47 protein-coding genes and 2 pseudogenes are annotated in these 55112 nt (G+C 55.0%); 22 read left to right on the top strand and 27 right to left on the bottom strand.

Translation table 11 applies throughout. From position 1 onward, the window contains the following. Positions 1-439 precede the first annotated feature (439 nt). From cas4 to rlmN, 13 genes are all read right to left on the bottom strand, one after another. The gene (gene cas4 / locus VAE55_RS14410; protein WP_322816443.1) at positions 440-1048 is read right to left on the bottom strand and encodes a CRISPR-associated protein Cas4; all 609 of its coding nucleotides are present in this window, start codon (positions 1046-1048) and stop codon (positions 440-442) included. Then, a complete protein-coding gene (gene cas2, locus VAE55_RS14405) occupies positions 1035-1292 on the bottom strand; it encodes a CRISPR-associated endonuclease Cas2 (RefSeq protein WP_322816442.1) in 258 nt (85 codons plus the stop codon). The genes cas4 and cas2 overlap by 14 nt, the downstream gene beginning before the upstream one ends. A gap of 11 nt (positions 1293-1303) precedes the next feature. Next, entirely contained in the window at positions 1304-2317 is a 1014-nt protein-coding gene (gene cas1, locus VAE55_RS14400; RefSeq protein ID WP_322816441.1) for a CRISPR-associated endonuclease Cas1, read from the bottom strand. 319 nt (positions 2318-2636) lie between these two features. Next, positions 2637-3638, bottom strand: coding sequence for a CRISPR system precrRNA processing endoribonuclease RAMP protein Cas6 (cas6, locus tag VAE55_RS14395; protein ID WP_322816440.1), 1002 nt, complete (start codon positions 3636-3638; stop codon positions 2637-2639). A 2-nt stretch (positions 3639-3640) separates the two neighbouring features. Then, on the bottom strand, positions 3641-5995 hold the full coding sequence (gene cas3, locus VAE55_RS14390) for a CRISPR-associated helicase Cas3' (protein WP_322816439.1): 2355 nt from the start codon (positions 5993-5995) through the stop codon (positions 3641-3643). Further along, on the bottom strand, positions 5973-6710 hold the full coding sequence (gene cas5b / locus VAE55_RS14385; protein WP_322816438.1) for a type I-B CRISPR-associated protein Cas5b: 738 nt from the start codon (positions 6708-6710) through the stop codon (positions 5973-5975). Before cas5b ends, cas3 begins: the two co-directional genes overlap by 23 nt. Positions 6711-6718: 8 nt before the next feature. Further along, positions 6719-7810: a type I-B CRISPR-associated protein Cas7/Cst2/DevR gene (gene cas7i / locus VAE55_RS14380; protein WP_322816437.1), complete on the bottom strand. Its 1092-nt coding sequence runs from the start codon at positions 7808-7810 to the stop codon at positions 6719-6721. Beyond that, complete coding sequence (locus VAE55_RS14375) at positions 7807-9324, bottom strand: type I-B CRISPR-associated protein Cas8b1/Cst1 (RefSeq protein ID WP_322816436.1); 1518 nt, start codon at positions 9322-9324, stop codon at positions 7807-7809. Before VAE55_RS14375 ends, cas7i begins: the two co-directional genes overlap by 4 nt. Positions 9325-9396: 72 nt before the next feature. After that, a complete protein-coding gene (locus tag VAE55_RS14370; RefSeq protein WP_322816435.1) occupies positions 9397-10359 on the bottom strand; it encodes a WYL domain-containing protein in 963 nt (320 codons plus the stop codon). A gap of 61 nt (positions 10360-10420) precedes the next feature. Further along, positions 10421-11431 (bottom strand): DUF4352 domain-containing protein, encoded by a 1011-nt coding sequence (locus VAE55_RS14365; RefSeq protein WP_322816434.1) that lies wholly within the window; start codon positions 11429-11431, stop codon positions 10421-10423. 113 nt (positions 11432-11544) lie between these two features. Further along, entirely contained in the window at positions 11545-11754 is a 210-nt protein-coding gene (locus VAE55_RS14360; RefSeq protein WP_015909326.1) for a helix-turn-helix domain-containing protein, read from the bottom strand. Positions 11755-12636: 882 nt separating this feature from the next. Then, entirely contained in the window at positions 12637-13953 is a 1317-nt protein-coding gene (hisS, locus tag VAE55_RS14355; protein WP_322816433.1) for a histidine--tRNA ligase, read from the bottom strand. Positions 13954-13998: 45 nt separating this feature from the next. After that, the gene (gene rlmN / locus VAE55_RS14350; RefSeq protein ID WP_322816432.1) at positions 13999-15129 is read right to left on the bottom strand and encodes a 23S rRNA (adenine(2503)-C(2))-methyltransferase RlmN; all 1131 of its coding nucleotides are present in this window, start codon (positions 15127-15129) and stop codon (positions 13999-14001) included. 108 nt (positions 15130-15237) lie between these two features. On the opposite strand from rlmN, the gene VAE55_RS14345 reads away from it, so the two are divergent. Further along, the gene (locus VAE55_RS14345) at positions 15238-15615 is read left to right on the top strand and encodes a hypothetical protein (RefSeq protein ID WP_322816431.1); all 378 of its coding nucleotides are present in this window, start codon (positions 15238-15240) and stop codon (positions 15613-15615) included. A gap of 80 nt (positions 15616-15695) precedes the next feature. On the opposite strand, the gene rocF is transcribed toward VAE55_RS14345, so the two are convergent. Next, a complete protein-coding gene (gene rocF / locus VAE55_RS14340; RefSeq protein WP_322816430.1) occupies positions 15696-16604 on the bottom strand; it encodes an arginase in 909 nt (302 codons plus the stop codon). Further along, positions 16601-17806, bottom strand: a complete 1206-nt coding sequence (locus VAE55_RS14335; protein ID WP_322816429.1) for an ArsA family ATPase — start codon at positions 17804-17806, stop codon at positions 16601-16603. The genes rocF and VAE55_RS14335 overlap by 4 nt, the downstream gene beginning before the upstream one ends. Before the next feature lie 173 nt (positions 17807-17979). Here VAE55_RS14335 and VAE55_RS14330 point away from each other — a divergent pair, with 173 nt between their 5' ends. Beyond that, positions 17980-18495: a histidine phosphatase family protein gene (locus VAE55_RS14330; RefSeq protein ID WP_322816428.1), complete on the top strand. Its 516-nt coding sequence runs from the start codon at positions 17980-17982 to the stop codon at positions 18493-18495. An 18-nt stretch (positions 18496-18513) separates the two neighbouring features. Continuing rightward, positions 18514-19275, top strand: coding sequence for an NAD-dependent deacylase (locus VAE55_RS14325; RefSeq protein WP_322816427.1), 762 nt, complete (start codon positions 18514-18516; stop codon positions 19273-19275). A 142-nt stretch (positions 19276-19417) separates the two neighbouring features. Here VAE55_RS14325 and VAE55_RS14320 read toward each other — a convergent pair. Beyond that, a pseudogene (locus tag VAE55_RS14320) lies at positions 19418-20203 on the bottom strand (IS5 family transposase). Positions 20204-20529: 326 nt separating this feature from the next. Between VAE55_RS14320 and add the strand changes: the two are divergent. Continuing rightward, positions 20530-21570, top strand: a complete 1041-nt coding sequence (gene add, locus VAE55_RS14315; RefSeq protein WP_322816426.1) for an adenosine deaminase — start codon at positions 20530-20532, stop codon at positions 21568-21570. A 407-nt stretch (positions 21571-21977) separates the two neighbouring features. Here add and VAE55_RS14310 read toward each other — a convergent pair whose 3' ends face one another. From VAE55_RS14310 to gnd, 4 genes are all read right to left on the bottom strand, one after another. After that, positions 21978-22346, bottom strand: coding sequence for a hypothetical protein (locus VAE55_RS14310; protein WP_322816425.1), 369 nt, complete (start codon positions 22344-22346; stop codon positions 21978-21980). 207 nt (positions 22347-22553) lie between these two features. Beyond that, on the bottom strand, positions 22554-23708 hold the full coding sequence (locus tag VAE55_RS14305) for a glucose-6-phosphate dehydrogenase assembly protein OpcA (protein WP_322816424.1): 1155 nt from the start codon (positions 23706-23708) through the stop codon (positions 22554-22556). A 15-nt stretch (positions 23709-23723) separates the two neighbouring features. Next, entirely contained in the window at positions 23724-25244 is a 1521-nt protein-coding gene (gene zwf, locus VAE55_RS14300) for a glucose-6-phosphate dehydrogenase (RefSeq protein WP_322816423.1), read from the bottom strand. A gap of 6 nt (positions 25245-25250) precedes the next feature. Continuing rightward, entirely contained in the window at positions 25251-26153 is a 903-nt protein-coding gene (gene gnd / locus VAE55_RS14295) for a phosphogluconate dehydrogenase (NAD(+)-dependent, decarboxylating) (RefSeq protein ID WP_416181205.1), read from the bottom strand. A 458-nt stretch (positions 26154-26611) separates the two neighbouring features. On the opposite strand from gnd, the gene VAE55_RS14290 reads away from it, so the two are divergent. Further along, positions 26612-28030: an LCP family protein gene (locus VAE55_RS14290; RefSeq protein ID WP_322816422.1), complete on the top strand. Its 1419-nt coding sequence runs from the start codon at positions 26612-26614 to the stop codon at positions 28028-28030. Between the two features lie 518 nt (positions 28031-28548). Here VAE55_RS14290 and VAE55_RS14285 read toward each other — a convergent pair. Further along, a complete protein-coding gene (locus VAE55_RS14285) occupies positions 28549-30102 on the bottom strand; it encodes a PucR family transcriptional regulator (RefSeq protein WP_322816421.1) in 1554 nt (517 codons plus the stop codon). Between the two features lie 195 nt (positions 30103-30297). On the opposite strand from VAE55_RS14285, the gene VAE55_RS14280 reads away from it, so the two are divergent. The 12 genes from VAE55_RS14280 (at position 30298) to VAE55_RS14225 (ending at position 42326) form a co-directional block, all read left to right on the top strand. Then, complete coding sequence (locus VAE55_RS14280; protein ID WP_322816420.1) at positions 30298-30747, top strand: MarR family transcriptional regulator; 450 nt, start codon at positions 30298-30300, stop codon at positions 30745-30747. A gap of 68 nt (positions 30748-30815) precedes the next feature. Continuing rightward, positions 30816-32048, top strand: coding sequence for an extracellular solute-binding protein (locus tag VAE55_RS14275; RefSeq protein ID WP_322816419.1), 1233 nt, complete (start codon positions 30816-30818; stop codon positions 32046-32048). Positions 32049-32302: 254 nt separating this feature from the next. Continuing rightward, positions 32303-33382 carry a carbohydrate ABC transporter permease gene (locus VAE55_RS14270; protein ID WP_012256399.1) on the top strand — a complete coding sequence of 360 codons (1080 nt, stop codon included), beginning with the start codon at positions 32303-32305 and terminating at the stop codon, positions 33380-33382. Then, positions 33375-34475, top strand: coding sequence for a sugar ABC transporter permease (locus VAE55_RS14265; protein ID WP_322816418.1), 1101 nt, complete (start codon positions 33375-33377; stop codon positions 34473-34475). Before VAE55_RS14270 ends, VAE55_RS14265 begins: the two co-directional genes overlap by 8 nt. Positions 34476-34597: 122 nt before the next feature. Next, on the top strand, positions 34598-36505 hold the full coding sequence (locus tag VAE55_RS14260; protein ID WP_322816417.1) for an alpha-amylase family glycosyl hydrolase: 1908 nt from the start codon (positions 34598-34600) through the stop codon (positions 36503-36505). A 200-nt stretch (positions 36506-36705) separates the two neighbouring features. Next, the gene (gene rpsU, locus VAE55_RS14255) at positions 36706-36909 is read left to right on the top strand and encodes a 30S ribosomal protein S21 (protein WP_322816416.1); all 204 of its coding nucleotides are present in this window, start codon (positions 36706-36708) and stop codon (positions 36907-36909) included. An 83-nt stretch (positions 36910-36992) separates the two neighbouring features. Further along, entirely contained in the window at positions 36993-38075 is a 1083-nt protein-coding gene (gene prfA / locus VAE55_RS14250) for a peptide chain release factor 1 (RefSeq protein WP_322816415.1), read from the top strand. A 393-nt stretch (positions 38076-38468) separates the two neighbouring features. Further along, positions 38469-39071: an RdgB/HAM1 family non-canonical purine NTP pyrophosphatase gene (rdgB, locus tag VAE55_RS14245; protein ID WP_322816414.1), complete on the top strand. Its 603-nt coding sequence runs from the start codon at positions 38469-38471 to the stop codon at positions 39069-39071. A 31-nt stretch (positions 39072-39102) separates the two neighbouring features. Further along, positions 39103-39936, top strand: a complete 834-nt coding sequence (locus VAE55_RS14240; protein ID WP_322816413.1) for an MBL fold metallo-hydrolase — start codon at positions 39103-39105, stop codon at positions 39934-39936. 21 nt (positions 39937-39957) lie between these two features. Continuing rightward, entirely contained in the window at positions 39958-40878 is a 921-nt protein-coding gene (locus VAE55_RS14235) for a branched-chain amino acid transaminase (protein WP_322816412.1), read from the top strand. Positions 40879-41296: 418 nt separating this feature from the next. Next, positions 41297-42001, top strand: coding sequence for an ABC transporter ATP-binding protein (locus VAE55_RS14230; RefSeq protein ID WP_416181204.1), 705 nt, complete (start codon positions 41297-41299; stop codon positions 41999-42001). A 130-nt stretch (positions 42002-42131) separates the two neighbouring features. Beyond that, positions 42132-42326, top strand: a complete 195-nt coding sequence (locus VAE55_RS14225) for a hypothetical protein (RefSeq protein WP_322816410.1) — start codon at positions 42132-42134, stop codon at positions 42324-42326. A 79-nt stretch (positions 42327-42405) separates the two neighbouring features. Here VAE55_RS14225 and pknB read toward each other — a convergent pair whose 3' ends face one another. Both pknB and VAE55_RS14215 read right to left on the bottom strand, forming a co-directional pair. Next, a complete protein-coding gene (gene pknB, locus VAE55_RS14220) occupies positions 42406-44208 on the bottom strand; it encodes a Stk1 family PASTA domain-containing Ser/Thr kinase (protein ID WP_322816409.1) in 1803 nt (600 codons plus the stop codon). A gap of 39 nt (positions 44209-44247) precedes the next feature. Then, on the bottom strand, positions 44248-44754 hold the full coding sequence (locus tag VAE55_RS14215) for a ribonuclease H-like domain-containing protein (protein ID WP_322816408.1): 507 nt from the start codon (positions 44752-44754) through the stop codon (positions 44248-44250). 170 nt (positions 44755-44924) lie between these two features. Here VAE55_RS14215 and VAE55_RS14210 point away from each other — a divergent pair, with 170 nt between their 5' ends. After that, positions 44925-45884 carry a nucleoside hydrolase gene (locus VAE55_RS14210; RefSeq protein WP_322816407.1) on the top strand — a complete coding sequence of 320 codons (960 nt, stop codon included), beginning with the start codon at positions 44925-44927 and terminating at the stop codon, positions 45882-45884. Between the two features lie 221 nt (positions 45885-46105). Here the strand turns inward: VAE55_RS14210 and murJ are convergent, their stop codons facing one another. The 3 genes from murJ to VAE55_RS14195 form a co-directional block, all read right to left on the bottom strand. Continuing rightward, positions 46106-47659 (bottom strand): murein biosynthesis integral membrane protein MurJ, encoded by a 1554-nt coding sequence (murJ, locus tag VAE55_RS14205; RefSeq protein WP_322816406.1) that lies wholly within the window; start codon positions 47657-47659, stop codon positions 46106-46108. A gap of 9 nt (positions 47660-47668) precedes the next feature. After that, entirely contained in the window at positions 47669-48784 is a 1116-nt protein-coding gene (locus VAE55_RS14200; protein ID WP_322816405.1) for an LCP family protein, read from the bottom strand. Between the two features lie 242 nt (positions 48785-49026). After that, on the bottom strand, positions 49027-49857 hold the full coding sequence (locus VAE55_RS14195) for a biotin--[acetyl-CoA-carboxylase] ligase (RefSeq protein WP_322816404.1): 831 nt from the start codon (positions 49855-49857) through the stop codon (positions 49027-49029). Between the two features lie 197 nt (positions 49858-50054). Between VAE55_RS14195 and VAE55_RS14190 the strand changes: the two genes are divergently transcribed. From VAE55_RS14190 to VAE55_RS14175, 4 genes are all read left to right on the top strand, one after another. Beyond that, positions 50055-50189 carry a hypothetical protein gene (locus VAE55_RS14190; protein ID WP_322816403.1) on the top strand — a complete coding sequence of 45 codons (135 nt, stop codon included), beginning with the start codon at positions 50055-50057 and terminating at the stop codon, positions 50187-50189. 146 nt (positions 50190-50335) lie between these two features. Then, positions 50336-52678, top strand: a complete 2343-nt coding sequence (locus tag VAE55_RS14185) for a hypothetical protein (protein WP_322816402.1) — start codon at positions 50336-50338, stop codon at positions 52676-52678. Further along, the gene (locus VAE55_RS14180; protein WP_322816401.1) at positions 52675-53625 is read left to right on the top strand and encodes an ABC transporter ATP-binding protein; all 951 of its coding nucleotides are present in this window, start codon (positions 52675-52677) and stop codon (positions 53623-53625) included. Before VAE55_RS14185 ends, VAE55_RS14180 begins: the two co-directional genes overlap by 4 nt. Before the next feature lie 116 nt (positions 53626-53741). Continuing rightward, positions 53742-54818, top strand: a complete 1077-nt coding sequence (locus tag VAE55_RS14175) for an ABC transporter permease (protein ID WP_322816400.1) — start codon at positions 53742-53744, stop codon at positions 54816-54818. A gap of 108 nt (positions 54819-54926) precedes the next feature. Here the strand turns inward: VAE55_RS14175 and VAE55_RS14170 are convergent. After that, positions 54927-55112: pseudogene (locus VAE55_RS14170) on the bottom strand (hypothetical protein); the annotation flags it as partial.

The raw sequence follows: 55112 nt of genomic DNA, 5'->3' as shown, positions 1-55112 counted from the left end.
AGTCTTCCCTCTGAATTTGTCACTAGTTTCAGTGCTCTACCGTGAGCCGTAATTGTTGAAAGTTATGATATCTGCTGCAGTGCTGCCTAACGCTGTGGAGTTTCAGTGCTCTACCGTGAGCCGAAATTGTTGAAAGCCAACCTTTATATTTCCTCCCATATGCTGTGATCACTCTCATTGGTCGTTGTAAGCATCTCTGAAGCCTTCCTATACGTTCATTATATCTGTTACGGCCGGTCATGCAAGGGCTTGCTCGAGAGTGTCTTCGCAACTCCAGATTCGTTCAGAATCTTGTCCGAGTTGCGAGATGCATCAATCTGTTTCTGATGAACTATCTGCCTCTTGCACGTAGATCAACTGAGTACCGATTCGCTGCTAATGACAGCTTTCAGTACTCAGTTGCGAGTCAATCGCGTATATGACCATTTTTCGGGTCAGTCTATACGACGTCGTTGCAAAAACGGCGAAACTCACAGTTGACGCAAAGTGCCCGGCTCGATGGCGGCGGTGGTATCGCTTCAGTCCGAATGGCTTTTTGCACTGCTGTGATCGTTTCGATCACGTTTTTACGTAATTGAGGGCTGATTGGGACTTTTTCCGCTTTCCGTAACGGAATGTGGTATATCCATCCGGTTTCCACCGGTAGTCCCCACACCTCTTCTATAAGGAGTGCGTAGGCACCTACCTGAAGTTTGAAGTGTGGCCCAGCATCTTGTTCACTATCTTTGTAGTCAACAACGACTACCTTTGCCGCCGGGTCTGACCGGTTGGGTACTGCAATTGCTAGGTCCAGGATTCCTCTGACGCCAAGTCGCTCTGAGCGTAGATAGACATGGAAGAAACGCTCACCGTTTTTCAGGCTATATGTGCGAAGCGAACGTCGTTTTTCCCGGTCTTCCTCGGCACAGTGACTCGCAGCTCCCTGGCGCATGAGATCTGTCTTTGGACGAATGGCCGGCAGGCAGTAGGTGTACCATACAACGCGTGGACAGTAACGCCACTGTTTGATATCGCTGACTTCAATCGTGTCAAGATCAGGTATCGTCATATTGCTGCTCCAGTATGCGCCGATCACTCCAGGTTTTGCTATCGAAGACGAAGAGTTGGACGTTTGCAGTATGACCTTTGACCCGCCGGGTTATTTCGCCGAACAGTGCCCGTTGATGTGTCCGGCTGAGATTCCCGGCGAAAGCACTGTATTGAATCCGTTGCAGGCCGTAGTCGAGGCAGGCATCAGCGACTCGCTGTCTTGCCCGATCATTGGGGATGTCGTAGATGACAAGACATTGCATTACCGCCCTCCTCACCATCCCATGACGAATGGGGTGTAGGATTCACGCTCACCCCGCACATACGTTGCAATGTGTCGCGCTTGACATTGAAGAATATGACGTAGCGGCTGACGTTTGCCCTCATACGGCTCTGTTGTTTCAAGCCGCTCTAAGACCTTGGTGGCAATGCGTTCACGGGTTGGTTGGTCAAGTCGCCCATCTTCCTCACGCCCGATCTGCCAGCCTCGGTTGATCTGGCCGAGGAGGGTCCGATCAACAACTGCTTGCCGGAATTCTTCGATCAGGTCGAGAACCAGACTGGGCTTTCCCGGACGATCCGCATGCAGCAGGCCGGCATAGGGATCAAGGCCGGCCAGTACTATCGCATGTTCAACCTGACCATAGAGCACACCATATCCGTAATTGAGAACTTGATTGAACGGATCGCTCGCACCTCTTGTTTCCCGTCCTGGCCAGTTCAACACCGGCGGTATCAAGGCCCCAATCGCCTGCCAGTAGCGAGCGGCATAACGCCCTTCGATGCCCATTAATGCCTCGCGAATGTCATCGACGGTCTCTCCCTGCAACCGCTCAACCGCAATCTGATAATCAACCACTTCTGCCGCAGTTGCCATGAGCAGTTCATATATCTCTGGTGCGGTTCCTTTACGATTCTTCGCGACATAGCGGAGAAGATTCGCTTGATTGCCGAGTTTGCCTAATGTGAATGCACGGGCAAGGGCGACACCAGCCGGGCCGTCATAGGCGCGCAGTTGTGCCCGCCGGGTCAGAACGGTTCCGGTGAGGCCGGCACTGTACAGGCTGGCTTGCGGTGTGCCGTTGCTGCTAATGAAGTGAATCGGTATGCCCTCTTCACTACACGCCCGGATTGCATCACTGCTGATGGCAATGCCCCCACCGGCGATAATCACCTGGCGCAGGTGCATGATCGGCACTTCGTTTTTCCGTTCGTTGTCCTTTGTGACCCGTAAACGGCCCTGATGCTTGCCAATGAAGCTACCTCGTTCATCGACGATGAGTTCCATGATATAGCCTCCCTTTCAGAATAGAGTGCTGGTGTCGTCCCAGAAAGGGCAACTGTGCTCGCTTGTTAAGGTTCAGGTGCTCTTTTTCAATATACACATGTTTGTGCATGATGCAAGGAAAAACGATACGAATATTTTTGTACCATCGTGCAATACGTAGACAATGACCCCACCGGAATGTTTCCTGGCGCAGGGTGGTGGCAAGCGCCACCACCCCAACATGTAGATGATGACCCCACCGAAACGTTGTTTCAATTGTTAAGGTGCAGAAGCAACAAACGCAGGTCAGGCCGGATTGTCGCCGTTGCCACCGTTGGGGCTACGGCCAAACCGGCATGCCCTGGAGAGTGTACCAGCCATCACCCTTGACTGCATTACGTCCGACATGGATCAGGCTACCCCATACGATGAGTTCACGCAATTCCGCCAATGGCCCGCGAAAGGTTGCACCGCCGATTAGGCCACCAACCGGAGTGCGCCGTTGCTGGCGTGACGAGACGCTGATTACGTCGATCCAGCGCGTCTTGTCAGCGGTGACGGTCACCTGTTCGGCCAGGGCCAGTAACCCGCGAAAATCGATGGCGAGTGGACCATCGCCGTAAGCACGCGACAGATCATCGAGCCGACGCATCAGGCGCTGGATAAGTGGCCGTAAGGCGATGGTCTTGACCAGACGGTCTTGATCGATGAGCCGCATGGGGGTATGGAAGAAGAGGGTGATTTCTTCAGTCGGCAACCGCGCCGCGTAGTCACGTACTGCTGCTGCGTCAATCGGCAGACCGGGAAAATACACGGTTCCGCCGGGTAATGGGTAGAGCGTTTGTCTGGCTCCACTCAGAGGATGGTACGCCTCAATAGAACGGAGGGTAATTCGGCCACGCCGTCGGCGCAATTCGTCGAGTTTGACCCCAATGCCATCACGTTCCAGTTCCCGCACCGCCATCACGATGAAAGGGAAAAGGTTTTCGGCATGCCCAAATAATCCCAGGCCAAACCGGATGGTATCGCCAGGCTGAAAATGCATGCTCCCACCCTGCCGGGCGTGCTGATCATCGGCGAGCGGCGGACGAACGACATACGGACGGGGCCGCTGATCACTGCCTTTCTCATCTTCACTCCGCATCGGGGCGACCAACGCGGCAACTGGGCAACGACTGTAGAGGGGGCAATCGGCACACGTTGGTGCGTCTTTGTTGGCACAAAAGCGTGTCCACAGCGCATTGGAAACGGCACCGCGTACCGCCGGCCCACTTTGCGCCGCCAGCACAACCGGAGTTTCCGCTGTCGATGTGAAGATGAGGTGATGTACGGTAAGTGTCATGCTTAACTCCAATCTGGATCGATAGCTGTATCGCCAAATGAGAGGCCATTGCGCGAGTCGTAAGGCGTTTGCACAACCCAGACCCGCCGCCGACCGGTCTCTTCCGCAGGTCGCACTTTGCCCTGACTGCGTAAGATGGCAAACCGCTGTTTGCTGATGCTGACCAGAAAGTCATTCGCCTCGATGAAGTGCTCTTCGACCAACAGGTTGACGTAGTCGCGCTCGAAGCAGGCCGGCACCATGTCTACACCGTCAAACATCTGCTCGAACTCGTCTTCACGCTGGGCATCGCTTTGGAACGGGCAGAGACCGTTGATGATCTGTTCGACTTGCCGACTCATGTTCTGATACGCTGTCAGCCATTGCTGGCGCAGTAACGGGTCGGCATAGATGGTATCCAGCCAGGTCTGTACTGCGGCCTCATCGACAATGTCACCATGATGACGTTCGAGTTCGGCCAGCGTGACCCGCACGATGTGACCAGCCTGTTCGGGATCACGATGGCGCCCATAAACACCCTGGCCGTCGTTGGGCTGACGGAAGATGTAGACGGGACAGATTCCTTTCGCTGCCCGTCGATTGACCCGCCCGAAGCGTTGTAAGAGGGCTTCCAGCGGTGCCGGATCACTGTAGAGAGTGTCCAAATCGATGTCGAGGCTGACTTCGACCACCTGAGTGGACACTAACGCTAACGGTGGCCGCCGGGCGCTGTTGCTGCGACAACGCTCAACAATTGTCTGCTCTAGCCGATTGCGGTCACCATAGGTGAAACGACTGTGGATCAGGATGAGTTGCTCGTCGCTCAAACCAGCCTGCATCAGCAGATCACGCACCATCTGCGCCCGTGCGACCGTATTGACGCAGACCAGAACCTGTTTTCCATCACGTACTGCGGCGGCAATCTCGGTGATAATTGCAGGATCGGTCAGCTCGCCATCACGCAGGTGCAATTGATGACGACGGAAGCGGGCAAAGATGTCTGGTGTCGCCTGAATGATGGCTGGGGTATCCAGCACATCGCTAAGCTGTTCGATGATGAGCGTTGGGAAGGTAGCCGACATGACGAAGAAGCGGGCCGCAATATGCTGGCGTAAATAGCGCATCAAGCCGGTGATAAGGGCCAGCCGTTCTGGTTCATAGGCGTGAATCTCATCGAAGATAAAACCCGCCTGCACATAGTCGGTCAGCATAGCCTCGAAGCCGCGCAGTTGAAAGAGCGCTTTGAGCAGTTGGTAGGGGCTGAGTACTTTGAGGGGGCGGGCGTGCAGGAGGTTGAGATTCTTCTCCCACTGTACCTTTCGTACCGTAGTTGCTGCCCATTCCTCGCCATCCCGGAAACGGGCGTAGAGTGCCTGCGCAGCTCGACCATGTTGAAGACCAACGACATCATCCCCAAAGAGGTGGCGTAACCGGTCGAACATCGCGTTCATACTGGCCTGGTAAGGAAGTGTGTAGAAGATACGGGCCGGCGGGTTACTGCCATCAGCCAATGCCCAGGCCAGTGCGGCTTCGGTCTTGCCACTACCGGTTGGCGCCATCAACAACACATGCTGCGCACTCGCACCGGCACTTGCGACCTGATGAGAATATGTTTCCCGTCCGGCAGGAATGACCGCTTGCCACGAGTGGCGTATCGGTTCCGGTAGCTGCTGGAGATGCGCTGACGCCATGTGATCGGCAGTGGTAATCATGCCACGCAACAGAATACCGGGAATGCGGGCAGTGGTTGCTGTGCCCGCAGCAGTCAAGGTATTGACCCACTGGTGATAGACCGACAGCCAGTGACGGATGCGTCTGGCATCAATCGGATGTGATTGCGGGTTGATTTCCGCAACCACATCTGCCATCCCAAGCGCAGTACGCCAGGGATTCGCACACTCGCCAAGCCAGCGATGTAGAAGATCAGTAGTGGCCGGTTGCAGTTCAGCGCAAAGACCGCTTAACGGATCCCTGCGCAACCCGGGAGGATACAGTTCATGAATTTCCGGCGCATCACGGTGGTGCGACACAATCGCCGCTACGACCCAGCGCTGTTCTACATCACTCAGGCCGTGCGCAATTGCATCGACAAAGGCCAGCGAGAGCACTTCGTGACGATGCGACCATGCTGGGCCACCACGCAACCGTCGCTGAAAACCTGCCGCCGCCTTCCCAAAATCGTGAAGAAATGTGGCCCAGTACAGGCAATGCCACAGGCGTACCTCACCTGCCAGATCTGCAAGGTGTGGTCGTAACCGATAGAGATCGGCCAATCGGCAGAGGACATCCCACGTGTGATCGGCTAACGTTTCTCCACCGTACTGTTGACTCTTGGCCAACAGATCATCCAGCCAGTCAGGCCATGGTGAAGGCTTCATCGTCTGCTCCCACAAAGGTATGAAACCACAAACCGAGTGGCAATCTATCAACAACCGGTGCTGTTGGGTCACTCCAGTATGTTGCCGATTGCTGACCAAAACGCAGCATCTGCCTGGTTGTAATCCGTTCGGTCAAGACCAGATAACGGGCAAAGCTGGGCTGCCGACGTTGACGATAGTTAATCCAGCGCGGCATCAGCGTGACAACACCCGCCGGAGCCTGGGTAGCCATCGCGAAGGGCAACAGGGTATGCTCAAAATAGACCTGATCGGCCTGCTGGAGATCGACAACCTCAATATGGGTATAGGCTGCCAGGTCTTGTGAGCGACCCAGAACCACCGGGTAGCGCGGAAAACGAAAGGCATCGATCCACTCCGGTCGGTTGAGGTAGAGAGTCAACCGTGGGAAGAGCAGGAGCTGGCGCTTGAAGGGATTGATGTTCCCTTCAAGCACCTTGGCTTCGCCGCCGGGCAATTTTCCCGATGACGCCGAGAGCACATGAATATGCTCAAGGTCGTGCCTTTCACCGGCAGCAGTGAAATGGTAGGCAAACGCCAGTCCTGCTGGATCGACCCAGTCGCCCAATGCGCTACAGATGTGCCCATAAATGGTTGCCGGCGGTGGCAATGGAAAGCTCGGCTGTACTCCCAACATAAAGTGAGGATAGCGAAAGGACGTTGTCAGGGCTTCGAGCACAATCTTGAGCGCCTGCATAATTCCCCCTAATCCAGCCACTCAGGATGTGTATCACAGTCCTGAATGAAGGTGGCAAAAGCCTCACGCGGATGGCTCAGCATAATACGTGGCAAACCCTGGGACGCAGCTTGCTCATTATGCTGAGCAACAAATTGCTCAAAAGCGTCCCGCGCCTCATCGAGATACCCCTTCACCCACCCCACATAGATCGGCGAACGAATGCCATCGGCGAAGACACGCAGGGCTTCCTGTAAAGCGTCAATCTTAATCTCTGGCAAACCATTACGCTGTGCACCAACTGTATGGTGGAAGATATGGTTGCCGCCCTTAGTAACAGCAAAGATCACCAGCGCCGGACTGACATCAGTATAGTGCAGAGCTTGTTTCGCACCACCCTCCAACTGCGCCATCCCGGCAAAGAGCGCTTTCACGCGGGCCATGCGCTGTTGCTTCGGTAAGCGGTACGACTTCTCGCTTTCGAGATGCTCGACTCCGGCCATACCCTCAACCAGACGCACCCGCTCATCGTCGAGGTTGCGAAAACCGGTACGATTGCGGTACGAAAAGGTACCACACGCCCACAGGTCGAGTGAGAAGAGTCCCTTCAGCGTAGTCCGATAGAATTGATGCTCATGAGGCACTGGATTTCCTTCGTGGCGCGACATCACGCCAAAATCAATGGTTGGATTGACCGGTGCAATTGAGACCAGTGTACTCACCCGGAATGGTGAAACACGGGTAACGGTATCTGTCACCGGGGTAGATTCTTCCAGCAAACGCATCTGCTCTCGACTCTTCTTCGCGGTCTCACCTTTGCCCGGTGCCCGCATATACCCGAACAGATCATCGTCCCAATAACGAATCGGGTTGGCGTCGGTGTAGGCAATCTTCTCTTCGCGGAAGATCGGCGATGAACGCCACTCGGGCACCCGCTGTTCGAGCGTTGTGCGTAACCAGTAACGAAACGCCTGCGCCGACACATAGGGAAAATTGCCGGCTTTGGTAGTAATGACTTTGACACCGACAGTGTTCTCTTCGCGCTCGCCTGGAATCGAGCCGAGATTGTTGAGCGCCGATGCCGGTGCATCGATCAAGAATAAACCGGTTACGAAGGTCATGGTTGTTCCTCTCCTTTCTCCATTGATGATTCGCTAACAACAACTTCCGCATCATCTGGCACAGCATCAGGATTGCCGGCAATCCAGTCTCGCAACTGTTCAACCATACGGATCAACACCAGATCACGCATCAAACGCCAATCGCTGCGCAACACCTCCTCACCATCCATAAAGACGGTGAGAAAACTATCAAGAGTGAAGAGCGTTTCGCGCCCTTGCGTATAGCGCGTGTAATCGATATTCGTCTTGTTGAGCAGGCTCAAAAAATGGTCACTCCGCTGCACAGTGAAGAACTGACGGAAAAAGCGCTTACCGCCCTGCTTGCGGGTGTAGTCGGCGAGTTTATCGCCCAATTCCTTCAAAATCGCTACTCGATCATCGGTCATAAGCATTACCTCCTGCACAAAGAGTTCAACCAGCGGCCACGAAACAAGGTCAATTTCTCGACGGAGTGAATAGTCGCGACGGGGATCACCTTCAGATCGATTCACATCAGAGAGACGGAGAAAATAGGTACGCACAAAGCGCACTGCCTGCGCCGGGAGCGTGAACAAGTCCTCGTACAGATAGTTCACCCGCGGTTCAACTGGTTCGGCTGCCTTCCCACGCTTCCCGGTCGGCGCCACGCGCTGCCAGCTCCGGGCAACCAGCTCATTCCAGAGGTTGCGATAGGTTGGCGTGTACACCGCAAGCAGAAAACCGGTAATCTGGAGCGGTAGATGATACAGCTCCAGAAATGGTGATTGACCATTGCTGAAATAGTAGGCTGTGATCGTCGTCCGTCGTGCCCCTTCGAGCTGCTGGCGCATAATATCAGCCAGCGTTTCAATCAGCAATGTCCGCAAACTACGCGGTGAACCGGGAAGTTTCTCTTCACCGGCAGCCTGCGCTTTCGCCACATCGCTCAGGTTACGCTGCAAAAACCGATTGGCAAACGCAATCGTCAAGTGCTCATCATCACAATGCACAGCGAGCAGACCACCACCCACCTTGGCACAGCCCAACGGCATCGTCTGCAAAGCCAGAATCGCCTCCGGCGCCATCGGCAGACCGGGGGCACCGTTGATGAAGAAATTGATTGAGTCATCACCTTGCAACAACGGCATCTGTGCCCGCCCGATCCGTCCGGGTTGCAGTTTGCCCGACAACTCAAATGCCGCCGCCGGCAAACCGGTAAAGAGGCAGGTTTCAAGCGCTCTGGCCGTCTCTGCCCACTGTCGCAGATGACGGTTAGCCCAGTAATCACGTTTTTGACGCGCTTCAGCCTGTTTGTCGGACGATAACCCGGGACGGTCTGGGTTGAACGCCGATTGGGCAAACCATGCGTTACTGGTAAATGCCACCGTTAGAAAGCTCCGTAACGGTTGCCGCACATAATTTGCCTCGATGTAATCGGCAATACGTTGAAAATCAGCGGCATCGAGATCGGCAACACGCTGCTTCCCGACAAACGCCGTCATCGTAGCAAAACCGACATCGACAAACGGATGGCCGGTATAGCGTATCTGATTCATGCTTACCCTCGTTATTCAACATCTGCATCATCAAGACAAAGTCTATCATCCCAAACTGCACTATAGTTGCAGTTACGTGTACAGCGCTGCGGCTTTTCGCAACTCATCAGCAACCATGTCCACCAGTTCGGGTGGGGATAGCACCCGTGCGTGCGAGCCATAGCCCAACACCCAGCGTTTGATCTCGCCGAGGGCGCCACTCTGAAAGCGCAGGATCACCCCACCATCAGGTTGCTCTTCAAGCTGCTGGGTCGCGTGCCACTGCCGCTCTCGAATATACGGCGCCTGCTCACGGTCAAATGCAATCTCGATCAGGAGTGGCTGTGTACCGCCTTCAACTACAAAACCATTGCGGAGATACGCTGCAATGTCAACGTTTGGATCGCGAACAAACCGTTCGTGCCGACGAACCTGCCATTGCCTGATCCGGCAGAGTGCAAACTGCCGCAGTTCACTCCGGAGATGATCGAAGGCAATCACGTACAGATCGCCACGCGCCAGCAAGAGATGGTACGGCGCTATCAGCCGGTGGGTCAGTTCCTGCCGGCTGGCAGTGAAATAGGTGATTTCAACCGGATAGCACTCGCGAATACATTCGTGCAAGACCTGCAGCAGTTCGGGATCGACTGTGGTCTGTGCGCCGGGCTGGAACGTGAGATGAGCCAGTAATGTATCAGGATGAACCATTATCGGCTCTGTAATATAGTCCTCCATTCGCTGTAAAAAACGACGGAGTGGCGCGGCAAATGGGGTTCCGAGATACCGCCGACTCAATTCGGTACTGATCAAAAACGCCAGTAATTCACCCTCACCGACCTGCAACACCGGCATGATCCACGTCGGATCGCGATAGTAATAACCACCATTGCGGCGACTGTAGGTCAGCGGTGCTCCAACCCGTTCGCGCAGATACGCCAGGTCGGCGAAAATAGCCCGCTCACTCAACTCAAAGCGAGCACAAAAATCAGCTACCGACGGGTAGGTTCTGGAACGGATGAGCGAGTCTATCGTAACCAGTCGTTCCAACCGCGACATACACACGCTCCTTTGCAGGCGAAGAGGGTGGATGCCTCTTCACCTGCTATCGGCACATCAGCTACGGTAAGCGGATTGATACCGGTGTACCACCGATCACATCAGGATCGAAAACGAAGCGTAGCTCAGATGCATCAGCCGGCACTTCAAAACCGATCTGACCACGCACCATCTGACCAGCAGGGAGTTCGCCATCAATCCTGCCACCCGTCGCCAGCGAAGTTGCCGTAATATCCCCGGTATAGCGATACCCTTGCGCATCTTTGATCCAGGTTTGCATTGAAGAAAGGAAGCGGGAACGCGCACCACGATTCTCAATCGTTACGTCAACCAACACAAACCGGTAGCCATCGTCTGGCTGATTGAAGTCTTCACCGGGCGGCGATGTAACCTCATTGACCGTTATGACCAGATCACCGACCTGAACCGATTCACCGACATTGAAAACAGTGATTGGGCGCTCGCCAGGAATGGTTGCCAGCGGCTCTTGCCTGACCGGATCATCACCAAGGGCAACCGAAACCGTACCACCGCTGAACAGGTTGACATCGAAGGTTAGTGTCAGCCCACGCGCATCCTCCGGGATAGAAAATCCCGTCCACCCTCGTAAACGCTCACCAGGAACCAGCACGCCACCGAGCTGACGATCACCGATTGCAACCGTCGCACTGAAATCGGGAGTATACTTGCGAAACTCAGCATCCTTGAGCGACAACTGCCATAAGCCGGAAACCGATTTTGGCGAATCACCCTGATTAACGACTACCATCTCGACCGCAATGAACCGCTGTCCAGGCTCAGGCTGGACAAAGCTATTTCCCTCTACAACCTGCCAGCCGAGAACAATCAGATTCAGGCCATCAATATCGATAACATCACCGATGTTAAAGACCTGCGGTTGCACCACAGCCGCAACGTCAGTTACCTGTGATGCAGGTGCTGATTGCTCTCCCTGGGCGGGCGATGTGGCAACGAGTGTTGGTGCCGCTGCACCACCACCACAGGCCAGAACCATTATCAGCATTCCCACCGCGATCCCAATGACAGGCCATGAACGGTACTGGAGTTTCATCGTCTGCCTCCTTATCCGATTGTAATCAATCCTGTTCTCTGATGTGAGTTATAGCACCCGACTCGCCCAAAAATGGCAACAGCATCCAAAAGTTGTTGCGAATACCGGTACAATCACCACCAGCGTCGAAACATATGCAACCGTCCCTCCTCATCCTCACTCAACAACAACCCACGTTCTTCGAGCAACGGTAGATCGCGGATCACGGTTGAGCGCGGCACACCCAGGCGATACGCCAGTTCAGCCGCAGTGAGTGGTGTTTCGGCCAACAATGCTTCATATTGATCGAGGCGTTGCCGTTTTCCCTGTTTGCTCCCAAACATCGTTATCCTCCGGTGTAAAGATCGCGTTAGCCTGTGATGACCGGAGTTTGTCAGCGACGTGTTGCAAGTACTGCAACAATCTTCGCCTCTATCATAGCAAAATACCTGTTCACAAATGTGGATTTCAACCTGATAAATTAAAGCATTTTTGGCAAGAGAGGTTGAGACAGGTGAGAGGTCTCTCACTCAAACTCTACAGAGGCTTCGTTCTGGAGAATAGGACATGCGGGCTGAAGCCATACCTGACAGCATAGAAGTGCCGGCGGGGCTGGGGGTCATGCGGGCTGAAGCCCTCCCGGACAGCGTGGAAGCCCCTGCGGGGTTGGCTATGCATTACCCACATATCGCGCTGCGTTAGGCCGGGCTGCAAGTGCTCCCCGTGGCGCAGGTTTCTAGCCTGCGTGGAGGCATTCCTCTCCACCGCTGTCAGGTGCCAGCCGTGGCCGCTGGTGCGCAGGCACGAACCTCGTACAACTAAACGTCTACGCGCAGGTATCGCATGCATGCCGGACCGACGCGATGATCGGCATGAGCACACTCAGCACCGCCATGACCAGGATGGGGAACGGTATGCCACGCGCCGGATCGTGAGTACGGCTGCTACGGCAGCATGGCTGCCGCACTCTAAACTGCGCGACATGCGCATGCCGAGTGGGTACGGCAATCCATCCAGCACGTGCCGGCACGGCTGGAGCAGCGCGTTGCCACTGGGCCAGTCGTCCACAACAGCACTCATAGCGATCATCCCCGCTGATACGCACGTGGTTGACACCAGGTATGGGTAATGCATAGGCGGGGCTGGGGGTACCTTTCTGCACTGCCAGGCTCCCCGCCGGCCTTCCACGTATTGCGGCAGGGTTTTAACCTGCCGGGACGTGATACTTACTTACCCTCGCCCAACGCCTCAGCCAGCAGACTGATAGCCGCTGCACGGGGAAGCGAGCGTTGTTCACCGCGTTGTAAATCTTTGATCACGACCTCACCACGGGCCAGTTCGTCGGGGCCGAGGACCAGGGCAAACCGCACCCCACGCCGGTCAGCCTCCTTGAACTGTTTACCGATGTTCCCTGGTTCAAGTGCGATCAGGGTATTGATACCTGCTGCCCGCAGCTCAGCCGCTAGCTTCAGACTCTCAGCAACCTGTTCTGCGCCGAACAACGTCACAAATGCGAGAGCCGTTGTCTGCGGACGCGGGCCGAGGTTTAGCTCGATCATCACATCGTGCAGGCGGTCAATACCGAAGGCCAGCCCAACCGTAGGAATGTTGCGACCGGCAAACAGCCCGATCAGGTGATCGTAGCGACCACCCCCAAGCAGTGAACCCTCCGGCCAGTGCGGGGTAATCGCCTCAAAGACGACTCCTGTGTAGTACGAAAGACCGCGTGCCAGGCGAGGAGCCACCCGATACTGCTCAGCCGGAACCCCCATCGCTGCCAGACCGTCCAGCACGGCACGCAGATTGGCAATCGCTGCCACCGCTCGCTCATCGGCAGCCAGTTTTTGGGCAAGTGCATCCAGAACTTCATCTGCCGTACCATCAATTTGTACCAGCTCCAGAATCTGGTCAGCCGCGGCAGGAGTCACACCGGACTTGATCAACTCAGCCCGTACACCATCAGCGCCAATCTTGTCGAACTTATCGATGGCACGATAGACACCGCCGGCAGCCTCTTCGGACAAACCGCTCACACGGGCAATACCACCGATGATCTGACGGTGATTTAACAGCGTGACAAAACCGGGAAAACCGAGCGCAGTCAGGGCTTCACACAACATCGCCACAATCTCGGCATCGGCCAATGGCGAGGCACTCCCGACGATATCGAGATCAAACTGGTAAAACTCTCGATACCGACCACGGGCGGGGCGTTCACCGCGATAGCTCGGCCCATACGCATATCGGCGCCAGGGTAATGTCAATTGCCCGGCGTATTGAGCAGTCACACGCGCTAACGGCACTGTCTGATCGTAGCGCAGAGCCAGACGGCGGCCACCATGATCTTCAAACCGGTAAATCAGCTTTTCTTCATCACCCAGCTTGCCTTCCAGCGTCTCGGCATACTCAATGATCGGGGTCTGCAAAGGCTCGAAGCCGTGACTTTCACTAATGCGCGTCAGCGTATTGACGATGTATTGCCGTAGCATCATATCTGCCGGCAGATGATCGCGCATTCCTTTAACATTTTGAATCGGTGCCATACAACTCTCGTCTGTGTACAAAGAGGAATCTCGAACTCGCAGGTGTCATCCGGTAACGTTGCGTGTCGGTATTTCTTGTTCTACCGTGTTCAGTGGCACACTATGCCGACCGGCCAACTGACCACACGCCGCAGCAATTTCTACCCCTCGCTCAACCCGCACGGTACAGGGAATGCCGTAATCGGTCAAAATCTGCTGAAACGTCGTCACACGCTCCCACTCTGAACGGCCAAGCGGCGTGCCAGGAACCGGGTTCCACGGTATCAGATTGACGTGAAAGAGCAGCGGACCACGCGGTGCCGAATGTCGGAGCAGGCGGGCTAGTGCGATTGCCTGATGCGGATGGTCGTTTTTGCCTTGCAGCAGCACATATTCAAAAGAGACTCGCCGGCGCGTTTTGGCAATATAGTTGCGGGTGGCAGCCATCAGATCGGCGATTGGATAACGCCGATTGACCGGCATCAATTCGCTGCGCAGAGCGTCATCGGGCGCATGCAGCGAAATCGCCAGATTGATCGGTAAGCGTTCATTGGCCAATCGTTCGATCCCCTTGACCAGCCCAACGGTAGAGACGGTCATACTGCGGGCACCGAGGTTAAACCCCTGCGGATCGTGCAATCGCTCTACCGCCTGCCACCAGCGGTCGTAGTTGGCAAATGGTTCACCCATCCCCATAAAAACAAGGTTACTGACGCGACCGGTCGGACCAGCCATACCCATTGTCCGTAACTCTTGCGAGGCCCAAATTGCCTGAGCAACGATTTCGCCACTGCTCAGGTTGCGCAGGAGGCCGAGCTGACCGGTGGCACAGAAGACGCAGCCCATGCCGCAACCAGCCTGCGTTGACACACACACCGTTGAGCGGTCGGGATAGACCATCAATACGGTTTCAACAACAGCACCGTCGGGCAAGCGGAAGAGGGCCTTACGGGTCATCCCATTGTCACCGATCTGCACCTGCTCGCAGCGGAGAGTCGAGAACGGTATTTCGGCGAGCCGGGAACGCAGAGCGAGCGGCAGATCGGTCATCTGATCAACCTGGCGGGCAAGGTTGACATACAGATGCCGGTACAGTTGACGGGCACGAAAAGCCGGTTCTCCCCAGCTTTGCAGAAGTTCGGTCAGTTTAGACAGATTGTAATCATACAAACAGCGTTGTTCCATAGCATAGTGCATTGTACCACGTTGCTGTAAGGCGAGCGCAGCAGTTTGTTACCAATGGGAACCAAATCGCACGTGCCGGCGTTTCAGAGTCGGTAGTTGTTTAGTGAAAGAGGAAAACAAATGCTACGTCGAACCATCTTACTCGTTATCGCCGGACTGATGTTGATCCTTACTGCCTGTGCTACAGCAACCCCGACACCACGAGCAGGGATCGTAACCATTGAGCGGGTTGATTTTGCAGTGCTCGAATCCAATCCACCCCAGGTGCAGGCACATATTGTCGGGTACCTGGGAGATGGCTGTACGACGTTTGCCGGAATCAATCAGCAACGTGAGGGTAACGTCATCACGATTACGATCAATGCCGCTCACAGCGGCGCCGAAGTTTGCCCGGCGATTGCCCCGTTGCTCGATCAGCGGATCATGCTGGAAGGGCCTTTTACAGCCGATCAGTACACCGTGATCGTCAATGGGGTCGAGTATCAAGTGACAATCTAGCACCTGGACAAATAATGTCGGGTGGGTTGGACACCCGCCCGACATTCACCATTGCGACAGTATACACCAGTTCTACAGCACTACAAAATACGTTTACCCAACGCCGACAAAACCAGATCGACGGCCAACTGCGCAGTCGCGTTACGCTCATCGAGGATCGGGTTAACTTCAACCACATCCAGACTGCGCAGTGCACCACTCTCGGCGATCAGTTCCATCGCCAGATGTGATTCGCGAGCCGAAATCCCACTGCTTACCGGTGTACCTACACCGGGCGCCTCGCGCGGATCAACAACATCGAGATCAAAACTGAGATGAAACCCTTCAGTGCCGGTCGTGGCAATTGCCAGCGCCCGCTCCATCACCGTTGCCATCCCACAGCGATCAATCTCGTGCATGGTAAAGACGGTGATCGGCGAAGCACGCAATGCTTCCCGCTCCAGCGTATCGAGATCGCGCACAGCGATCAATACGACGTGCGCCGGATCAAAGGCCGGTATGCGACCGGCAAAACCGGTGAGCATCGGATGCCCGCGTCCGGTTAACACGGCAAGGGGCATGCCGTGAATATTGCCACTCGGCGTCGTGTGTTCATCGTTAAAATCGGCGTGGGCATCGATCCAGATCAGACCAAGTCGTCGCTGCCGCGCACTCCCACTGGCTGACCCAATAGTTAAACTATGGTCACCACCCAGAATAAGGGGCAGCATCCCCTGCTGGACAATATCGGTCACCTGCCGGGCCAGCCGCCCACACATGTCGGCAATCGGCTCAAGATAGCGCAGGCGTGAATCAGGTGGTGGCGGTGGGGTCGTCTCAACCATCGGCACCGCCAGATTGCCGAAATCAACCACCTGATAGCCCAACTCGCCAAGTCTTCGGCTCAGACCAGCGTAGCGAATGGCACTCGGCCCCATATCGACGCCACGCCGTCCTGCCCCAAGATCGATGGGAACGCCGAGAATTGCAATCTGTGATCCACTACTCATGAAGGAGTCGCCTCCTCCTGGGCATCCGTCTTCAGCGAGAGGGTCTCTGGCGGGCCGAAGAAGACTTCGAGGACACCATTGCGGAAATAGGCCCGCCGTGCCGGACGTTCGGCCAGCGTCGTCGGTAAGAGCATATCACGGCGGAAATTGCCAATCTCGATGAACAACTCATCGCCGCGCTTTGTCATCGATACCTTACCGATCTCGACGTGCGGCAACGGCAAGCGCAGCACATACTCATCGCCCTGCTTGACAATCTCCTGGGTTTTACCGATGAAATGAACTTTCACCGGATCATCATCGCCGAACAGACGACGACCAACCATAGCCAAATCTTCAATACCAGCCAGGTCACGCGCAAAGTAAGGGCTTTCCCAAATCGGCAAGGGGCGGAAGAGATCGTAGACCATCTGCCGATAGCCCTGCTGAATACGGGCTAACTCCTGCATAAAAGCGCCTTCGACCTGATCGACCGGCAGCACCCGATTGAGCACGACACCATCAACCGGATAGCCGAACAGAGCCAGATAGGTCGAGGCACGCTGCGCTTCTTTAATTACCATTCGCTCAGGGTTCACCACCAGGCGATAAGAGCTGATCTGTGGGTCGGTCAGGGTTGCCCGCAGTGCTTCGACACCTTTCGTTAGTCGTTCAAGCTTGGCGAAGACATCAGTTGCCGGAACTAATTGCTTAACCAGTGGACGTGCCACCTTCAATGTCGTCGGCTCCCAATCCATCACCCGCGCTGCGTACCATTGAAAGGTTTCAGGCATTGTCAGCAGGCGAACAGTCTCACCGGTGGGCGCCGCATCCACAATCACCACATCAAAATGACCGTCACGCGCCTGGCGGCGAATGTGGAGCAGACTCACCACCTCTTCCATACCAGGAATGATCGCCAGCTCCTCGGCTGCCACTTCATCAACTCCGCGCCGGCGAAGCAGGTTACTTAGATAGACCCGCAACTCACCCCAGTGCTCACGTACTTCGTCGAGCACATTAATCTCTTGCCCCCACAACCGTTCGGTAATTTGGGTAGGCAGCGAGCCTAACGGTGTATCAAGCGCATCTGCCAGACTATGGGCTACATCGGTGCTCACGACCAGCGTGCGATACCCTAATTCGGCAGCGCGCACTGCTGTCGCTGCCGAAGTGGTAGTCTTGCCGACGCCGCCTTTGCCGAGATAGAGGATCAGCCGCATTGATGTATCCTTCTGTATCGGAATCTGAAGTAATGGACAATCGGTTCGCTCATTCGTTGATGCGACGCCGCATTAATTGTATATGTTGCAGTACGTGCCGTCAATCCTGTATGATACACTATACAATGATGATACGTGATCATTGTTACTACAGCAAGATGTAAGGAAATTCAGTGCTTTCTGATCTCTTTCTTATTCGCCACGGTCAACCTGTTCACAATCCGTCTATTCCGTACCAGTTACCGCCAGGGCCTGATCTGTCGGAACGAGGGCGTGTCGAGGCTCGCCAGGTCGCGAACTTTCTGGCTGATAAAGGGATTGAGCAGCTCTTGGTCTCACCATTTGCCCGTACTACCCAGACGGCTGAGGTACTGGTTGATGTGCTCAACATACCGGTCGCCTTCACCGCTCTGGTGCAGGAGCATGCACCGGGTGAAACGTTCGAGCAGGTGCGGGCGCGGGTACGTGAGGTTCTGGCAGGACTGGCCGATTCGCCGTACCGGCGAATTGCCATCGTTTCGCACGGTTCACCGATTCGGGCATTCTTGCTCGAATTGAGTCACGATCAGATCGATCTACGCCACCACGTGTACCCTGGCGGAAACCCGGCCCCCACCTGTGGCATCTGGCACGTCACCTTTGCCAACCAGCGTGCCTACCGATTCGATCTGGTGTTCAAACCGTCCTGAACGTAGCGGAGGCCGGTCATGAACGATCTCGATCTCGATGATGTCATCACGATGCTGGCCGAATCTCTATCCACGGCCCGTCATGTCACTGTACTCACCGGTGCCGGCGTGTCGGCTGAAAGTGGTATTCCAACATTTCGTGATGCCCAGACCGGTCTCTGGTCACATTTTGACCCAGAGGAGCTGGCATCACCGGCAGGTTTTGCCCGCAACCCAGCGCTGGTCTGGCGCTGGTACGCCGAGCGACGGGTGAAAGCCTGTGCTGCCCAGCCTAACCCGGCCCACCATGCCCTGGCCGATCTGGCGACCCTGGTACCAAAGCTCACACTGGTCACGCAGAATATTGACGGATTACACCAGCAAGCCGGTAGCCCACAGGTGATCGAACTGCACGGCAACATCCACCGTGCCCGCTGTACAGTCGATGGTTCAATCCATACCACCTGGGATTACGACGAAGAGCTACCGCAGTGCCCCAACTGCGGCGCATTGTTGCGCCCTGATGTGGTCTGGTTTGGCGAATATCTGCCACCTGATGCCCTGGAAGCTGCCTACGCTGCAACCCTCGATTGCGATGTCTTCTGCTCGATTGGGACATCAGGGGTCGTCGAGCCGGCAGCCTCACTACCACGCATTGCCCTGTCACGGGGCGCGACTGTGTTGATCCTCAACCTTGAACAAACCACTACCGCTCGCCCACCCCTGTTCACCGTGTACGGAAAGGCCGGTGAAGTGTTACCGCGCCTGGTAGCAGCGGTGCGATCGTTGCGTTGGCAATAAGAGCCTATCCGAAACGTAGGGCGAGATGGCATCTCGCCCTACGAAACGTGCCTCAGAAGCGATGTTTCGGATAGGTTCTTAGTACCTATCCGAAACATGCGCGACGGTAGGCGATGAGGCGTGCAGCGAATTGGATAAGACCTTACCAGTGCTCAGCTTTCTTCTCCCACCGGATCAACAACCTGCGAAAGCGGTTGCACCACCTATGCGTTCGCTCGACCACCCAACGTCGGGCTGGATGCCGATTGGGATCCCTCGGCTCAGAGATGGAGTATCTAGGCCACGCTGGGGAATATGAACCTGGTACCCGCGCTCGGCCATCTCCTCACGGGTCTCAGGATAGTCATACCCCTTGTCGGCACACAGATGCTGTTCCTGCTCTTCTAGATCGGGGCGTTCCCATACAATGGCGTCGACGGTCTCTGCCACCATCGTCATGGCAATTGGCACCGGAGAGCGTGCTTCCAATGGGCATACCCCCTCCGTCAGTAATCAGATGGCGTTTGCTGCCACTTTTCCCTCGATCAGTGGGATTGAGACCGGTTTTCTCGCCTCCCAAAGGGGCCTTCACCGTGGACCATCGAGAGCCTGCCATTGCCAGTCGCTCCCCTTGATCTCATCATAGCGTTCCACCAGGATGGCCCACAGCTTGGCAACGATGCCCGCCTTGACCCATTGCGAGAAGCGCAGGTGACAGATCGAACCGGAACTGAACGCCTTGGGTATAGCCTTCCATTGACAGCCGGTCCGCAGAACATAAAAGGATACCGTCACGAGCTACCCGGTCGGGTACTCGCGGACGCCCTGGTTTCTGCTTGGGACCAGGTTTGGGCAACAAGGGCTCGATCTCGGCCCACAGGTCATCGGGAACACGCCGGATGGTCGGTGCTGGTTTCTTCTTGGAGTCTGTTTCATTATTATGCACCATTCTACCAAAGAATCGACTTTTAGGATAGGCTCCTAACAGGGATTACATAGCAGCGCTTCCGTAGTCATCACGTGCTGAATTGGCTGCCTTCCACGCTTGGTCTGGCGTGCGGAAGTTGTGTTTCCGCGCTCCCGTGCTCTCTGCTAGGTGCATGTCGCACCGGTTACTGTGTTGAGCCGGGTATGATATGCGTTTACGCCCCGACTCTGACCTGTCAATGATTTGAGCTGACTTCCAGAAAGTGTTTACTCATTTCGTTGTTTCGTTATGTAGCAACATCCGGTACAATACCGTACATTAGCATCTTGGAAAAGGGGAGTGAGATTATGCTAACGGCTGAACTGGCGGCGTTCATTGAGCGTATGCCTAAAGTTGAACTTCATCTTCATCTGGAAGGTGCGGTGATGCCGCAGACCTTTTTGGCCTTGAGTCGGCGTAATAATATCTCACTCCCGGTACAGACCGAAGAAGAACTGCTTGAACTCTTCCACTACCGCGATTTTCACAACTTTCTGGAAACATTTATGGCTTTGACGGCAACCATCGTTTCCGGTGAGGATTTTGAATTATTGGCGTTTGAGCTGGGGATGGCCCTGGGCCGTCAACACGTGGTTTACGCTGAGGTCATGATTTCGCCAATGCAACATGTTCGGCGGGGTGTTGATCTCGGTGAAGCGCTGGCTGGAGCAGCATCTGGTTTTGCACGTGCCAGACGTCAGGGCGGGCCTCACGTTGGGATTGTGCTTGACTATGGTCGACAATACGGTGCCGAGGCAGCCTGGCCGATCCTCGAAACGGCCATCGCCTGTCGTTCGCTTGGTGTGGTGGGATGGTCGATTGGTGGTAATGAAATTGGTCATCCACCAGAAGAGTTTGCCGAGTTGTTTGCGGCTGCCCGTCGTGCAGGTCTGGGGTTGATGGCGCACGCTGGTGAAGTTGTCGGGCCGGCCAGCGTTTGGGGGGCAATTGATGTACTGGAGGTTTCTCGTATTGGTCACGGCATTCGTAGTGTGGAAGATCCGCTCTTGCTGAAAGTACTGGCCGAGCGTGATGTAGTGCTCGATGTCTGTCCGAGCAGCAATATCCGCACGAAAGCTGTCACGTCCTGGCAAACCCATCCGTTGCGTCAATTGTACGATGCCGGTGTGCCGGTTACGATCAATTCTGATGACCCAACATTCTTCGAGACAACGCTGAGCGAAGAGTTTCGGCGGATCGCCCACCATTTCGGCTTCACTGCGGATGATTTTTGCCGCATGACGCTCACGGCTGTCCGGGCCACATTCTTATCACCGGCAGAGCGTGATGCATTGCTGACAACCATTGCCCAGGAACAGCAGCGGTTGCGCACAGCGTTGGGGATGTAGCGGCATGCCTGACCGTAGCATCCCGGAGATTGCGTTGTCTGGTGTGCGGAAGGGTGATTTCTGCACCCACCATGCGTGATGGTGGGCGTGTGTCGCACCGGTCAACCGGGTGGTCATCTATGGATACGGCGTTCAATCACTTCCATAATTACGTTCCATGCGAGCCAACACGTGTTCTCTCGCCCTCCCGCTTTTTCTGCCGCAACGACATCACGAATAATCCATCGCGGTGACAATGTGATGGACACGGTAGGTGTGGGTTTAGAACCCGCCCCTACTGTGAGCAGGCCACGGAGGCTGACTGCCAAGAAGAATAGCACGACGTGGTGATCAACACCGTGCAGTGCAACCGCATGAACGATGTGGGTAGCAGCCAGTTCCCACGGACGCACAACTTCTAGTGTTTATCACATCACCAGGAACGATAGATAGAAGATAAGGAAGAAAATGAACGACACGGTATTGGCGACCAATGCTGCCATATAACTCGCGGCTGCTTTGCGTTTGCGGATCAGCATGAACACAAAGCCTTCAACTGCTACCGCCAGCGCAAAAGCCGCTACGATAACGGCTAGCGGATTGACCAGCGCCAGCAACAGTTGACCAAGCAATAAGGTGACGATTGCGGAAACCGTGCTGGCGATAGCCGCATCTCCTAACGCACGAAACAGTGGTTGCCACTTGATCTGGACAAGTGTCAACCATTCTAACAGTAACATCAGGATGAGTAATCCTACGCCGATTGGGCTGAAGATAAGTTCAGTGAAAGGAAACATCAGTTTGATCCTGGCTTCTATGCAACTATGCGTATCTATACTCTACAGAAGAGTTTATCCTATCCCCAAACCCATAACGGAGAAGACACTACTTCCATCTGTCCCAGTAGGTTATTTTGGCTAGATGTTGAATTCCAACGCACAGGAAGGTGTCATATATCTTGTCTACTTTACCAATCAGGCCGACCGATAGCTGAGGTCGGCTCGTCAATGCGCAGTGTTATTACGATTGACCAAACGACGGGCCAGGCCGCCGGCCAGACCGAGTGCTGCGGCAAAGGTGCGGTCTCTACTCAGCAGGCGCAGTTCACTACTTAAGAGATCGGCCAGCGTTGCATGATCTATCTTTGCGGTGCGTTCAATAGGACTGGCACCGGCAATCGTGGCCCGCGTACAGGCATGACCGGCATCATCAGTTGCCTCAACGACAAACTCGGCCCGTTGATTATCAATGGCGCACAGGCTGATCCGTTGTAGCCCTTCACCGTGTCGATCTGGCGCGGGGCGAATGGTAACACTCACCAGCCGAATGGCCGCCGGGCCAACCCCAACCGCCGGTCGGCGTAGGTAGAGTCGGATACTATCGCCTTCAATTCCAACCGCATCTTTAAGTGGCGTCCATTTTAGACAACTGGCCAGCCAGCCTACGAATAGCAGGGAGGCTACCGGATTCGCTACTGCATCGGCAGCATACTCTATCTCGATCTCATCAATCCGATGCAGATGGGGCAGAAATGATCGGGTGTCAAAGAACTGAGCTGTTAACTCACGCCACGGTGTCAGCCGTGTCCATCCCAGATCACTCACCGCCGGTGCTCCGTTAGCCCGTTGTTCAAAGATCGCCAGATCGGCCAGTTCCGCAATCGGATCGGCAAAGGTGGTTGAGTCAACAATCAGCCGATCACACAGCCGATACAGACGTTGGATCAATGGCTGGGCCAGTGGCTGAGGTCCAGGTGCCCATAGTACCACTGGTAGATCGGGGACCAGTAAGGGCAGGACGATGCCAGACAATTGACCGGCTGGGGTGCCACGGGAGTGAATTGTGATCTGCTCACCGCACACCTGGGTATGCCCGGCATTCGTGAGGGTGCAGAGTGCCTGTACATTGGCCTGCAAGGATGGAGATGTGCCAGGCTGATCAACAACCACAACGGTACGATTGGGATGCTGTGCCGTTAGTTCTGGCGCTACTGCCAGTATCTGTTCGGCCCAGGAATCATCTGGTGCGCACACGATCAGGTTGACCGTCAGCGCCCGTATCACTGCCTGGCCACCGGCGTCGGGATGGTTGGCCTGCTCTTGCCACATCTGGCGTAATTCACGCTCGATAGCGTTGATATCGATTGCTGCCTCATTCATAGTTTTTTCACCATGTCACAATCGCCGCCAGAATCGGCCATCGCGAGCGATAAATTCATCGGCTGCGGCGGGTCCCCAACTCCCCGCCTCGTAATTGGGAAACGGCTGTGGCGGACCTTCGGCCCAGGCCCGCAAAATAGGTGTTAACAATGCCCAACTGGTCTCGACCTCATCGCGCCGCGTGAACAGTGTACCATCGCCGAGCATACAATCGAGCAAGAGGCGTTCGTAGGCTTCGGGCGAGGTCACCCCAAACGAGGCACCGTAGCGGAAATCCATGGTGACCGGACGGATTTGTGGCTGACCCGGCACCTTTGAACTGAATTTGAGCGAGATGCCTTCATCAGGTTGAATCTTCATCGCCAAGACGTTGGGTTCAAGATCGTTCAGTGGCGTATCGGCAAAGATCATTGTCGGTGCCGCTTTGAACTGGATCGCAATTTCGCTTACCCGGCGCGGGAGTCGCTTGCCACTACGTAGATAGAATGGCACCCCGGCCCAGCGCCAGTTGTCGATGAAGAGTTTCAGGGCGACGTAGGTCTCGGTCTGCGAAGTCGGAGAAACCCCCTTCTCTTCCCGATACCCTCGCACCGGTCGGCCATTGGCACTACCCGGCCCGTACTGACCACGTACCGTATCATTGACTGACAATGGCCTGATTGCGCGCAGCACCTTCACCTTTTCGTCACGAACTGCATCGGCATCATAGACTGCCGGCGGTTCCATGGCCACCAGACACAGCAACTGCATCAGGTGGTTCTGGATCATGTCGCGCAACGCACCTGATGTGTCGTAATAGCCACCGCGATCTTCTACCCCGATAGTTTCGGCAACCGTGATCTGGACATGGTCAATATGGCTCCGATTCCAGATCGGCTCGAAGATGCCGTTCGCAAAGCGAAAAATCAAGATGTTTTGCACCGTCTCTTTGCCGAGATAGTGGTCGATGCGATAGACCTGATCTTCGCTAAAGACCGACAAGACCTCGGTATTGAGCGTCTGGGCACTGTTCAGATCGTGACCAAACGGCTTTTCAATAATGATCCGTGTCCAACCGTGCGAATGTGCCAGACCATGCGCACCCAGTTGGGCGATGATAGTTGGGTAGGCTTCAGGAGGGGTCGCCAGGTAAAAGACTCTATTCCCGCCGGTCCCACGCTCGGCGTCAATAGCTGCCAATCGTTCGGCCAGGCGGGTATATGCATCTGCATCGTCAAAACTACCGCGGTGATATTGAATGCCTTGCGCAAAACTTGCCCATAAATCTGGATCAACTGCGCCAGAGCGTGAATTGGCATTAACCGCTTCGCGCAACAGTTCGCGGAATGTTTCGTCTGTCCAATCGCGACGGGCAAACCCCACGACTGAGAAGCCACCAGGCAGGCGGCGCTCACGGGCCAGATTGTAAAGGGCCGGCACCAGTTTACGACTGGTCAGGTCGCCACTGGCGCCGAAGATGATCATTGTACAGGGTTCAGGGGTACGCCCTATCCGTAGTCCGGCCCGGAGCGGATTGTCCAGGACATTGGTTGTCACGTTAATCTACTCCACCTTCTTGACGGCGTGGCCACCAAACTGTTGGCGCAAAGCGGCCAGTACCTTCATGCTGAAGCTATCTTCTTGCCGTGAACGGAAACGCATCTGTAACGATAGGGTGATAATTGGTGCCGGTACATCGAGATCGATGCTCTCCTGAACTGTCCAGCGTCCTTCACCACTGTCTTCAACATAGCCTCGGATACTAGATAGATCAGCATCGGCTGTGAAGGCGCGTTCGGCTAATTCCAGCAGCCACGAACGAACGACACTGCCCTGGTTCCAGAGATGACTGATTTTGGCGAGGTCGAAATCGTAGCGTGACTGGTGCAAGATTTCAAAACCTTCGGCATACGCCTGCATCATACCGTATTCAATGCCGTTGTGGATCATTTTGACGAAATGTCCGGCACCATGCGGTCCACAGAGGAGGTATCCCTCTGGCGGCGCGAGCGTTTGCAAGAGTGGCTCAACGTAGTGGAAGGTTTCTTCGTCACCGCCGACCATCAGGCAGTAGCCGATTTGCAAACCCCAGATACCACCACTTACCCCGATATCGAGGAAGCGCAGCCCCTGGGCTGTCAACTGTTCGGCATGGGCGATGCTGGCCTTATAGTTGTTGTTGGCACCGTCGATCACAATATCTCCCGGCGAAAGGAGCGGGGTTAGGGCTGCCAGATGCTCATCAGTTGCGCTACCAGCCGGCAGCATCAACCAGATAACACGCGGTGGGGTGAGCATTGCTACCAGGTCGGACAGCTCTTCGGCTGCGATCAGATCGTGTTCTGCCGCCAGTTCGTGCGCTTTGGCCACCGTCCGGTTATACACAATCACCCGATGACCGCCGCGCCGCAAGCGAATTGCCATGTTTGCGCCCATCCGACCAAGTCCGATCAAACCTACTTCCATGATGTGCTCCTCACAGGTTTCAGGCTCTTTCCATTGACCGAAATAAGGGTACCACGTACTCTATTGCGTCAGTGATTGGTGATAGCAACCACGAACCCCGTCTTATGATGTCGGTGAGGTCTTTGACGCTATTGAACATATGTCCTACAATAAATCGCCAGCTGCAATCGATGTCTCTACTTTATCTATGACCAGTGTATTGCCGGCAGGAACTGCTACCAGCCGCTTGTTTCACACGCTCCATGGTGTGAGTGCTGAATGATGATCACCAGTGTAGGGTGTCTCTTTACTATGTAACCTGGTAAAGTTGGTTGTTCTATGCTTACTCAGGAAGCGCCTGTGGCATCAACTTTGCGTAAGGCAGATGTTACCACACAAGCATTATACTCTGGTCTGATGTATCTGAAATCACTATCGCGTATTATTGAGCGAAGAAAATATATTACGTGAGCAATCGTATGCCAGACAAACCATCAAATGGACAATATGTTACACCTCGTGGTGGCACTCCTTACACCGGTGAAACCCGGGTGATGCGTCGCCTGAATGCACCATCCGGTTCTCCGTCTACCCCACAGCGACGACGCTGGCCGTTAGGTCGGATACTTCTGGGACTGATGATGATGATCGTCCTGGTGATCGGCCTTGGCTACTGGCAGGTCTGGCAACTGGCGCAGCGCGTTGTGGTGTCTGATCCCCGTGGCCCGGCACTCTCTTCACCATTACTTGGCGCGAATATTCTGGTTGTCGGGGTTGATATCCGGCGTGACCGCCCAGAAGAGGGAGTGCGTAGTGATACCTTAATGCTGATCCGGTTTGACGGGATGGGAGGTTGGGTTAACTTACTTTCGATTCCACGCGATACGCAGGTTGAACTGGATGAGCCTGGTCCCAGCAAGATCAACGCTGCTTACGCTTACGGGTATCGACATGCTACCGAACTGTACGGCGATGGGGTGACACCGGAACAGGCCGGTATGGCCTACGCTGCCGACACCGTGAGTCGCTTCCTCAATTTTGATCAGCGCGGCATGCGGGTTGATTACGTCGTGCAGGTTGACTTCGACGGCTTTGCTGCCCTGATTGATGCACTCGGCGGGATTACGATTGATGTGCCGCGGCGGATTGTTGATGAGGCGTACCCGACTCCTGACTACGGAGTCATGCGGGTTGAGTTTGAACCCGGCCCTCAACGAATGGATGGCGCACGGGCACTCATCTACGCTCGCACCCGTCATGCTGATAGTGATTTTGGCCGCACCGAGCGCCAGCAACAGGTGGTGCAGGCTATCGTCCAGGAGATACAGCAGCGTAACTGGTTTGAGCGAATCCTCCTGATCCCGCGCTTACGTGACGCGATCGCGCAGGATGGTGAAACGCCGGCAATCGTAACGACTCTGCCAATAGCGAATGTTGATACATTGCTGGCAGTAGCACGGGTCGCAGCAAATCTCGATCCGGCCCTGATCGGACGTTATCGGATTGAACCGGGCACCGTCGCAGTGCAGACAAATGGCTCTAACCTGATCTGGGAGGCTAACGATGTGGCGGCATTGGTCACGCGCTGGCTGACGCCACCTGGAGAGGCAAGCGAACAGGCGCAGGTGCAGGTGTTTAACGGAGCCGGGGTGGTAGGGCTGGCCCGTCGTACCAGCGAAAAGCTGGCGGCAAACGGTTTTACACCCCTCTCACCGGCTGATGCACCACCTGGGGAGTACCCGCGTACCGTCGTATATCAAATTGGGAATACCCCTTTCACTGCACGTCGGCTTGCCCAACTACTCGGTGCTGATCTGGTCGTTGGTTCACCGCCGGGCATCAGTAGTCAGGCCGATATTGTGGTGATTTTGGGTAACGATGCGGCGAATGGGGAGTGATGTAAAACGGGGATGCGTGACCGTCACGCACTCGTCCTGCCCTGATCACCTTGCGGAGAAGATATCTTTACCAGACAGAGGTGCCCGTGTCGTATCATGTAGAGTGCGGTAGCGTAGCTGTTGCGCCAGTCGTGATCACGATCATGCGCGGGTCACAACGGTTTACCCCATCGGTCACGAGGACGACGTGCCGGTAGAGCACGTCTGTCAGGCTTGAGCACCCCTGATGAGCAGACTGTGCGTGGGCGGTGGATCGGGCTTTCAGTTTGCCCACCATTCTCCTTTCGCGCTTGTTCTGTGACAGTGGTACTGGTCATGGGCGAGTGCAGGCGAGCATTCCCCTGCGGCGTGAGGCAACGTCGTTGCAACACACGCCTGGCAGGAAATATAGCAGGTACGGAATCCGTGCTTCCGCACTCCAAACGGTGCAGCGGAAACGATGATGCAACGCATCCGTACTCAGATGCGCCATCAGGGTATTTGGAACCCGTGCCCTGACCTCTCTGCCAGATTTGCTATCACTCCTCAAGAGTTGCCAGGATGCGATGTGCACGTACAGCCAGCCAGAGGGCAAAATGTTCCTCGGCGTTGTCGAGGTCCATGCCACTAATCTCTTTAATGCGTTCGAGGCGGTAGAGCAGCGTATTCCGGTGGACGTGCAATGCTTCTGAAGTTGCCCGTAGATTGCCCAGATGATTGAAATAGGCTTCGAGTGTCTTAATCAGATCGGCGTGTTGGCGTTTGTCGTACTCGGCCAGACTCGAGAGAGTCTCCCGGTAGAATGACCATAACTCAGGCGTTTCACGGAGACGGATCAACAGGCGATACACACCGAGATCGCCGAACGCCAGCACCCGGTCGTTGCCAAAAATCTGCCGGCCAAGGCTAAGCGATTGTTCTGCTTCTTCGACTGAACGGCGCCACTCGGTCAAATGAGTTGCAGGGGTACCGATTGCGATCACGACATTTGGATGGTCGTGTCGTAACCGTTCGCGTAATTGCTCGGTTAGCTCTCGCAGGCGCGTAACGCTGGTCGTAGGCAGCATACAGAGCACATTACTCTCACGACGAGAGATTGGTGCGTTCACGCCTAGACGTTTCAGTTCATTCTGAATGTTCGTTGCCGCGCGAGCCAGTGTTGCAGTGCTAGCATCATCAATATGTACCAGCATCGCCGTATGGGGCAGATGAAGGGTATATCCCAATTCCTGACCACGCTGGATCACTGCAGCCAGATCACCGGGTGCGCCGGCCAGAATCCCGGCAATAAAATCACCACGTAGACGTTCCTCGGCAGCCTGTACCGCCTGCTCTTTCGCCAGCTCAAGCGCCAGTGCCAGTGCACCGCGCTGTGCCGCAGTGCGATCCCACGGATCGAGTAGCGTACCGGCAATCGCAACATACCCGATTGGCAAACCTGAATTACCAATTGGTTCGATCCAGATTTGCTGGTTAAGCAGCGTCGTTTCACCCCGTCCATTTGGCCGCAGCGCCTGCAATGCCAGCCGCGATTGCCCCCGCCCACGTTGGGCACGCAGCACGCCATTTGAGGCGTAGAAAGCCACGCTCTGACCGGTGCGTTCGTGCAAAATATCAAGCAGGCCGCTTATCCCACCACCTTGTAGAGAGCACTGGGTCAGCAGATCGTACAGACGGGCGGCCCGACGCTCAAATTGGGCTTCGTAATCGGTAATAAGGCGGGTGATTTCCCGCTCTACTTCACGTAAGTCAACCCCAGCGGGAAGCTGGAGCAAAGGCAAGCGGGCATCTTCAGCAGCCTGCCGATCTTCAGGCGTAATAGTACCTATGACCGCCACACCGGCAATGGGTACCGGTGCCTGCGCCAGACGACGAACGAGCATGGCCAGTGTAAGCCGTGGATCGAGGGCCAATGCAGCTTCAACTGATAGTAAGGCTAATTCGCCGCCACGGAGTTCGGCAAAGGCCGGTAGGGTAGCGCGTAACGTTGCAATCCAACTGACCTGACGCCCCAACCCGGCAGCGCCAGCCACAATATTTGTACCTTCGGGTAGGGCCAGGCGCACAACGTCGCGCACGGTGATCGTTACCATAGTGATGCATCACAATCGTTTATCACCGAAATCTGCTCGTATTATACAGTGTTCTTGCAAAAAGTGCTGCACCCACTTGACAAGTATCGTCCCATCTGATACAATCCCAGACACAACAATTTTTTATACAACTATCCTGCCGACAATGAAGTTCATTGCAACTATATGACGCCATCTGGCTCAGAGCAGCACCGCATGATACAGGAAGTCTATGTTTTGCTGGATGACGGTGATCGTCGTGTACTCCGTCAATTCCAGCTTAATCCCACGCAGTACGCAGCCCTTCTGCTGCTGGCCGAGCACAATGGCGTGCGTTTGTCGGATCTGAGTGAGTATCTTCTGATCGATAAGAGTAGCACCACCCGGTTGGTTGATCGGTTGAGTGCTCTTGGTTTGGCCGAACGAATTGCTGATGCCAGTGACCGGCGGGTACAGCGGATTGTGTTGACCAGACAGGGACGTGAGCATTTAGGGGTGGTTCGATCTGCATTCACTGAATCCGTCAGGCGACGTTGGTCAACGCTTGATAGTACCGAGCACGAGACCCTCATTCGGTTACTGCTCAAGCTCCGTCGCGAATTAACGATATTGCAACATGGGATCGATGGCGTGAAAGGAGGTGACATATTGCCAGAGTGTGAATAGCGATATCAGGCCTGTTGGATGTAGGTCATTAGGTATGGGCATTGTTGCCTCAAGCAAAGGAGTCTCTTGTGAAGCGTCTGTCGTTTTTACTTATCGCTTTATTGGCATTGTTCGCCTCTATCTTGGCCGCCTGTGGTCAAGCCCCCGCTGCTCAACCAACCGCTGCTCCCCAACCAACAACCGCGCCAGCTCCATCAACCGGCGATGGTATGGCCATTACCGGTACGGTAACACTCTGGCATGCTTACGGTACCGGAAGTGCTGAGGAAAAAGCGATCAATATGCTGATTGATCGCGCACGTGCTGCTTACCCTGATGCCACCATCAACGTTCTCCAAATCCCCTTCGATCAGATTTTCAACAAGTTCAACAATGAGGTCTCATCAGGTGGTGGCCCTGATATGTTTATTGCTCCGAACGACAGTCTTGGCAGCCAGATCCGTGCCGGGGTGTTGGCCGATCTCAGCGAGTATCAGAGCAAGTTGACCGATGTTTCACCGACCGGTGTGGCCGGGATGTCGCTTGACGGTAAGCTGTACGGGATTCCTGAGTCGTTCAAGGCAGTTGCTCTCTACTACAACAAGAGCAAGGTTGCCAACCCGCCGGCTACTACCGATGAATTGCTGGCGCTGGTGAAAGCTGGTAATACCCTGGTGCTCAACCAGAATGCCTACCACAATTTCGGCTGGTTGCAGGCGTTCGGTGGTCAGTTGATGGACGCCAGTGGGAAGTGTATTGCCGATCAGGCCGGTGGTGCCGAGTGGTTTGCCTTTCTGAAGGCGCTGAAGGAAGTTCCGACGGTGACCTTCTCGACCGACGGTGGTCAGGCTGACTCGCTTTTCAAAGATGGCAAGGCCGATATGATCATCAACGGCCCCTGGGTACTTGGTGACTACCGGGCCGTGTTGGGTGATAATCTCGGTGTAGCTCCGATGCCGGGCGCTGCAAAACCGGCTGGTCCGCTGACCGGTGTGGATGGCTTCTACGTCAGCATCAACAGCCAGAACGTCGCGAGTGCGGTTGCGTTGGCGATGTTCCTGACCAGCCCTGAGTCGATGAAGGTGTACGTTGACGAAGCCGGGCACGTTCCGGTCAGCACGAAGGTCGAGATCAGTGATCCGCTGGTGCAGGCCTTTGCGCAGGCTTCGGCAACTGGCGTACCACGGCCTCAGATTCCCGAGCTTGACAACTATTGGGGACCGTTCGGTGATGCGATGACCAAGGTGCTCGACGGTGGTGCCGATCCAGCCGCAGCCGTGGCCGAGGCCTGTGCTCTGATGAATACTGCGAACGGGAAGTAAGTCTGCTTCTTACCAACCGTTCGCCAGACGGCAACCACGATTGTTGACCGTTTTCGACAATCGGTTGATGATGGTGTAGTGTAGTCTACAGCACTGGCGGGAGCATAACAGCCTATAATATGCTCCCGCCAGTTGCAACCGGTACAGTCTGATCAAAAGATGGCTGGTATACCGGGCAAAAGCAGTGATATGATACAGTTGCGCAATGGGGCACCATCTCAGGCAATCAGTCCAATCAAAGGGGAGGAAGCCGCATGGCAACCACAAATCCAGAGCTGACCTCGCAATCGGTGCGTGTGCCGCGTTCAGCTCTGCGCGAGGGGTGGAAACAACTGCGCACCCCAATTGTCTACTTGTTGCCGGCGTTGATCATCATGATGGTAGTTACCTTTTATCCGCTGGCATTTCAGGTCTGGATGTCATTTACCGACTACGGTGTCATCAAAGAAGAGGGTAAACAAACGCTCAACCCCTTTGGCCCAAACGGCACGACACCACCCAATTATCGACCGGCTCAATATGTCGGTTTGAAAAATTACCTCGACATCATTACCAATAACCCCCAGTTTGTCGCCCGTCTTGGTGGCAATTTTGATTTTTGGCGTTTACTGGCCTTCAACCTGTGGTGGACGTTCTCGAATGTCGGGTTTCATGTCGTCTTGGGGGTGATCATTGCAGTATTGTTGAATGTAGAAGGGCTTTGGGGGCGAAAAATCTACCGTGCCATTTATATTTTGCCCATGGTACTGCCCAATATTGTCGTTGCTACCGTCTGGCGCAATATGTTTGACGATCAGTACGGTTCAATTAATCAGTTAATTAACCTCTTTATCACGCCATTCGGTCTTGATCCGGTACAAATTCGCTGGTTTAACCAGATTCAAGACCCCATTCCAGGGATTGGTTTACCGCTCAGCTATTATGCAATGTTGATTGCCAATATCTGGTTGGGATGGCCGTTTATGACTATCGTTGCTACCGGTGCACTCCAATCGATCCCGAAAGAGATGTACGAGGCGGCCAGTATCGATGGGGCAACCGGTTTACAGCAATTCTGGCGGATTACGCTCCCATTGTTGCGTCCGGCAATGGTTCCGGCAGCAATGGTTGGTATCGTAACGACATTTAACCTGTTCCACGTCATCTACTTCATGAGTGGTGGCGGTCCGCTCGGTCGTACCGAGATTATGGTTACGCAGGCGTTTAAGCTGATTAATGTTAACCAGCTCTACGGTGTTGCCGCTGCCTTCTCGGTCATTATTGCCCTGGTGCTGATCCCGATTTTCTTGATTACCAACAAGATTTCTCGCGCCACGGAGAGCTACGATGTCTAGTGTCACCATTCGTTCACGTCGTTCGGGCAGTACATCCGCCGGTCGCCGGTTGAAGTGGTGGCAACAATTAGTGTTGCAGGCGATCTGCCTGTTCATCGCCGCCACCGTCTTATTCCCGGTTCTCTGGATCGTGAGCATGTCACTCGATCCACGCAATATCTCGCGTCCGACCGAGCTGAATCTGATCCCTCCCGGTGCATCGTTGCAGGCTTATTTGCAGGTGCTCGACCGGCCAACGGCCAATCCGGTTACGTTTACCGAACTGGCCTTCAACAGTCTGCGCCTCGCCGGTGGTGTCTCTGCCTTTGCTTTGTTGATCGGTGTCAGTGCTGCCTACGCTTTTTCCCGCTTCAAGTTCCCCGGTCGCCAGTTTATGATGATTGCGGTGCTGGCGATTACGGTGTTGCCGAGTGTGGCGACCATTGCACCGCTGTTTGCCCTGTTGAATAGCATTCGTATCAGCAGCGCAATTATGAGCATTGTGCTGATTCTGGCCGGGTTGATGCTGCTCGGGTTGACTGTTTTTGCCGTAGCACCGGCCATCCGCCTGGGATCGGCGGGACCGGGTAACTATTTCTTCGGTGCAATTGGTCTGGCGATCAGCCTCGGTTTGATCTATGGCGGTATAACACCGGCACGCAGTGAGGTCTTCATCTTACGCAACTCTCTGCTGGGGGTTGGGATTGCCATGGTTTCGGGTGCTTTACCGTTCGCGATCTGGAATCTGAAAGGGTATCTCGACACTATTCCGAAAGAGCTGGAAGAGGCAGCGATTATCGACGGCGCTTCACCGAGCCAGGTCTTTTTCCAAATCGTGTTACCCCTCGCCACGCCAGCCCTGGCAGTGACCGGTTTTCTCGGTTTTACCGGTGGTTGGACCGAGTTCTTTTTGTCGTGGCAGTTCCTGACCGACCCAAAAGATTTTACGCTCGCCATGTCACTCTACAACATGACCGGTCAGTATGCCGGTCAGATCCCCTGGTCGCGCTTTGCTGCCTTCTCGATCTTGCTGTCACTACCGGTCGCAATTGTCTACCTCTTGTTACAGCGCTATATCATCGGTGGTTTGACGCTGGGTGGTGTGAAAGGCTAGGCGCTGCTGCCACATGGGATGGGATGAAAGATAGCGCATCCCATCCCATGTTGCTCCCCTCTGGTTCTGCATAATGTCAATCGTTTTGTCCTGATATACGTCAACTCAAAGGATGGTTCATCGTGGAACAGTATCACGTCTCTGCCGATTTTATCTTCGGAACTATGGCGACCGATAGTCGGCGATTGGGGTACATGCGGGCCGAGTTAGCCGGTATTTCGCACCGCTATCGGATGGAGCCGCTTGCTCCGCAGCCGAGCGAACCGGTGCGGCTCTTTGTCACTCTTGGCCCATCAATTGTCGCCGATCAGGTGTGTGTCTACTACACAACAGATGGTAGTGAGCCTCACGGTGAACGAGGTCTGCCGGCGCCGGGAAGTCACGTAGCGCACGGGCAACGTCTCTCCAGCCATTGGGATACCCTGCTCTGGGGATACGCCGAGGAGTGGGCAATTGATCTCCCACCACAACCAGCCGACACGGTGGTTCGTTATCGGATTGAAGCCTGGCTTCGTGAGGGGAACGGCTCACTCTGGTACAGCGAAGTAGTCGGCGCAACTGCGGGTGACGGCAGTGTTGTTGGTCAACCAGGGCCGGGCGATCATTATCTGCGCGAGATGGGGTATGAATTCAACCTGACGTTCTTCCGCCGTCCACGTACCTGTGCGTATCGGGTTGGTGATGAGGGAGTACCGGGATGGCTTGATGATGCGCTCATTTATCACGTCTTCATTGATCGTTTCCATCCTGGTCCTGGCCGACAGTTTGCCGATCCGCCTACTCCGATGGGGATTTACGGTGGTACCCTCGCCGGTGTAACCAGCAATCTGGATTACATTGCCAGCCTGGGCACGACGACGATCTGGCTCTCGCCACTCTTCCCTTCACCCTCTCACCATGGCTATGATGCGACCGACTATTACAGTGTCGAGCCACGCCTGGGTACCATGGCCGACCTGCAAACGCTCATTGCTGCGGCCCATGACCGGGGCATGCGGGTGATCTTTGATTACACCGCCAATCATTTCTCGAACAGACATCCTATCTTCCAGCGAGCGATCAGCGATCCCCGCAGCCCAGAACGAGACTGGTTTATCTTTACCCGTTATCCTGATCTGTATGTGTCGTTCTTTGGGGTGGCCGAATTACCACAACTCGATCTGGACTACTCGCCAGCCCGCCAGTTTATGATTGATGCTGCCCGCTACTGGCTGGAACAGGGAGTTGATGGGTATCGTCTCGACTATACCATTGGCCCTTCGCACGATTTCTGGACGTTATTCCGGGCGGCAATGCGCGCCGTCAGGCCCGATTGTGTGCTTATCGGTGAAGCTGTGGACACAGCAGAGGTGCTACGCTCGTATGTTGGACGTCTCGATGGCTGTCTGGATTTTCTGCTGCTGCAAGCCATCCGCCGCTTTTTCGCCTTCGATGAAATCCGTGCCAGCCAGTTTGCCCTCTTTCTCAACCGCCATCTGAACTACTTTCCACCCGGCTTCAGTTTGCCGACATTCCTCGATAATCACGACATGAATCGGTTTTTGTGGGTGGTACGCGGTGACACACGTCGTCTGCGGCTCGCGGCACTTTGCCAGTATACCCTGCCCCATCCACCGGTACTCTACTACGGTACTGAAGTTGGCCTTAGCCAACGGCTCGATGTGCGTCACGCCGACGGAAGTGGTCACCCGGAAGAATCGCGGTTACCGATGCGCTGGGGAGATGAACAGGATCAGGAGTTGCTCCATTTCTACCGGCAACTGGGTGCGCTGCGGCGGGCAACGACCGCTGTCTGGCGAGGTAAGCGGACTATCACCCATATTGATGATCAGCGTGGACACCTGGCGTATACCTGTACGGCTCAAGACCAGACCTGGCTCGTTGTGCTGAATAATGCCTCACAGGCCGGTACCATTCCTGTACCTCCAGGTCGCTGGACGGTTGTCCTGCCGAGCCAGACTGCCGAACTTGTGGCCGGAAAGGTCGCGCTGCCACCGTATGGTGGGGCGATCTTACGTCGCGAAGCGTAGCCAGTTGCACATTCATCGGCGATCCGGTATACTATCATTTCGGTGTAAGAATAACGGCGCATAATCGCTGCTACGGGGCGCACCAAATCTACAGCGAAGGAGGTGATGAGGAGGGATCACGGTTACGACCATAGAACAGGTATTGCCCTGTACCGACAGATGTTCTATGTCGCCTGACGTACCGTTGATTCAGCAGCGCTATGCGAGTTGAACGTCGTGAAGGCGAAACTGTCGAACAGCTCATTCGCCGCTTCAATAAAGGTGTCGTTGCCGAGCGCATCACCAAAACGTATCGCGAGAAGATGCACTTCATCTCGAAGAGCGAGCAGCGCAAAGAAAAGCGCCGCCGTGCCGAACGAAATCGTCGCAAGAAGCTGGCTAAAGCGGCCACGCTTGGCCTGTAATTGAAAAAACTTCTCGATGGCACATACGCTAACTGGCAGTGCGTATTGTGCCATCGGTCATCTTAACGTAATGGAATCATTGTATGTTTGATAAACTGGCTGCTGTTGCTGCACGTTATGATGAACTAACCGAGTTGATGGCTCAGCCAGAGGTAGCGACCAACGTTACCCTCTTGCAGCAGTATGCGCGCGAACAGCGTGAAATTGAAGATATTGTTAACGCTTATCGCGAATATCAGGCTACCCAACGCGCAATTGAAGAGGCTGAAGCCATGCTTGAAGATAGCGATCCTGAATTGCGTGCATTGGCTGAGGAAGAGCTTGAAACGCAACGGAAGCGTCTGGCGAGTCTGGAAGAGCAGTTAAAGCTGTTGTTATTGCCACGTGATCCGAACGACTCAAAAGATGTCATTATGGAGATTCGGCAGGGTGAAGGTGGCGATGAAGCAGCACTGTTTGCTGCCGATCTCTTTCGTATGTACACCCGCTTTGCCGAGTCGCGCGGCTGGAAGGTTGAAGTTGATAGCCTAACCGAAAACGGCATCGGTGGGATCAAAGAGGTTATCTTCCAGATTCATGGTGAAGGTGCGTACAGCCAATTGAAATATGAGGGCGGGGTTCATCGTGTGCAGCGTGTACCGGCCACTGAAGCGCGTGGCCGCATCCATACATCGACTGCAACGGTTGCCGTGCTGCCCGAAGTCGAAGAAACAGAGATCGAGATTAAACCTGAAGATTTACGAATTGATGTGTTTCGGAGTGCCGGTCACGGTGGACAGGGGGTCAACACCACCGACTCGGCGGTGCGGATCGTCTACAAGCCCGGTACCCCGGAAGAAATTGTGGTTACCTGTCAGGATGGCCGATCACAGATTCAGAACCGTGAACGGGCGATGACGGTGTTGCGTGCCCGGTTGTACGCGCGCGAGCAAGAGAAACGACAACGCGAAATCGGCGCTTCACGACTGGCGCAGGTCGGTAGCGGTGAGCGGGCTGAGAAGATTCGAACGTACAATTTTCCACAAGATCGAATAACCGATCACCGGATCGGGCAAAACTTCTCGAACTTGCCGGCTGTGCTCGATGGTGAACTCGAGAAGATTATTGAAGCGCTGATTATTTACGATAATGCCGAACGCTTGCGGGCAAGTGGGGTTAGCACCTGAAGCGCCCTTTGCATTCCCGCTGTTGGCTTCTGCACATTGGCCGCTCACGCCGTTCTCACCACCCTACTGAAGCAGGGTGGTGTCTTTTTTGCGTGACTCCTGCTCGCTCCTCGCACCTCACGCAACCACCAGGGGTATCACTGGAATAGCCGGTCGTTCTCCATCTGCTCTGTACCTCGGCGAATTCCGGTGTGAATATTGATTCCACGATGTTACGTGCATCCCTCGTGGTTGTGCATATAGTTGCTCGTGTCACTACATTCGTGTACAATGGCGCTCAGTCTTGTTGCCGATCAATTGGCTACTACAGCAAACTCGTTGTCATCACAGTACGCGATACCTCCAGGTGTCACGTAACACGCGCAAACATCGGCCTATCGCAAAGTGACTCGTATGCGTGAATTACTGATTGCGACCCACAATCCCGGCAAATTACGTGAGTTTGCCGCTATCTTTGCCGATCTCAATCTGCGCCTCTATTCATTAGCCGACATGAGCATTCAGGAGACTATCGAAGAGACCGGCCAGACATTTGCGGAAAACGCACGCCTCAAGGCCGAAGGCTATCTGGCATTGAGCGGTCTGCCAACACTGGCCGATGATAGTGGGCTGGAAGTAGCGGCTCTCGGTGGTGCTCCCGGTGTCCATTCGGCACGTTATGGCGGTCTGTCAGGGCCGGCCCAGTTGCAGTACCTGCTCGACCAGATGCGTGATATTCCCTGGCATCAACGGTTGGCCCGTTTCGTTTGTGTGATCGCCCTGGCCCATCCCGACCATCCAACCGAGCTGGTGGAAGGTACGCTGCCCGGTGTGATTGAATTTGCGCCGCGTGGTAGTGGTGGCTTCGGCTATGACCCACTCTTTTACGTGCTCGACGAGGACGCAACACTGGCCGAGTTGAGTGCCGAACGGAAGAATCAGATCAGTCATCGGGCGCAGGCAGCACGCGCAGCGCGTGAGGTATTGGTGCGCTGGCAGCGTTCGTCTGGTAGTTAGTGATGGCCCAGATCGATGCACGGAGACTATTGTGCTGGTGGCGTCATTCGCTTCAGGAAGTACAGGTAATGCGTTACTGGTGCGAGCAGGTGGTCAGGCCCTGCTCATCGATGCCGGCGTCCCGATTCGTACCCTCACGAATCTGTTACACGCCTGTGATACGACGCCGCAGCAGGTACAGGCTGTCTTGCTGACCCACGAACATGCCGATCACGCACAGCACGCACTGGCATTTGCCCGTCGCTACAACGTGCCCCTGGTCGCGCCCGCGGCTACACTGACTGCCCTGGGTGAGTCGCCCGATCCTGTCGCGCTCGATCCGCTACCGGTAGGCGGATACGGTGCAATCGGTGTCTTCAACGTGCAGAGTTTTCGCGTCGCGCACGATGCTGCCGATCCGGTTGGGTATCGCATACAGGTGGCCGGTGTGTCTGTAGCGATAGCTGTTGATTTAGGGAGCTGGAATGCCGAGACGGTAACAGCGCTGGCAAAGGCTGATCTGATTGTCGTTGAAGCGAATCACGCTCGTGAATTACTGCCATTTTCGCCCTATCCTGTGGTGGTACGGCAACGAATCAGTAGTCCGCTCGGCCATCTCGATAATACCCAGTGCGGCCAACTACTGGCTCAGGTTGCTACCCATGGCGGGATCGGTGATGTCTGGTTGGCGCACATCTCACGGCGGGCCAATACGCCCCAGATGGCGCTGAGTGGTGTCAGTCAGACGCTACGACAGGCCGGTATCCAGCGTTTACCACGCATGCAGGTACTGCCGCCTCGTGCACGACCGGTTCCTGGTGGCACCATCTGCTGGCAGCCCCAAGAACGCTGGCAGCAACCAGGTTTGTTTACAGGTGATTGGTGATACGCAAGAAGGAGGCGATCAATGCCGATCCAGAAAATGGATTACATCTGGTTCAATGGCGAGCTGGTGGAGTGGGATAAGGCGACGGTGCACGTGTTGTCGCATGCCATCCATTATGGCACCAGCTTTTTCGAGGGCATTCGCTGTTACGAGACGCCACAGGGGCCGGCGATTTTTCGGCTCACGCCGCACATGCAACGATTGATCGACTCGGCGAAAATCTATCGCACAACCATTCCCTACACCCTCGATCAGTTGGTGGCAGCGGTCAAAGAAACCGTGCGTGCGAACCGCTTGCGCTCTGGCTATATTCGACCGGTGGTATTCCGGGGTTATGGCGAGATCGGGGTCAATCCGCTCAACAATCCGGTCGAAGTAGCCATCGCAACCATCGAATGGGGAAAGTATCTCGGTGCCGAGGCGATGGAACAGGGTGTCGATGTCTGCATCTCGTCGTGGAATCGGTTTGCCCCCAACACCATGCCGGCCCTCGCCAAAGCGGGCGGCAACTACATGAATTCCCAGTTGATCAAGATGGAAGCAATAGCCAATGGCTACGCCGAGGGGATTGCCCTCGATGCCGATGGTCATATCAGCGAGGGCAGTGGCGAAAACCTGTTCCTGGTGCGTAATGGCGTTGTCTACACGCCACCGTTGACCTCATCGATCCTGAGCGGGATCACCCGTGATACGGTGATGACGTTGCTGCGCGAGATGGGGGTTGAAGTGCGTGAACAGGTGCTCCCGCGGGAGATGCTCTACCTGGCCGATGAGCTGTTCTTTACCGGGACTGCTGCTGAGATAACGCCAATCCGATCAGTGGATCGGATTCCTATCGGTACAGGCCGACGTGGCCCGATTACGGCTGCGGTGCAAGAGGTATTCTTCGGGATCGTGCAGGGTGAGCGTCCTGATCGTTACGGGTGGCTCGAGTACGCGTAAAGCGTTAGGAATAAGCCTGTCGCCAAGGTAAATAGTGTCGCGAAGCGGGGCGTAGCGCCACTACGCCCCTTTGTTTCGCAAACGCGATGTATGATCTACTCGCTCTGCTCGCATGCCCTGTTCAATGACCTCCGGGAGCCGCTGTTTGGGCATCGCAGTGTGTGAGCGTTGGTGCAGTGTATCAGCGCTCAGGTGCAGCACCAGGGTGAAGTGTTGATAGTATGTCCTGCGTTCTGTTCTACCAGATTTGCCAGTAACCGGTACGATACGCACCCGGCATTGAGCACGGTGGATGCGGTATCCAATTCGGCGCGTAATACTACCGCTTGCTCAATGATGGGCAAATATCCCCTATTGCATGTCCTGGACAACATGCCGTATAATGTCAGTATAGCTGTGCAAAATATTTCAAAAACCAATGCAAATGATTGACAAAACTGTTATCTGTTGTGAGCATGTTACAAAGTCATATCTCGAAGGCGAACGTCAGCGGATCGTCTTGCGTGACATTACGTTCCAGGTTCAGGCTGGCGAGCTGATTGTTTTGCTGGGCAAGAGTGGAAGTGGCAAGAGCACCCTGCTCAATCTCGTGAGCGGCATTGATATACCGGATACCGGCGCAATCTGGGTGGCCGGGCAGCGTCTTGATCAGTTGCGTGAGCGGGAGCGCACCCTCTTTCGTCGTCGCTCAATTGGCTTCGTGTTCCAGTTTTATAATCTTGCGCCTACGCTCACTGCGCTGGAGAATGTACTGCTGCCCCTCGAATTGAATGGTCAGCGCGGAGCAACGGCACGCGCAGCAGCACTGGCGATGCTCGAAGCGGTTGGATTGGCCGACCGCGCTAATACCTATCCTGATCGCCTCAGTGGTGGCGAGCAGCAGCGGGTGGCAATTGCTCGCGCACTGGTTCATAACCCTGATCTCGTGCTGGCCGACGAGCCAACCGGCAATCTTGATAGTGATACCGGTGCTCAGGTGCTCGATCTCCTCGACCAGCTCACTCGCCAACAGGGCAAGACCCTGATCATGGTGACGCATAGCCGCGAGATGGTTGGTGTAGCCGACCGCGTCTTTCAGTTACGTAATGGTCAGATTCAGGAAGTGGCGTTGTCGGCAGTTTGATGAGCAGTCTGTCACCACAATTAGATGTGTATTCAGCCGGTCGCAATCTTATAGCTTTATGATATGCTCTGTGACCGGTGATGATATGATAGTAGAGTCATGTACTTGATGAAGAGGAGGTGTATTCAATATGATGCAAACTAATCACCATACAACCCCAAAGGCACCGCGCTGGATCACGACTGAAGCCGGTCAGTGGGCCTGGGCTACCAATGAAGAGTGGCGTCGCTTTGCTGATCGGGCGCTGAGCGTCAGTGAGCGACAGCGCCTGCTGGCTGAGGCTGAACTCCTGCGAACGCAGAGTGTCTCCGCTGACCGCACCTGATAGTGTATGCCAGCGTGAAATGATTGTAGGAGGCAGCGTTGCCTCCTGCCAGACCAAAAACGACTGACAGACAAACGCGTTATTCTTCTGCACGTACTCCCAGCACAATTCGACTTCCTCGTGGAACATAGTCGCCGTTATTTAGCCCGACATATCCGCCACTCGTTTCACGCGCTGCACTCACCACTTGATTGGGGGCATAACTGTCAAAGTTGGGGAGTCGGTCGCGCCCCTGCACATCGACGTAAACCAGAATGATACCCGGCGTATTGTTCAGAATGGCTTCAGCTTCCGCTCTACTCCGTCCGATAACGTCGGGGAAGCGCACCACATCACCCAGGCTCACATAAATTGTCACCTCGTCTCCCTGGGGAATGCGCAGATTTGCACTCGGCGATTGTCTGATCACAAATCCGGCATCAACGGTTTGACTGGGTTCTTCTACCACAGTCACCGTTAGACCGGCGGCTATTAATTGATCGCGAGCGATAGTACTGCGTGTGCCTGTGACATCGGGAACTGATATCAGCAACGGCCCCAGGCTCACCGTATACGATAGTGGACTATTCGCCTCGACAATCGTACCGGGGGGAATAGTTTGGGTAATCACAATTCCCTGGGGGACATCGCGATTATGTTTACCGGTTGGTGCCGGAATGAGCTGGTTTTGTTGCAATAACGTGCGGGCTTCACCATCGCTGCGTCCCACAATGTCGGGGACTATGGCAGTGGCGACGATGGTTGGTGAAGGAGTTTCTGAAGGATTGATACCGGTTGCTGGTGTGACTGGGCGATTGGCATTACCGCTGAAAAGGTTATTCAACATCCCACTACTGACCACAAAGACTATCGCCAGTACTCCAACCAGGGTTAGCATACCCACCAGGAAGCCACCACATCCGACGTTTTCTTGTCGCGGGACGCGGGTAGTTGCCGGGCGCGGGCTAGGAATTGGTGCCGGGCGCGCTGCTGTGACCTGCGCCGGACGTTGTGGACCGAGTGATCGTGGCTGTACCTGAGCAGGAGGAGGTGCAATGCCTGGATTGACCACTGTTGCCTGTGACACCAACCGGTCATACGCCTGTAGTTCTTCAGCCAGTTCAAGCGCACTCTGCTGCCGTTGTGCCGGGTCTTTGGCTAATGCACGCAGAATAATCGCTTCCAGGGCGGTTGGAATTTGCGGATTGTAGCGACGTGGTGGTGGTGGTGGCTCACTAATGTGCTTCATTGCTACTGCTACCGGGTTATCACCAGTAAACGGGAGGCGTCCAGTAAGCATCTCGTACAGCACCACCCCCAGCGCGTAAATGTCCGATTGTGGAGTTGCTGCCCGACCCTGGGCTTGCTCTGGCGCGATATAATCAACCGTGCCCAGCGTCACCCCGGTTTCAGTCATAGCGGTTGAGAGCCGACTCTTGGCGACCCCAAAATCGGTGATGCGCACTTGCCCATCGTCGGTGACGATAATATTTTGCGGTTTAATGTCGCGATGGATCAATCCGGCGCGATGGGCAGCATGCAGTCCACGTGCAATCTGTTCGGCAATGCGCACCGCACGGGGAATCGCAAACGGTGCTTCACGGTTGATCAGTTGTTTGAGCGTCGTGCCGGCCACGTATTCCATCACAATGTAGTGTCGGTCACCATCCTGACCGACATCGTACACATCGACCAGGTTCGGATGGCTGACCATCGCGGCTGCATGTGCTTCATGACGGAAACGCGCCATAAAATCGGGATCGGTCATGAGGTGAGGATGCGGAATCTTTATCGCGACCGGGCGATTCAACCGGAGATCACGTCCCAGGTAGACGCGGGCCATCCCGCCTTCGCCCAGGAGCTGTTCGATTTGATAACGACCGTCAAGTAGTTGTGGTTGCATTGTTTTTGCAGAGAGTGATGCAATAATATCGCTGTTTGTTTACCATAGTTTAACAAAGCGCGCCGAGTTGGCGAGAGGCGGATTGCCGGCGTCGAGCAACGCTTCCAGTACAGCCAGATTGACTACATCATCACGGTTGTAGTCGAGTAGTGTTTGCAATGCCAGTTGATCGGCGTATTGCTCGTATCGTGCCCACAAGTGCGGCGCATCACGACCGGTCAGACCGGACGAAACACGGGTAATGCCGAGTTTTTCTTCTACTCCCTTCAGCCCACCGCGTAATCCACGACGCCGGCATTCGAACAAGAGATCGCGATGGCCGAACTCAGCACGCAAGTCTACCTGTAATTGCCGTTTGATCACCGGTAAATCGAAACCACTACCGTTGAAGGTCACGATAGTCGAAACGGCTTCGAGTGCCTCGTAGAGTGAGACATCATGGATACCGCCGCCAACCAACTGAATGACGCCCCTGTCGTGGCGGTAGACTCCGATCACGCTCATCGTGCCACTATACGTTGTTTCAATATCAAGATAGGCACGCATGCCAGCTCCTGTTGCTCGTAATTCGCGTTCAATTATGGCACGCCCCCGGCAAAGCGTCAATTGAACAATATAACCGCCGTACTGCTCGTCTTTCTTGTCGGACGGGTGTTCACTTGTGCTATAGTAATCAACGATCTTGCACAAGAGTTTGTTTCCATGCAGGAGGAACAATGAGAGCTTTACCTCGCCGGATCGTGCTTGACACCGATCCAGGTATTGATGATGCCCTGGCAATCTTGCTTGCACTGGCCTCGCCTGAGATTGAGCTGACCGGTTTGACCATTGTGCACGGCAATTGTACGCTGGCCGAGGCCGTAGCCAATGGCCTCTCGGTACTGGAACTAGGTGGCGGCCACCACATCCCCCTCTTTGTCGGCTGTGATCGACCGTTGTTGCGACCACTAACGACTGCGCACGATACACACGGACAACGTGGTTTGGGGTATGCGCAATTGCCACCGGCTCAACTCCAACCGTCCTCTGAACACGCGGTCGATGTTATCATTCGTACCGCGCTGGAAGCTCCCGGTGAGGTAACACTGGTTGCCGTTGGCCCCCTGACCAATGTTGCCCTTGCGTTGCGCAAAGAACCACGGCTTGCCGGTGCGTTACGCGAGATCGTCATAATGGGTGGGGCGTTGCGGGCCGATGGTAATGTAACGCCACGGGCCGAATTTAACGTCTACGCTGATCCACACGCTGCCCAGATCGTCTTCTCGTCAGGTGCCCCGTTGGTGATTATGCCGTGGGATATTACGCGCCTGGTGCGCCTCCACGAGAGCGAAGTCAATCGGTTGGCTCAGGCAGGAAAGCCGATTGGTCGCTTTATCGCCGATGCCACCCGGTTTTACATCGAGTTCCATCGTCGCTATTTTGGCTATGATGGCTGTGCAATTAACGATCCGGCTGCACTGGTGCTGGTCTTTCTGCCCGATTTGGCAACCTATGCCGATGTTCATGTGACTGTCGAGACCTGTAGTCCGTTGACACTGGGCTTTACGGTGGCTGATTTTATGCTGAGTGATGGTCGTCAGCCAAACGCACGGGCGGTTGTAGGATTCGATACGCCCCGTTTTCTGTCGCTCTTTGTTGAGCGGATGCAGATGCTCGAACAACGTCTGTATGCCTAAAGAGACATCCTGTCGCGTGGGGCAGGTGAAGCCGTTGCCTGCCCCTGCCCCAGATGTCAACCCTGAAAGGGCTGTTCGGCCAGGCTCTCGTCGGAAGTCATGCTGCCGTACCCACTGTGATCTCCATCGGGCGCGAGTGGCGCGCCGCAACTCCTGGCTCCTGTTTGTTGCCAGACGCCAACGCATGGTTCGGCAACAATGACCAATGTCTACCATAGGCGCTAATGCGAACGATGCAGACGGCGGCGAATGGTCTCAACAAAGAAGGTAGCTGCCTCTAAACGCAATCTCATAGCGAGCAGCACATAGATGAAGACCCCGGCACTGCCCGCCACAATCACCTGAACAAGGGGTGGTAATGGCTGGGTCAGGATTGCGATCCCACTGACTGCACCCGCCATCACGCCACTTGCCATTATTCCCTTGATCATTGCCTCTCCAAGCCGTAACCCATTCAGCGGTAGCGAGCGCTGCAACAACCACGCGGTGATAATTGCGTGACCGATCCACTGCGCCGAATTACCCAGTACCAGGCCCAAAAATCCCAACGATGTCCATTCGGCAAGCGGTATGGCAACCACCAGATAGCACAGAATGGCCGCACCTTGAATCAAGTTGGGGGTCAGTGTGTTCTTGCGGGCGTAGAACGCGAAGAGAAGCATCTGATCGATGGCCGCCGCCGGCAACCCGGGGAGATATGCCAGCAACGCCAGGGCGGTAATCGCTGTGTCTTGCGCTTGAAACGCTCCTCGCTCGAACAGGGTAGCTGTAATTGGTTGACTGAGTACTGCCAGTCCTGCGGTAGCCGGCAGAATTAAGAGCAACACAACCTTAATTCCCATCGCCAGCGTCGCCCGAAACGCCTCCTCATCGCCAGCAGTACTTTGGCGCGAGAGAGTTGGCAACACCGCCAGTGCCACTGCCGACGCTACTAGTCCCAGCGGAAATTGAATGAGCGTCGTGGCAAAGCGCATGGTGGAGATTGCGGCGGGAAATCCTGATGCCAGCCAGCGATCAATCGTTACCCCAATCAGCGAGAACCCGATTCCAAGTGTGACCGGGGCGTAGAGACGTAGAATACGGTGAACCGCCGGATGGCGCAGATCAAAGCGTGGGCGGATGTGTGCTCTGCGCAATCCCGGCAATTGAATGAACACTTGTGCCGCAGCACCGATGAGGGTGCCTGCCGCGAGGCTCTTGACCCCAATATGTGGGGCCAGAGTAACAATGCCGACGATCATGCCGGCGTTGAAGGCTGCTGCAACAAATGCCGGCAACAAAAATTGCCGTTGGGCATGCAAGATTGCCGTTACAATGCCCGAAATGCCCATCAATGTCACGGCTGGAAGTAGCCATCCAACCAGAGCTACCGCTTCAGCCTGCAATGCAGACTCGGTTGGTCGGGCCAGCAGGGCGATTGCCAGTGGTGCCTGCCAGGCCAGTATTGCACTGGTAATGACCAGCACCGTGCATGCCAGCGTGATGACCGTCGAGACGACATACCAGAATTCATCACGATCACGTTCGGCATACTCACTGAATACCGGCACTAGGGCGGCACTCACTGCACCACTGATGAGTAATTCGTAAAGTGCGTTCGGGATTGTCCAGGCCAGGGTGAAGGCATCAACGGCGAGTCCACGGCTGAAGTAGGCGGCAATGATCGGTTCGCGCACTAGGCCAAGGAGTCGGCTGGCAATATTGCCCAGACTAATGAGCAATGCTGCCAGCGCGATACTGCGGAATACGCCGCTCGTTGTAGAGGTTTCGCTCACAGGAGTGAGTTATTCGCCACCAGCGGTTGATACTGCTTCGCCGGTAAATTGAGCAACGATACGACGGAGCGCCTGTGGTTGAACGCTAAACGTTGCGCCACCACTCAGCTCGACAATCGATGAAGAATCGATAGCATAGCGCAGAATATTCTCGCTATCAATCGTGCGCGCAAAACTTGCCAGTTCCAGCATCATGCGATAGTTGATATCGGTAAGTGCATAGCCACGCAGCGCACCTGTATAATCGTCGAGACTGGTGAGCTGTTGGAAAAGGCCGCGATCACGGATACGCTGGAAAATTGCCATCAGTACCTGCTGCTGGCGCTGATTACGACCGAAATCACTATCGGCGTGGCGCGTGCGTGCATAAATGAGTGCACGTTCGCTGTCCATCCACTGGCGTCCGGCAGCAAAAGAGACTTCTATCGTTCGATAGTCGTCTGTTGGGTAGGCCGGATCATAGATGGCGCGCGGCACATCGACCTCTATTCCGCCAATAAGGTCGATAATCTTCTTAAAACCTTCAAAATTGATCAGGACAAAATAATCAATGGGGATTCCTAGCAGTTTGCTCACTGTTGATTTGGCCAGCGCTGCACCACCACCTGGCCCAAAGCGATTCTCGCCGATAGCGTAAGCTGCGTTAATCCGACCTTCGCCACCGGTAGGGTACTTCACCCAAAGATCGCGGGGAATCGACAGCATACTGACCCGTCCGGTATCACGGGCAATATGGACAACGACAATCGCATCGGTACGGGTTGGGCCGGTCTCTTCAGGGCGTGCGTCCGTTCCCAATAAAAGAATATTGAGTTCTGAACGGCTGAGTCGGATCGCTTCAGCGGTTGCGGTGGCAGCCGGTGAATGCTCTGTCGCCGGAGGGGGTACCGTCGGTTGAACGACCGGTGTCGCTGGTGGAGGTCCATATATCTCTTCTGGTACAACAGGTTGTGCCGTTGGGACGGTGATGACTTCATCTGGTAGAGTTGCTGGGGTGACGATCATTGCGTCAATATCAATCAGGGCCTGACGCCATTCAAATCCGATGCGCAGCATCATGGCTACAGCAATCACACTGATGATAAAGACGGCGCCAGCAATTACGCGCCTGTATACAATCAACATAACCTCCAGCTCCGCATTTCAGATACCCTTTTTCCGTCTGTGCGACGCAATAATGGCAACTTTTGTTGCAATCACCGTCGTACAGCCTCACGATCAGGCGTGGATCGGCTCAGGCATCTTCGCTGTCATATTGTACACTGCCTGTTACTATACCATATCATTATTAGCACGTGAATACTGCTTGCAATGATGTCTGGATGAGAAATCACTGATGACCGGTAAAACTGGCTCGAATTGGTCGTTTATACCTCATTAATATTGTGTGAGCGGTCATCGACCAGACCAACGTCGCCACTCTCGATGCGACGCAGCGTGCCGCCTGGTTCACGAACGATGAGTGAACCGTTGTGTTCTACATCAATTGCCGTGCCGTACACTAGATCGTTGCCGGTATGGATGTGGACCATTTGTCCCAACGTGAGCAATCGGTTGCGCCATGTCTGCCATAGCTGATCGCTTTCACCGCTGTACAGTTGCCGTAGCCAGTAATCGTAGCGGCGCATCAGCATATGTAGGAAGCGCAGGCGGTCGATAGCAGTTTCGGCAGCGATTGCCAGCGCTGTCGCTGGATAGCGCGTGATCTGTGGATCGGGTGCCGCATTGATGTTAATGCCACAACCGATAATTGCCCATACCAGGCTGTTCTTGTCCCAGCCACCCTCTAGCAAAATGCCTGCCGTCTTTGCCCAACCGGTTGACGTTTTCACTAGAACGTCGTTGGGCCACTTCAAGCCGGCTTGCAAAGGTGTCTCTTGCTCGATAGTTTCCATGAGAGCGACGGTTGCGAGCCAGATTAGAGTTGTCGGCATGGTGGTGGCAACTGCTGGAGGTTGCAGGCCGAGTGAGAAGAGCAGAGCACTGCCGGGCGGAGCTACCCAGCGTCGGCCCAGGCGACCACGACCGGCAGTCTGTTCGTCGGCAACGATTAACACCGGTAACGCATCAGGTGGTAGTGTTTGCACCGCTTCACGCGCCAGGTCCATCGTTGAACCGACTCGATCATAACAATAGATTGTTATCGGAACCAGCGCACCTGGCTCTAGTCCGGCGCGAATTGCAACAGGATCGATCATGCCGTACCTCCATCGCACCATACATACCTGAGTTGGCGTGACAACATGGCGGGTAGTGTTGTCGAAAATGAAAAATCACTAAAAATCCATCAAATGGTATGGACGCGGTAACAATTTTTCGTTATACTACTCACTACTGAAACTATGCACTTGCGCTTGCGGGTGCTGACCCATTTCGCAGCGGAAAGGATGCGCGTATGACCACTCTGTTACTACTGGCGGTATTCGTTCTCATAGCTGGTGGATTGTTAGTATCGCTGCGTCGGGTGCAGCCCGATCCGGTCCATGTTCGAATCCGTGATCGCTATCCGTCGCACCGCCCGCGCCGGTAAACGCGCTCTATTATATAGCAGCCACGTCTGCCGCGCCTGCCCTTCGCTGCAAGGGTGGGCGTGTTTGTCTTACGAGGAACTTTTTTCTCCCTGATCACGTTTCTAACAGTGATGTCGGTTTTGCCTTACTACATGGAGGATACCGCATGCGAGGATTGCGTGCGTGGGCAGGGTGGTTGATACTTCTCGGTGTCTTCTGCATCGGATTTGGTACGTGGTTGCCTCTCCCCGTAGCAGCACAAGCATCCGATATAACGCTGGTTGTACGTCCAGCTTTTCAAGGCATGGTTCGTCCAGGGAGCTGGTTGCCGGTGACGATTGAGGTGACGAACAACGGTGTTGATCGCACGGCTGAGATCGTTGTCGGAACGGCAAATGGCCCCTTCCAAAGCACGTTTGTCGAGTTACCCGGTGGCGGACGTAAGGGGTTGATATTGTATGCCTTCATCTACGGTTCGCCTCGTCAGCTCGGTGTGCGCGTGTTGGTCGATGGTACCGAGGTGACTACAGCCTCAGCACGTTTACAGCCGGTGACAGAAGGGCTTCTGGTTGGTGTGATTGGTGAGCGTGAGTTGCGCTTACCTGCGCAACTGGCTGACGGTATCAGGGTGACGAGTGTGCCTGTACCGCTGGCCGATCTACCGCCAGAGAGTCTGGGCCTGTCACCATTTGATGCACTGATTATCACTGATGTCGCGGCAAATGAGATAACACCCGATCAACAACGTGCGTTACAATCCTGGGTGCAGCGTGGGGGTACGCTCCTGGTGAATGGTGACGTTGGGATCACACGTACCCTGTCAATCTTGCCTCGTGAGCTGATCCCGGCTACGGCGGGCGCGTTGGCCGCACCGCTTACGGATCCATCGGTAACACCGGTGACTCTGACACCATCTGCCAGTGCACCCGAAGTGTATCCAATCACCCTGCCGCTGATCTCAACGCCGTTGCCATTGGCTTATGGCAAGCGTTTCGGCAATGGTCAAACAGTCGTACTCGCATTTGATCTCGCAGCCCCTGAAGTGGTGAACTGGAGTGGCTGGCGCGAGTTGTGGCAGGCATTACTACCACCGCCTTCATTCATTCCGTCCGGTCTTGGGTTCGGCGCAAAGCTCTACTCGACCTATGTCGAAGAGAATCTGGCCAGCGTGTTAACCACACTGCCGGCGCTCGATTTACCCTCTCTAAACCTGATCGGGATTTTGCTCGCCTGCTATCTGGTGGTGGTAGGACCGGTAACATATCTCGTTCTGCGGCGATTGGATCGGCTGGCCTGGGGATGGGTTGTTGTACCGGTGTTGACAGGCATCTTTGCCGCGGGTGCGTATAGCATCGGTTATAGTTTGCGTGGTGGTGAGGTGATTGTCAGTCAGATTACCCTAATCGATGCTAACACATCCGTATGGGCGCATGACCGGTCATTCATCGGTATTTTTTCACCAGATCGGTATTCCTATCGCTTACAGGCGACTGAGAGTGTGACAATGGTGCGACCGGTGTCTGTACAGGGGCCGTGGAGTTCACCACCATTAACGAATGGTACTTATGTGCAGAGGTCTGATGATAATCTGGTGGTTGAGAACCTGGAAATACCACAATGGTCAATGCAAGCAATTGCCTTTGATCGAATAGTCAATGCACCACTCATTACCGCCCAGATCACTGTGAACGGTGATACGGTGCAGGGCGAAGTTACGAATCGCAGCGAACGAACACTCGAAGATGTTGTTCTGGCCTACGGTGAACAGATTGCACTGATCAATGCGCTGGCTCCCGGTGAACAGCGCTCGGCTACGCTTGAACGGCCCAGTCATGCCTTTGATGGCATCTCGCTAAGTTATCTTATCTATGGCCCACAATTTGAAGCGATGAGCAGAGTTGCGCAACCGGTGTCGCCAACGCTTCAACTGCGCAGCCGCATCATCGATTCCCTCTACGGCTATGGTTCGATTACTCGTGGCGCACAGCCTTTGCTGCTGGCCTGGTATCAGGATACCGAGACATCATTGGTCCCGGTTGACCGACGGGCTACGATGCAGCATCTGACGCTGGTGCGTGGAGCGGTACGATTGCAAGTAACCGATGAAATAAAGCTGAACAGCAACGGCTTTATTGGTTCGTTTGAACAAACTGCCGGCACCAACAGCCCCTGCTACAATGGAAATCTGCTTGGCATTGCTCCCGACCTGCAACCAACGATCATGCGTTTTACCCTCCCTGCCGATCTGATCGGTTTACAACCCAGCGCCCTGCTGCTCAACCTGCGCTCCGATTCGTTTTGGAGCGGTGAGATTGAGTTGTACGATTGGACTACCGGGAGCTGGACACCGATTCCAACCGATGCCTTCCAGAGTGTGGTCCTGGATATACTGCAACCCGCTCACTTCTTGAGCAGTCAGGGAGTCATCCGGTTACGTCTGAAGAATCGCGACTTCCAGAACTTTACCTGTGTCTACGCCGATCCTGTAGTGCGAGGGCGCTTACCATGACGTTGGCGATAGAGACCATTAATCTGACGCACCGTTACAGGAAGTTTGTCGCTCTGGATCACCTTAACTTGCAGGTGAGTCAGGGAAGTATTTACGGTTTCATCGGCCCCAATGGCGCAGGAAAAACAACCACCCTGCGCTTGCTGGCCGGATTGATCACGCCGACCGGTGGTGAAATTCGCCTGTTGGGTGAGCGATTGACGACACGGTCGGCTCAGCGATTAGTTGGTTATATGCCCGATTTTTTTGGTGTGTACGATGATCTGCGTGTATGGGAATACCTCGATTTCTTTGCCCGCTGCTACGGGTTACGTGGGGCGCGTCTCCGCCAGGTGGTTGACGATCTGCTCGATCTGGTTGATCTGAGCGTCAAACGAGATGCCTTCGTGCAGACCCTTTCGCGTGGTATGCAGCAGCGTCTCTGCCTGGCCCACGCACTGGTACACGATCCGCCTATCCTGCTCCTCGATGAGCCGGCCAGTGGTCTCGATCCGCGAGCACGGGTTGAGTTGCGTGAATTGTTGCGCACCCTGCGCGATATGGGAAAGACGATAATGCTCAGTTCACACATTTTGAGTGAGCTGGCCGAGGTGTGTGATGCGATTGGCATTATCGATCATGGCCGGATGATCATCAGTGGGTCGCTGGCCGAAGTACAGCAGCAGTTGGTCACCGGATCACGCATTCGTCTCCGCATTGTGCATGAGCGTGACCTGACCAGTGCTGTATCGTTCTTACAACAGCAACCGCTGGTGCAGGCGATCAGCACTGTCCCAGCCGATCCGCGGTCGCTTACTATCGAACTGACGCAAACAGTGAACGAAGAGCAATGTGCCGGTCTGCTCGCCGGTCTGGTGCAGGCTGGCGTCGCAATCAGTGAGTTCAGTGCGCGCAGTGAGAGCCTCGAAGAGTTTTTCTTACGGTTGACGATGACGGATGCGCACTAATCGGCGGTTGATATGCTCACACTGCCGCTTTGTGGGGAAGTCGTGGCACCCCTCTGATCCGGTAAGGTTTCGCAGCCAGGCGTTTCATAGTGGCAATGCCACACCAGGGACAGAATATGACGACACAGATTCGCAGGCCATTACTCAACCCAATTCTGGTGCGCGAAGCCCGCACCAGAATGCGCGGTGCGCGACCGTATCTGATCCTGACCCTCTTTCTCTTGCTGCTGATACTTGCCACCTTTGGTATCTATCAGTATATGGTGCTCCAGGCACGCACGGGAATGGTTGTGCTCAGTTCACACATTGGGCAGGCTTTGTTTAAGGGGTTGGCCTTTACCGAGATGTTTTTTATCGTCCTGGTTGCACCAATCCTGACGAGTGGGGCAATCAGCAGCGAACGAGAGCGTCTGACTTACGATATGTTGCTGGCAACACCGTTGCGGCCAGGGCAATTGTTAGCGGGGAAGTTAATCGGTGCCCTAAGCTACTTGTTGCTGTTAATTGTTGCTTCGATCCCGATCTTCAGCACTGTCTTGATCTTCGGCGGGGTTGAATTAAGAACGCTTGTCCTTACCGTGCTGCTACTTAGTGGTGCTGCGCTCTTCTTCGGCACAATCGGTCTGTTTAGTTCGGCGTTGTTTGGACGAACAACACCGGCAACGATCCTGAGCTATGGCATTGTACTGGTGATTTGTGGCATTCCCTTGCTGATCGCCTCCGTCTGGCCACAATTCAGTAACCCGCAGGGGCAGAGTCCACCACCGTGGTTACTCTACCTCAATCCATTCAGTGCTATCGTTGCCGTGACCACAGTTGTGTCGAGCGTATCTCAGCCCGATCTGCCGTTATTTAGTGTCAATGATCCATTTATGATCGTGCCGTTTTTGTCGCAGTTTAGCATTGGCATCCTTCGTTACACGCCGGAAGGTTCAGTCGTCATGCCGGTCTACCGGGCAACACTGCTGGGCTTTGGTTTAGGTACCTTCATTCTGCTCTGGCTCAGTTCACATCTGGCACTCCCGGTACGGCGATGGCGACCACGCTGGAGTGATCTGGGCTTTATCGCGGCGATTGGGGCAATGATCCTGCTGATGTGGGCGACTATCGAGTGGTGGTGGATCGTTCCGCCGGTTGATCCCTGGCTGATGCCCGTAGAACCGATGCCGATTGGTCCGCCAATGGTACCGTGAAGTAAACGATCCGTGCAATGTGGAACGGCGACCACGGGACGAGCGATTATTTAGACCTTATTTATAAAAAGTTGTACTGTCGCGCTCGAATAACCATCTCCGGTGCCATCACGCGCTGGATTGGTTGCCTTGCTCGCTCATCATCCGCGTGTGGCGTCGTTTGGAGTGCGGCAGCCATCCTGCCGCGCCAGCCGTACACACGATCTGGCGCGTGCAATGTCGTTGACCCGGCTGGTCACGCGGAGGCCGGGTGCGCTCGTCACGAACATGGAATCGAGCGGCAATGAAGAAGAT

Origin of the sequence: Chloroflexus sp., from assembly GCF_034432675.1 — a bacterium.
GTDB lineage: Bacteria > Chloroflexota > Chloroflexia > Chloroflexales > Chloroflexaceae > Chloroflexus.
This window is presented reverse-complemented; position numbering and strand designations above follow the sequence as displayed.

What these genes read in the sequence shown, in the direction of transcription:
- add (WP_322816426.1), top strand. Translation starts at nt 20,530, where the DNA reads ATGCTAACGGCTGAACTGGCGGCGTTCATTGAGCGTATGCCTAAAGTT.
- hisS (WP_322816433.1), bottom strand. Translation starts at nt 13,953, where the DNA reads ATGGCACCGATTCAAAATGTTAAAGGAATGCGCGATCATCTGCCGGCA.
- VAE55_RS14285 (WP_322816421.1), bottom strand. Translation starts at nt 30,102, where the DNA reads ATGGTAACGATCACCGTGCGCGACGTTGTGCGCCTGGCCCTACCCGAA.
- VAE55_RS14360 (WP_015909326.1), bottom strand. Translation starts at nt 11,754, where the DNA reads ATGTTTGGGAGCAAACAGGGAAAACGGCAACGCCTCGATCAATATGAA.
- VAE55_RS14175 (WP_322816400.1), top strand. Translation starts at nt 53,742, where the DNA reads ATGACGACACAGATTCGCAGGCCATTACTCAACCCAATTCTGGTGCGC.
- cas1 (WP_322816441.1), bottom strand. Translation starts at nt 2,317, where the DNA reads ATGGAACTCATCGTCGATGAACGAGGTAGCTTCATTGGCAAGCATCAG.
- VAE55_RS14210 (WP_322816407.1), top strand. Translation starts at nt 44,925, where the DNA reads ATGAGAGCTTTACCTCGCCGGATCGTGCTTGACACCGATCCAGGTATT.
- VAE55_RS14185 (WP_322816402.1), top strand. Translation starts at nt 50,336, where the DNA reads ATGCGAGGATTGCGTGCGTGGGCAGGGTGGTTGATACTTCTCGGTGTC.
- cas7i (WP_322816437.1), bottom strand. Translation starts at nt 7,810, where the DNA reads ATGACCTTCGTAACCGGTTTATTCTTGATCGATGCACCGGCATCGGCG.
- VAE55_RS14310 (WP_322816425.1), bottom strand. Translation starts at nt 22,346, where the DNA reads ATGTTTCCTTTCACTGAACTTATCTTCAGCCCAATCGGCGTAGGATTA.
- cas6 (WP_322816440.1), bottom strand. Translation starts at nt 3,638, where the DNA reads ATGACACTTACCGTACATCACCTCATCTTCACATCGACAGCGGAAACT.
- VAE55_RS14290 (WP_322816422.1), top strand. Translation starts at nt 26,612, where the DNA reads ATGCCAGACAAACCATCAAATGGACAATATGTTACACCTCGTGGTGGC.
- VAE55_RS14325 (WP_322816427.1), top strand. Translation starts at nt 18,514, where the DNA reads ATGAACGATCTCGATCTCGATGATGTCATCACGATGCTGGCCGAATCT.
- cas4 (WP_322816443.1), bottom strand. Translation starts at nt 1,048, where the DNA reads ATGACGATACCTGATCTTGACACGATTGAAGTCAGCGATATCAAACAG.
- VAE55_RS14200 (WP_322816405.1), bottom strand. Translation starts at nt 48,784, where the DNA reads ATGTTGATTGTATACAGGCGCGTAATTGCTGGCGCCGTCTTTATCATC.
- cas2 (WP_322816442.1), bottom strand. Translation starts at nt 1,292, where the DNA reads ATGCAATGTCTTGTCATCTACGACATCCCCAATGATCGGGCAAGACAG.
- VAE55_RS14180 (WP_322816401.1), top strand. Translation starts at nt 52,675, where the DNA reads ATGACGTTGGCGATAGAGACCATTAATCTGACGCACCGTTACAGGAAG.
- VAE55_RS14365 (WP_322816434.1), bottom strand. Translation starts at nt 11,431, where the DNA reads ATGAAACTCCAGTACCGTTCATGGCCTGTCATTGGGATCGCGGTGGGA.
- VAE55_RS14190 (WP_322816403.1), top strand. Translation starts at nt 50,055, where the DNA reads ATGACCACTCTGTTACTACTGGCGGTATTCGTTCTCATAGCTGGTGGA.
- rocF (WP_322816430.1), bottom strand. Translation starts at nt 16,604, where the DNA reads ATGAGTAGTGGATCACAGATTGCAATTCTCGGCGTTCCCATCGATCTT.
- VAE55_RS14345 (WP_322816431.1), top strand. Translation starts at nt 15,238, where the DNA reads ATGCTACGTCGAACCATCTTACTCGTTATCGCCGGACTGATGTTGATC.
- VAE55_RS14215 (WP_322816408.1), bottom strand. Translation starts at nt 44,754, where the DNA reads ATGCGTGCCTATCTTGATATTGAAACAACGTATAGTGGCACGATGAGC.
- prfA (WP_322816415.1), top strand. Translation starts at nt 36,993, where the DNA reads ATGTTTGATAAACTGGCTGCTGTTGCTGCACGTTATGATGAACTAACC.
- rpsU (WP_322816416.1), top strand. Translation starts at nt 36,706, where the DNA reads ATGCGAGTTGAACGTCGTGAAGGCGAAACTGTCGAACAGCTCATTCGC.
- rdgB (WP_322816414.1), top strand. Translation starts at nt 38,469, where the DNA reads ATGCGTGAATTACTGATTGCGACCCACAATCCCGGCAAATTACGTGAG.
- VAE55_RS14230 (WP_416181204.1), top strand. Translation starts at nt 41,297, where the DNA reads ATGCAAATGATTGACAAAACTGTTATCTGTTGTGAGCATGTTACAAAG.
- VAE55_RS14335 (WP_322816429.1), bottom strand. Translation starts at nt 17,806, where the DNA reads ATGCGGCTGATCCTCTATCTCGGCAAAGGCGGCGTCGGCAAGACTACC.
- cas5b (WP_322816438.1), bottom strand. Translation starts at nt 6,710, where the DNA reads ATGCAGGCGCTCAAGATTGTGCTCGAAGCCCTGACAACGTCCTTTCGC.
- VAE55_RS14305 (WP_322816424.1), bottom strand. Translation starts at nt 23,708, where the DNA reads ATGAATGAGGCAGCAATCGATATCAACGCTATCGAGCGTGAATTACGC.
- VAE55_RS14265 (WP_322816418.1), top strand. Translation starts at nt 33,375, where the DNA reads ATGTCTAGTGTCACCATTCGTTCACGTCGTTCGGGCAGTACATCCGCC.
- VAE55_RS14235 (WP_322816412.1), top strand. Translation starts at nt 39,958, where the DNA reads ATGCCGATCCAGAAAATGGATTACATCTGGTTCAATGGCGAGCTGGTG.
- VAE55_RS14225 (WP_322816410.1), top strand. Translation starts at nt 42,132, where the DNA reads ATGATGCAAACTAATCACCATACAACCCCAAAGGCACCGCGCTGGATC.
- cas3 (WP_322816439.1), bottom strand. Translation starts at nt 5,995, where the DNA reads ATGAAGCCTTCACCATGGCCTGACTGGCTGGATGATCTGTTGGCCAAG.
- VAE55_RS14195 (WP_322816404.1), bottom strand. Translation starts at nt 49,857, where the DNA reads ATGATCGATCCTGTTGCAATTCGCGCCGGACTAGAGCCAGGTGCGCTG.
- gnd (WP_416181205.1), bottom strand. Translation starts at nt 26,153, where the DNA reads ATGGAAGTAGGTTTGATCGGACTTGGTCGGATGGGCGCAAACATGGCA.
- VAE55_RS14280 (WP_322816420.1), top strand. Translation starts at nt 30,298, where the DNA reads ATGATACAGGAAGTCTATGTTTTGCTGGATGACGGTGATCGTCGTGTA.
- rlmN (WP_322816432.1), bottom strand. Translation starts at nt 15,129, where the DNA reads ATGCACTATGCTATGGAACAACGCTGTTTGTATGATTACAATCTGTCT.
- VAE55_RS14270 (WP_012256399.1), top strand. Translation starts at nt 32,303, where the DNA reads ATGGCAACCACAAATCCAGAGCTGACCTCGCAATCGGTGCGTGTGCCG.
- VAE55_RS14375 (WP_322816436.1), bottom strand. Translation starts at nt 9,324, where the DNA reads ATGAATCAGATACGCTATACCGGCCATCCGTTTGTCGATGTCGGTTTT.
- pknB (WP_322816409.1), bottom strand. Translation starts at nt 44,208, where the DNA reads ATGCAACCACAACTACTTGACGGTCGTTATCAAATCGAACAGCTCCTG.
- VAE55_RS14370 (WP_322816435.1), bottom strand. Translation starts at nt 10,359, where the DNA reads ATGTCGCGGTTGGAACGACTGGTTACGATAGACTCGCTCATCCGTTCC.